Origin of the sequence: Ottowia cancrivicina, from assembly GCF_029813755.1 — a bacterium.
GTDB classification, from domain to species: domain Bacteria; phylum Pseudomonadota; class Gammaproteobacteria; order Burkholderiales; family Burkholderiaceae_C; genus Ottowia; species Ottowia massiliensis.
The window spans coordinates 224,756-275,973 of record NZ_JARVII010000001.1; the positions used below are offsets into that span (position 1 = coordinate 224,756).

Here is a 51,218-nt window from a genome sequence, read left to right on the forward strand (position 1 = left end):
GAAGCGCCCAGGGCGCGCATGATGGCAAATTCGCGCGCTTTTTCTTCGCGCGTGGCGGTGATGGCGGCCACCAGCACCAGCAGCCCGGCCGCCAAGGTGAAGGCAAAAAGAAATTCCACCGCGCGAATCACTTGCGCCAGCACGCGCTGCACCTGCGCCAAAGTGGCGCTCATGTCGATGCTGGTGATGTTGGGAAATTGGCGCACGAGGGCATTGTCAAAACCCGGCTGGCCGGGCGAGCGCCAGGCGGCCATCCAGGTGTAGGCCACGTCATCGGGCAATTCGCTCACGGGCAGGAGCACGAAGAAATTGGCGCGCAGCGATCCCCAGTCCACCTTGCGCAGCGAACGCACGCGCACTTCATGCGTGGCGCCGGCAAAGTCAAAGCCCAGCGTGTCGCCCAGGCGGATGCCCAGCGTTGCGGCCAGGCCCTCTTCCACGCTGGCCGCGCCCGCTTCTTCGGGCTGCCAGCGGCCGGCGGCCAGGCTGTTGTGGGCGGGCAGCGTGGGGGTGTGGGAGAGGTTGAATTCGCGCTCGGCCAGGCGCTGCGCGCGCTCGTCGCTGAAACTGGCGGCAGTGACGGGCCGGCCGTTGATGCTGACCAGGCGGCCCCGGAACATGGGATACCAGTCGTAGCCGCGCACGCCGCCTTGCGCGAGGGCGGCGCGAAAGTCTTCGGCCTGATCGGGCATGACGTTGATGGTGAAGCGGTTGGGCGCATCAGGCGGCGTGGCGCGCTGCCAGCTGGCCATCAGGTCAGTGCGCAGCAGCACCAGCAGCACCAGCGCCATCAAGCCCACGGCCAGGCTGCTGACTTGCGCCACGGCATGGGCGGGGCGGGCGGTGATTTGCCGCGCGGCCAGCGCCAGCCAGCGCGGGGCGCCATCCGCCGCGCCCGCCCAGCGGCGCAGCAGGGCCACGGCCAGCCGCGCCAGCAGGGCGAAAAGCAGCGCCGCGCCCGCAAAGCCGCCCACAGCCATCAGCCCCAGCGTGGCGTCGCGGCTGGCGGCCAGCAGCAGCGCGGCAAAACCGGCCATGCCCAGGCCCAGCACGGCCAGCGGAGCGGCCTTGGGCTGGCCCATATCGCGCCGCAGCACGCGCAGCGGGGGCACGCGCGCCAGTTGCAGCACGGGCGGCAGGCCAAAGGCAGCCAGCAGCGTCAGTCCCACGCCCAGGCCCAGCAGCGCGGGCCAGGGGCCGGGCGCGGGCAAATCCGCCTGCACCAGCCCGGCCAGCAGCCAGATGAAAGCGTGGTGCAGCGCCCAGCCCAGCGCCACGCCCGCCAGACTGGCTGCCAGCCCGGCCAGCAAAAATTCCACCGCGTAAGCGCCCGCCAGCGCGCGCTGCGGCAGGCCCAGCACGCGCAAAAGGGCTGCGTCATCCAGCCGCCGCAGGGCGAAAGCGCGCGCGGCCAGCGCCACGGCCACCGCCGAAAGCAGCGCGGCCAGCAGCGCCACCAGGTTCAGAAACTTTTCGGCGCGCGCCAGCGTGGTTTGCATTTCGGGGCGGCCGCTGTCCAGCGACTCCAGGCTCATGCCGCGCGTGTCCGGTGCGTCCGGTGTGTCCGGTGCAGCAGGCGTTGCGGATGCCGCCTTGTCCGCGCCCTTGAGCCGCGCCTCGGCCCATTGCGTGAAAGCGGCCACGGCCTCGTCGCCCGCCGCGCCATCACCGGCCACCGCCAGCCGCCAGGTGATGCGGCTGGCCGGCTGCACCAGGCCCGTGGCGGCCAAATCGCTCTCGCGCAGCATCACGCGCGGGGCAAAGCCCGCAAAGCCGCTGCCCCGGTCTGGCTCGGCCGTGATGACTTTGGCCACCGTGAACGCCGCATCGCCCAGCATCAGCTTCTGGCCGGGGGCCATGTCCAGCGCCTCCAGCAGCGCGGCATCCACCCACGCCTGGCCGGGCGCGGGCACTTCGCGCGTGGCGGCATCGGGCGCATCCGGCCCATCGGCCACGCGCAGGCTGCCGCGCAGCGGATAGCCCGGCGGCACGGCCTTGAGCGACACCAGGCGGCTGGCGCCCGGCTCGCCCGCCGCGCTGTCAGGCGCGCGCGCCATCGTCGCGAAATTCAGCGTCAGCGCCGTCTGCAGGCCCAGCGCCTGCGCCTTGGCCTGCCACTGCGGCGCGGGCGCGTGGTCGCTGGCCAGTACCACATCGCCGCCCAGCAGCTGTCGCGCGTCGCGCCGCAAGCCGCCTTGCAGCCGGTCGGCAAAAAAACTCACGCAAGCCAGCGCCGCCACCGCCAGCAGCACGGCCAGCATCAGCAGCCGCAACTCCCCGGCGCGCGCATCGCGCCAAAGCCCCCGCCAGCCCAGCGCCAGCACCGAAACCGTTTGATTCATGGCGGCGAAGGTAGCAGGCTTGCAGAAGCTGGCCGCTGCTATCATGCCGCGCAAGTGTCTTTCCACCTTTCGCAAGGAGCCAACCATGCCTGAATCCAAAGCCGCCAAAAAGGTCGCCGCCGCCTCCGAGCAGCTGACAGAAGCCGCCATCGAAACCAAGGAACAGCTGGCCGCCAACCTGCGCCGCCTGATTGCCGACGCCGAAGATCTGCTCAGCGCCACCGCCGGCCAGACCGACAGCCGCTTGGCCGAGCTGCGCACCCGCGCCCGCGAGAACCTGCAAATCGCCCGCGAAAAACTGGCTGACGCCGACGCCGCCATCCGCGCCAAAACGCGCGAAATGGCCTACGCCACGGATGACTACGTGCACGACAACCCCTGGTCTTCCATCGGCGTGGCGGCGGCGCTGGGCCTGCTCATTGGCGTGCTGATTGGCCGCCGCTGATGGGCCTCTGATACAAGGCGCGCTTGGCCTGCCGAAAACCGCCTCGCCAGAAAACCTGTCTGATGCGCGAACCGGGCTGCCAAGGCCCGGTTTTGCTTTGTCTCCCCTGCCAGAAAGGCCCGCCCATGCCCGCCGCCGATTCCGCTGATACCGCCGCCAGCCGCCCCGGCTTCGTCAGTCGCCTGCGCGGCCTGCTGGCCGACGCGCTGGAGCTGGCCCACGTGCGCCTGGAACTGCTGGCGCTGGAAGCGCGCGAAGAAAGCGCCCGCCTGCTGGCCGTGCTGCTGTGCGCGCTGGCCGCCGCCGCCTTCTTATGCCTTGGCCTGGCGTTCCTGGCCGTATTTCTCACCGTGCTGCTGTGGGATGAGCACCGGCTGCTCGCGCTGGGCGTTTTCACGGCGCTTTTTCTGGGCGGCGGCGCGGGCTTGGCCTGGCTGGCGCTGGCGCGTGCGCGCGATGGGCGCGGCTGGTTCGCCGCCACGCGGCAGGAGCTGGCGCGCGACTGCGAAAGGCTGCGCTCATGACGCCTCCCGTGATGCCCTCCAGCCCCGAATCCCTTGTTGAACGCCGCGCACGGCTGCTGGCGCGCTCCGCCGAGCTGCGCGAGCGCATCGCCCAAGGCAGCCAGGCCCTGCGCCCCGCCGCCCGCATGGCCGACGGCGCTGCCAGCCTTGCCAGCCGGGCGCGCGAGCAAATGCGAAAGCACGGCCCGCTGCTCCTGCTCGCGGGCGCGGCCCTGGCGGGCGCGGCCCTCACGCGCCCGCGCCTGCTGCTTGGACTGGGCCTGCGCGTCTGGTCTGGCTGGCAGATTTATCAGCGCGTCCGCCCCTTGGCTCAAGGCTTTTTGCGGGGCCTGGCCAAAGGGCGAACCCTGCTCTGACGCCCGCGCGCCGATCCCGCCATCAGCGCTCCGGCGCTCCGCTCCACTCCCAAAAGCCCATGCAGTCCATGAACCCCAACGCCCCTGCGCCTGCCAGCGCCGAAGACGAAGGCGTGCCCGTCTCCACCAAGATCCGCGAGCGCCTCAAAGCCGCGCGCCAGCGCTACCACGCCAACGACAACATCGCCAGCTTCATCCAGCCCGGCGAGCTGGAGCAGCTGCTCGACGAAGTCACCGCCAAAATGCAAGGCGTGCTCGAAAGCCTGGTCATCGACACCGAAGACGACCACAACACCGCCAGCACCGCCCGCCGCGTGGCCAAGATGTATGTGAACGAGGTTTTCAAGGGCCGCTACGCCGCCGCGCCGGCCATCACCGAATTTCCCAACGCCGAGCGGCTCAATGAACTGATGATCGTCGGCCCCATCACCGTGCGCAGCGCGTGCAGCCACCACTTTTGCCCCGTCATGGGCAAGCTGTGGATCGGCGTCATGCCCAACGAACGCACCAACGTCATCGGCCTGTCGAAATACGCGCGCCTGGCCGAATGGGTCATGGGCCGCCCGCAAATCCAGGAGGAAGCCGTCGTGCAGCTGGCCGATCTCATTCAGCAGAAAACCCGCCCCGACGGGCTGGCGCTGGTCATGCAGGCCACGCACTTTTGCATGGCCTGGCGCGGCGTGAAAGACGTGGACAGCAAGATGATCAACTCCGTCATGCGCGGCGTATTTCTCACGCAGCCCAATTTGCGCCGCGAATTTCTCTCACTCATTCCCCGGGACTGAAACTGCCATGCTCGTGCGCCTGCTCTTTGCCAGCCGCGCCGCCGAACCGGCAGCGGCCACCATCGCCTCCATCTGCCAGCACTCCCAGCCGCGCAATGCCGAACGCGGCATCACTGGCGTGCTGGTCTGCGGCGACGGCGTGTTCATGCAAGCCATTGAAGGCGGCCGCGCCGCCGTCAACAGCCTCTACGGCGAAATCCTGCGCGACGCGCGCCACCGCGACGTGGTGCTGCTGCACTACGAAGAAATCACCGAAAGGCGCTTTGCCGGCTGGACGATGGGCGTTGTGGACACCCGCCGCATCAACCCCGCCATCCTCCTCAAATACAGCGAACGCGCCGCCCTCGACCCCTGCGCCTTGCCTGGCCAGGCCAGCCTGGCGCTGCTGGAAGAACTCGTCGCCACGGCCAGCATTGGCCGCGCCTGAGAGCCTGTTCAGTGCACGAGCTTTGAAACCCGGCCATAAAAGAATGTGCCGCACGGCAAAGGCGGGAAAAAGACGCTTTTATTCGCTCCTTGATCCATAGCATGATGTCCTAGTGGAATGAGCGCAAAGCGGCTTTTTTTATCCCTTTGATTTGCTCCTGTTTTGATAATCCCAGGCCAGCATGTCGGAGAAAGCGAAAGCGGGCTGGCGTTTTCAGCGCCGCTGCACCGAATCCGCTTTGGCCGTCTTGTTGCCCTTTTTCAGCCACAGGTAAAGCCCGCTGCCCAGCACGATGATGGACAGCACGTCCAGCAGCGCCCACAGAATTTGCATGGGCCAGCCGCCGTAGTCGCCAAAGTGCAGCGGGCGCGACATGAGCAGCGCCGTCAGGTACCAGGGCAGGCGCGGCGCGGCGGTCACTTGCGCGGTGCGCGCGTCCACCAGCACGGGGCGCGGCAGGTGCGCCGTCAGCGGCGTGTTGCCGCGCATGAAAAAGACGTAGTGGTGCGGGCTGGCAAAGGCCGTGCCCGGAAAGGCCATGAAATAAAGGCGCGTATCAGGCACGGCCTCTTGTGCGGCGTGCAGGGCCTGGTGAATGGGCGCGCGCTCGCCTTGCGGCACCGTGGGCTGGCCTTTGTAGGGGGCCAGGTAGGCCGAGAGCTGGTCGTGCTGCCAGTATTTGACGAGCAAATCGGCCCAGGTGTTGATGACGCCGGTGCCGCCCACCACAAAGAGCCAGGCCAGCAGCACGATGCCCAGCAGGTTGTGCAAATCCAGCCACTTCAGCCGCCGCTGGGCGGCGCGTTGTTTGCGCGCCCTGTCATCTTCCTGGCGGCTGGCCGGGCGGTCGCTGCCGCGCCGCACTGTGCCGAATGCGAGCTTGCGCATGAAAGGCGCGTACAGCACCGTGCCGCTGATGAGCGAGACGAGCAGCAACACGCCCATCAGCCCCAGAAAGAGCTTGCCCGCCAGGCCCGCGAACAAGTCCACGTGCAGCTTGAACATGATCCACAAAAAGCCGCTGTGCAGCGGCGGCGTGCCCAGGTAGTCGCCCGTGCGCGCGTCCACCACGACAAGGCGGAAGTCATCCGTGGGCGCGGGCGTGGGGGCCATCGTCACGCGCCAGAGATCGTCGCTGTCTTCTTCGGGCGAGGCGTATTGCGCCACGCGGCCGGGGTGAACGCGCTGCGCCACGGCCACGGCTTTGTCCAGGGTGACGGCGCGCGCGGCCACGCCGGCGGGCAGCGGCGGCGCTTGCATTTCAGTGCCCAGCCAGTGCCCCAGCTCGTGGTGAAAGATGAGCGGCAGCCCCGTCAGGCACAGCAGCAGCATGAAGACGGTGCAAATGAGGCTGCTCCATTTGTGCAGCCAGAGCCAGACGCGGGTGGTTTGGGGCGTCATGAGATGAAAAGGATGAAAAGGCAAAAGGCGCGAGGAAGGCAAGCTGCATGACCTCACGCCGGATGCGATGGATCGAGGAATCTGTTCGCAGTCTATCCGTGGACGCGAAAAGCGCAGGCCCGGGCGCTCTTGGGTTTCGCCAATCTTCAGCAAGTGACAAAACCCGCCTGTGGTTTGCACCTCGCGGCCCATCCCGATTCGCTGCCCTTCACGGTCAGGGTTGGTGCAGCTTTGCATAAATGAAAACGGGCCGCGCGTGGCGGCCCGGCGGGCATGGCTTGCGGCTTCTTTATTGGTTGCGGCCGCGAAGGTTGCCTTTGTCGTCGGCAATGATGACTTCCACGCGGCGGTTCATGGCGCGGCCTTCGGCAGTGGCGTTGTTGGCCACGGGGTAGTCCTTGCCATAGCCCTGCGCGGTGATGCGGCTGATGTCGATGCCGCGCTGGGTGAGGGCAGTCTGCACGGCCTGGGCGCGGCGGCGGGAGAGGTCGAGGTTGTAGCTGGCGGAGCCGACAGAGTCGGTGTAGCCCTCCACGAGCAGGCGGCGGTCGGGGTACTGGCGCAGGAATTCGGCGAGTTTGTCCAGGCGCGGGCCGGCGGCGGCGAGCAGATCGGCCTTGCCGAATTCAAAGAGCACGTCGCCCAGGGTGACGAGCAGGCCGCGTTCGGTTTGCTGGGCTTCGATTTCGCGCAGCTTGGCTTCAAGCGCGGCGACGCGGGCCTGCGCGGCCTGCGCGGCGCTTTGCTGGCGGGCGGCTTCGGCACGGGCGGCTTCGGCGCTTTGCTGGGCGCGCAGGGCTTCAGCGCGGGCGGCTTCGGCTTCGCGGGTGCGCGCTTGCAGGCGCAGCTGGCTGGCCTGGTTGCTGGCGTGTTGCAGCTGGCTGTCGGCGTTGCGGGCCTGGGCTTGCGCCTGGGCGATGGCGGCGCGCTGGCGGGCCAGGTAGGCCAGGTGTTCGGTTTCGGCCTGGTCGCCGTCCTGCGCCCAGACGCGGTCAGCGCGGGCCAGGGTGTCGGAGGCGGCTTTGAGTTCGAGCGCGGCGCGTTCGGCCACGGCGGGGGTGGCGGCAGCCTGATTGACGGCGCGGCGGGCTTCTTCAAGCGCGGGGTTGGGCGGGTTGGCGCCGCAGGCGGCGAGCAGGGCGGCGGCGCTGGCGGCCAGCAAGGCGGAGGTGCGAAGGCGTTGTCGGGTCATGGCGATAAGGGGTTTGAGTAAAGGAATGGCGCAGATATGGCTGGCCGCGAATTACTGGCCGCGGCGCTGGAGTTCGTCATCCAGCGAGCGGATGGATTCCTGCACTTCGCGCACGGCGCTTTCGCCGCGCAGGGCGGCGGTCTTGGATTCGGCCAGCCGGGCGTCAACGCTGGCTTGTTCGGCCAGGCGGCGGGCCTGCACGTAGTCGCGGTTGCTCATCGCGCGCTCGGCGCGGGCGAGCTTGTCGCGCGCGGCTTGCAGTTCAACAGGGGCGCTGCTGACGATGCCGGGGCTGGCGTTCACACGCTCGACGGCGCTTTTGGCGACGGCCATTTGCTCGCGCGGAACGGGGGCGCTGGAGCAGGCGGCCAGCAGGGCGGCGCTGGCGGCAAGCAAGGCAATGGAGGTGATGCGCATGGTGTTTCCTCTCTGTTTGAAAAAGCGGTGGTTGAAACGTTTTATTTTGTGCCAAAAATGCGGTCGCCCGCGTCGCCCAGGCCGGGGAGGATGTAGCCGTGATCGTTGAGTTCGCGGTCAATGGCGGCGGTGTAGATGGGCACGTCCGGGTGGGCGGCGTGCAGGGTCTGGATGCCAGTGGGGGCGGCCAGCAGGCACAGGAATTTGAGCGAGCGCGGACGGGCGGCCTTGAGCTTGTTGAGCGCAGCGACGGCGGAGTGGCCAGTGGCGAGCATGGGATCCACGGCGATGACATCGCGCTCCTGAAGATCGGCGGGCATCTTGTAGTAGTACTCCACGGCCTTGAGCGTGGCCGGGTCGCGGTACAGGCCAATGTGCCCCACGCGGGCGCTGGGCACCACGCGCAGCAGGCCGTCGAGCATGCCGTTGCCCGCGCGCAGGATGGAGGCGAACACGAGCTTTTTGCCGTCGATCATGGGGCTTTGCATGGTTTCCAGCGGGGTTTGAACCTCGACCAGATGCGTGGGCATGTCGCGCGTGACTTCGTAGGCCATGAGCATGGCCAGCTCGCCCAGCAGGGTGCGGAAGGTGGTGCTGCTGGCGTTCTTGTTGCGCATGAGGGTGAGCTTGTGCTGCACGAGGGGGTGGGTGACGTGGTGGACTTGGGGCGGTGTCATTGGTTTTCTTCTTTCGGAAGGAGACGATGCGAAATGAAGCGGCGGGCGCGAACGCCTGTCCTTACCGGCGCTGCCAGACGGCGGCAAAAAAGCCGTCCGTGCCATGCAAGTGCGGCCACAGGCGCAAATGCCCCGCTTCAGTCGTGAGCCGGGCCGCCTGCGGCACTTTGGCGGCGGCGAGAACGTCGCCCGCGTGCAGCGGCGCAAAGCCGGGCAGCGCGTTTGACAGGGCCTGCGCCACGGCTTCGTTTTCCTGCGGCAGCAGGCTGCACGTGGCGTAAACCAGCCGCCCGCCGGGCTTGACGAGGCGGGCGGCGCTTTGGGCGATGGAAAACTGCTGTTCGGCCAGGCGGGCGATGTCTTCAGGGCGGGTGCGCCACTTCAGGCCGGGCGCGCGGCGCAGCGTGCCCAAGCCGGAGCAGGGCGCGTCCACCAGCACGGCATCGGCCTTGCCTTGCAGGGCGTTGAGGCGCGCGTCGCGCTCGTGGGCGATGGCGGCGGTGTGCACGTTGCCCAGCCCGCTTCTGGCCAGACGCGGCTGAAGGCCCTGCAAGCGGTAGGCGGAGGCGTCGAACGCATACAGCCGGCCCGCGCCGCGCATCATGGCGCCCAGCGCCAGCGTTTTGCCGCCCGCGCCCGCGCAAAAGTCCACCACCAGCTGGCCGCGCCGCGCCTGCGTGAGCAGCGCCAGCAGCTGCGAGCCTTCGTCTTGCACTTGCACAAGGCCCTGCTGCCACGCGGGCAGATGGGTCAGGCGCGGCTTGCCCGCCACGCGCAGCCCCCAGGGCGACCAAGGCGTTTCCTGCGTCTGAATGCCGCTTGCGGCCAGCGCGGCGGCCACGGCGGGGCGCTTGGCCTTCATGGCGTTCACACGCAAATCCAGCGGCGCGGCTTGCAGCAGGGCTTCGGCCAGCGGCCAGAAGTCTTGCGGCTGTTGCGTCATGGATGCCTGCAAGGCGGCGGCCAGCCAGTCGGGCAGGTTGTGGCGGCAGGCTTCGGGCAGGCTGGCGGGCTGGCTTTGCAGGGCGCGGCAGGCGGCCAGCCAGGGGCGGAGTTCGGCGGGCGCGTCTGAAAAATCGCTGTTTTCGCCGCCTTCGCCATCAAGCAGCGCCAGCAGAGCCATGCGGCGCGGCACGGGCCAGTCGGCACTGTTGGCAAAACCGGCGGGCGCTTCGGCTTCAAAGCGGCGCGCCAGGTGTTCATACCAGCGCTTGCGGCGCAGCACGGCGTAGGCGGCATCGGCCAGCCGGGCGCGTTCGCGCGAGCCTGTGCGGCGCTTTTCAAAGAACTGCGACACCGCCATATCGGCAGGCTGCGCATGGGCCAGCAGGGTTTGCAGCAAGTCAGCGGCGGCGGCGCTCAGGGCAAGAAGGTGCATGGGGCGCGAATTTTCCCATTGCGCCGCAGGGCAGCGGACGGCCATCAGCGGCCCGCCCGGCGGCAGGGCTGGATGATGTCCAGCGCCTGCTGCCAGGTGCTGCCGGGCGCTTGCGTGTCCAGCCGCATCAGGGCATACAGGGTGCTGTAGAAGTTATCTTGACTGTATGAGCCGCTTTGCGCGCGCTGGCGCAGGCACTGCATGTCGAAATCGCCTTCTTGCAGCCAGGCGGGCGAAAACCAGAAAATCATGGGAATGCGCGTTTGCTCTTTGGGCGCAATGCTGCGCGGCGTGCCGTGCAGGTAAATGCCGTTTTCGCCCAGCGATTCGCCGTGGTCGGAAGCGTAGAAAACCATGCTGGCCATATCCGTGCGCTTTTCCAGCCGCCCAATCACGTCGGCAATGAATTTGTCAGTGTAAAGCAGCGTGTTGTCATACGTATTCACCAGCTCCTCATTGGTGCAGCGGTGAATTTCATTGGTATCGCAAGTGGGCGTGAACTGGCGGTATTCAGGCGTATAACGCGCGTAATAGGCCGGGCCGTGGCTGCCAATGGTGTGCAGCACCAGCACGGCGTCTTTTTCTTGCGCGCTGTCAATCAGTTTGTCGAAATCAGTGAGCAAAATATCGTCCATGCATTCGCCGCCCTGGCAGTATTCGGGCAGATTGCGATGGGTGATCAATTCATTGGGAATGCGGTTGCAAACGCCTTTGCAGCCGGTATTGTTATCCACCCAGTAAACATAAATGCCCGCGTGCTGGAAAATATCCATCAGGTTATCCTGCATTTCGGCGTGCGCCTCGTCATAATGCGCGCGGTCCATGACGGAAAACATGCAGGGCACGGAAGTGGCGGTATCGGTGCCGCAGCTTGAAACCTGTGTGAAATTGATGATGTCGCTGCGTGCGGCCAGCCGGGGCGTGGTCTGGCGCGCGTAGCCGTTCAGCCCCCAGTTTTGCGCGCGCGCCGTCTCGCCCACGATGATGACGGCCACGCGCCTTTTGGCGCCAGGCGCGGGCGGCAGCTGGCGTGCGTTCACATCCAGCCGGGTGTAAGGAATGCGCGCGCGCCAGGCCATGCGCGCCTTGGAAAGCGCCGCGCCCACAAAATTGGAAGGCACCACCAGCTTCATGATGCCGTGGTTATTGCGAAAAAAGCTGGCGTAATCCTGATAAAACCCCCAGGCAATGCCCGCCATGCCCAGCGCCGAAACCGCTATCCAGGCCATGCGCCAGCCCAGCTCCCGCCCCAAAGAGCGCCATTGCACTTTCACCAGCAAATAAAGCAGCGCAGGCGCAATGCCAAACACGACAACCCAAATGACGTAAGAAGGCGAGAGCACGCGCAGCGTTTCTGCCGACGTGGCTTGCAAAACATTATTCAGTATTTCGCGCGAAAAATACACTTTCAGAAAAATGCTGCTCCATGAAATGGCCGCGCCAATCACGATCAGCGCGGGCATGATGACGCGGTGCAAAAACGGCAGCGCCAGCAATTGCGCGAAAATGTTGATGAAAAAGAAAATGAAAAACGGCAGCGTCAGCAAAAACCAGTCGCCGCTTTCACCCCGGAAAGGATGGGCGCGCAAGGCCTCGGCAAAAAAGGCGTAATTGAGCAGGGTGAAAAAAAGCGCGGCAAAAGCCGCCAGCGTGGTGGAAGTCAGGCGCGGCGCAGGTATTTTCATGGCTGAATCATGACGGAATGGCTTGCTGCCGGAAAATAAAAAAGTCCGCTGGTTTGGCGGACTTTTATGAATAATTGGCGGCAGGGCTGAACAGGATTATTGGAAATGGCGCGCGAGTCTATCGCAAACCGTTCGTGACAGGGTAACGCCAGTCTTTGCTGCCAAAGCCGCGCTGCGAAACGCACGGCCCCGGCGCGGACTGGCGGCGCTTGTATTCGGCCAGCCGCAGCAGACGCAGCACCTGCGCCGTCTGCGCAGGGTCAAAGCCGGCGGCTTCCAATTCGGCGCGGCCATCGCCTTGCTCCAGCACGCGCGCCAGCATGGCGTCCAGCACTTCATAGGGCGGCAGGCTGTCCTGGTCGGTCTGGCCTTCGCGCAGCTCGGCGCTGGGCGGGCGGGTGATGATGCGCTCGGGAATGGGGTTGTCCACCGTGCCGCAGGGGTTGTGCGCGTTGCGCCAGCGCGCCAGCGCAAAAACGGCGGTTTTGTAAACGTCCTTGATGGGCGCAAAGCCTCCGCACATGTCGCCATACAGCGTGCAGTAGCCCACGGCGTATTCGCTTTTGTTGCCCGTGGTCAGCAGCAGATGACCGTGCTTGTTGGACAAGGCCATGAGCAGCACGCCGCGCACGCGCGCTTGCAGGTTTTCTTCCGTGGTGTCGGCGGGCTTGCCGTCCAGCAGCGGCGCCAGGCTGGCTTGCAGGGTTTCAAAGGCGGGGGCGATGTCGATTTCGTCATGCCGCACGCCCACGCGCCGGGCCATTTCGCGCGCGTCTTGCAGGCTGATGCTGGCGGTGTAGGGGCTGGGCATCATCACCGTGCGCACCTGGCTTGCGCCCAGCGCATCGACCGCCAGCGCCAGCACCAGCGCCGAGTCAATGCCGCCCGACAGCCCCAGCAGCGCCTGCCCAAAGCCGTTTTTGCGCGCGTAGTCACGCAGCGCCAGCACCAGCGCGTCCCAAAGCTGGCCTTCGGGTGATTCAGGCGATTCGGGCGAATCCGCCGCCAGCGCCAGATGGCCGCCTTGCCAGGCCGCCCGCACCGGCCACAGCTGCGGCTCAAAGCGCGCCGCACGCCCGGCCAGCGCGCCATCGGCCTGCAAGGCAAACGATGCGCCGTCAAACACCAGCTCGTCTTGCCCGCCCGTCAGGTTCGCGTAAACCAGCGGCAGGCCCGTTTCCAGCGCGCGCTGGCGCATGGCCTGCTGGCGCTCGTCTGGCTTGCCCGCCCGCCAGGGCGAGGCGTTGATGACCGCCAGCAGCTGCGCGCCCGCCGCCCTGGCCTGCGTGGCGGGCGCGGCCTGCCAGGCGTCTTCGCAAATGAGCAGGCCCACGCGCAGGCTCTGCGCGCCTTCGCCTGCCTCGAACACGCAGGCCGCTGGCGGCCCCGGCACAAAGTGGCGGCGCTCGTCAAACACGGCGTCATCCGGCAGGTTTTGCTTGAGCGCCGTGGCCACGATGCGCCCGCCGCGCAGCACGCTGGCTGCGTTGTGGCACAGCGCGCGCCCCGCTTCGTGCGGCCCCGCCACGGGCGCGGGGTGGCCCACCACCAGCGTCAAATCAGCCAGCGCCGCCGTCTCCTGCGCAATGCGCGCCACGCTGGCCTGGCAGGCCGCAACGAAACCGGGCTGAAGCAGCAGGTCATCCGCCGGGTAGCCGCACACTGCCAGCTCCGGCGTGAGCAGCAGCCGCGCGCCCTGCGCGTGCGCCGCGCGTGCGGCCTCAACAATCAGGCGGGCGTTGCCCGGCAAGTCGCCCACGGTGGGGTTGATCTGGGCAATGGCAATGTGCAGGGGCATGGCAGTGAAAGAAGCGGTTGCGCAAAGGGCGGCGAGTATGCGCCCGGCAGCCCGGAGCCTGCTCGCGGCCAGGCCGCAAAGCGCAGAAAAAGACGGCCCGGCGCATGGCCTGATTTCGCTCCTTCATTCATAGCATGAGGTCCTAGTGGAATCAGCGCGAAGAGGCATTCTGACCCCCTTGAATTCGCTCCTGTTTCTGATACACCCGGGCTATGTGGGCAGCTTGCCGCGCCCACCCTCTGCCCTTTGCCGCTTGCTGGCACGCTTGCCGTTTCAGCATCAGGGCCTCAACGCCCCATCGCCCGCCAGCCCTTGTGGAATGGGCGCAGGCAGCTATCTTTTCTGAAGCAAAATCGCCAGCCCATGAACGCTCACACCCAATCTCTCACCCTGCAAGGCGAGGCCGGAGCCATTGAGGCGCTGCTGGACCGCCCCGGCGCCAGCCAGCCCGGCAGCCAGGCCGCGCGCGGCCTGGCCGTGATCGCCCATCCGCATCCGCTTTTTGGCGGCGCCATGAGCAACAAAGTGGTGCAAACGCTGGCACGCGCCTTCGTGCAGTGCGGCTGGCGCGCGCTGCGATTCAACTTCCGGGGCGTGGGCGCGAGCGCGGGCGTGCATGACGAAGGCCGGGGCGAGGCGCGCGACATGCTGGCCGTCATCAGCCAGGCGCGCGAGGGCGGCGAGGCGCTGGCGGTGGCCGGTTTTTCTTTCGGCGCGTTTGTGGCCGCGCAGGCCGCAGCCAGCTTGGCGCAAGCCGGTGACGAGCCGGCGGCGCTGGTGCTGGTGGGCACGGCCGCTTCGCGCTTTGCCGTGCCGCCCGTGCCGCAAAGCCTGCATGAAAAAACGCTGGTGCTGCATGGCGAAGCCGATGACACGGTGCCCCTGGCCGCCGTGCTGGACTGGGCGCGGCCGCAGTCACTTCCCGTCACGGTTATTCCCGGAGGCGGGCATTTCTTTCACGGACAATTGCCGCTGCTCAAGGGGCTGGCCGCGCGCCATCTGCGCTCCCTGGCTTGAGCCTGAACCGTCCTTTCCCCGTCCTTTTCCCCCTTTTTTCATCCTGAAATGACGCGATTTGCCCGCGCGCTGGCCGCGCTTTTTTTCGCCGCAGCCGCTTTGGCGGCCACCGCCCAGACCCTGCCCCAGCCGCCCGACATCGCCGCGCGCGCCTACATGCTGGTGGACGTAACGGCAGGCGGCCAGATTCTGGCTGCCAAAGATATTGACGAGCCTGTCGAACCAGCCTCCCTGACCAAGCTGATGACCGCCTATCTGGTGTTCGACGCCCTGCGCGCGCGCAAAGTCACGCTGGAGCAGCGCCTGCCCGTCTCCGAACGCGCGTGGAAGATGCCTGGCTCGCGCATGTTCATTGACCCCAAGATGCAGGTGCCCGTGGAAGATTTGCTCAAGGGCATGATCGTGCAGTCCGGCAACGACGCCACCGTGGCCCTGGCCGAGGGCGTGGGCGGCACCGTTGAAAACTTCGTGCGCCTCATGAACGAGCAGGCCAAGGCGATGGGCCTGAAAAACACGGGCTTTACCAACCCCGAAGGGCTGACCGAAGCGGGACACACCACCACCGCGCGCGATCTGGCCACCCTCTCCACGCGGCTGCTCCAGGACTTTCCTGAATACATGCACTACTACAGCATCAAGAAATACCGCTACCCCGGCACCCCCGCCAGCAACGAAAACAACCGCAACTGGCTGCTCCAGCGCGACCCCACGGTGGACGGCTTCAAAACCGGCCACACCAAGGCCGCTGGCTACTGCCTGGTGGCGACCGCCAAACGCGACTTTCCCGGCCTGGGAGGCCGCCGCCTCATCTCCATCGTGCTCGGCGCCGACAGCGAATCGGCCCGCGCCAATGAGTCACAAAAGCTCCTGAACTGGGGCTACACCGCTTATGAAGGCGTGAAACTCTTTGACGCCAACGAACCCGCCGCCTCACCCCGCATCTGGAAAGGCGCCAGCAACACCCTCAAGCTGGGCCGCACGCAACCCATCATCGTGGCCGCCCCGCATGGCAGCGCCAGCAATCTGAAAACCGAAATCGCCCGCCCCGACCCGCTGGTGGCCCCCATCGCGCAAGGCCAGGCCATTGCCACCCTCAAGGTGTCGCTGGACGGCCAGACCTTGAGCGAGCAGCCCCTCATCGCGCTGGAAGCCGTGCCCGAAGCCGGCTGGCTTGGCCGCATGTGGGACGGCATGCGCCTGTGGCTGCACTGAGCGGCGCAGCCTGCGCGCCCCGCCATGATGAAAAAGGCCGCTTTGCCAGCGGCCTTTTTTGCGCGCTTTCGTGCAGCGCTTGGGGCAGCGCAGCCTGCGCCTGCCAGAAAGCATCAAAAACAGGAGCAAATTCAAGGCGCTTGAAAGCCATCTCGCGCAGATTCCACTAAGACCTCATGCTATTGATTCAGGAGCTATTTTTTGAAGCCCTCTGAATCCATTTGCTGTTTGTCCATGAGCACGAAAAGCGCAGCCTTGAAGGCGGCTGCCTTGCAAATCGTCGGCAAGTCACACAACCTTTCTGCGCCTTGCAGCTGGCTTTGAACAGGCCTTTGCCGAGAAAACGGGCCATGTGGAAAAAGAGAAAAAGCCTGCATTCCAGATGGAAAGCAGGCTTTTCACTTTCAAATGGCCTGTACGGCAGGCGCGGCCTTGAAAGCTTGGTTATTGGGCGGGCTTCTTGTCTTTGGATTCGGCCTTTGCGGGTTCGGGCGTGGCCGGGTTTTGCAGCCATTGCCAAGGTTGCAGCCAGGCCTGCAAGGCGTTCTGGCCGCTCGGGTTTTGCGGCTGCCCTTGAGTTATGGCGCCCAGAATCTGGGCCAGGTCCTTCTGCCAGGCTTGCATGGCTTGCTGCGCGCCTGTGGAAAAGCTGGCTTGCGTTTTCAAAAGAGCCTGCATGGCGGCCTGGCTGTCGCTGAGGCGGCGCTGCACTTTCTGCCAGAAGGCGTCATTGGGCAGGTCGGCGAGCTTGCGCCAGTCGTCGGCGTCCAGCAGGCTTTGCATGGCGGCGTCGCTTTCGCTGATGCTGTCATGCAGCAGGCGGTGGCTGTAGTCCAGCCATTGCTGGCTGTTTTCCTGCAACAGGCGCAGCAGTTTCACTTGCAGCTCCAGATTGAGCTTGTGCAGGGTGAAGGGCAGGTTCCGGGTGGATTGGTCCTGGGTCGTGCTCATGAAAGCTCCTTTGCTTCAGGGTGGGGAAAACGATGCGGGGTTTTGCATGGGCCAGGGCCGGAGCCTGGTTTGTCTTTTATTTCTGCAATACGTACTGGCCTGGCGCGTCGGCCACGGCGTCGCCCATGCGCGGAGGCTGGGCAGGTTTGCCGGAGCGGGCGTTCAGCCAGTCGTTCCAGGCGGGCCACCATGAGCCTTCATGGCGGGGCGCGGCGGCCAGCCAGGCATCGGGCGTCAGGCTGTCGCCGCCCGCGTGGCGGGTGAGCATCTGGTAGTGGCGGCGCGGGTGGCCCGGTTCGCTGACGATGCCTGCGTTGTGGCCGCCGTTGGTGAGCACGAAGGTGATTTCGGCGGGCGCGAGGCGGTGCAGCTTGAAGACCGAGCGCCAGGGGGCCACGTGGTCGGCCACGGTGCCCACGCAGAACACGGGCAGGCGCAGCGCGCCCAGCGAGACGGGCTGGCCGTCCACAAGGTAGCGGCCTTCGCTGAGGTCGTCGTGCAGGAAAAGCCGCCGCAGGTACTGCGCGTGCATGCGGGCGGGCATGCGCGTGGTGTCGGCGTTCCAGGCCATCAGGTCGTTCATGGGGCGGCGCTCGCCCAGCAGGTATTCGCCCAGCAGGCGCGACCAGAGCAGGTCATAGGAGCGCAGCATCTGGAAAGCGCCTGCCATTTGCCGCCCGGTCAGGCAGCCGCGCTGGGTCATCTGCGCTTCCAGCAGCGCGATCTGGCTTTCGTCGATGAACAGGCTCAGCTCGCCGGGTTCGCTGAAGTCGGTTTGCGCGGCAAACAGCGTCATGGAGGCCAGGCGGCCCAGTTGCCCGTCGCGCGCCAGCGCCGCCGCCGCGATGGCCAGCAGCGTGCCGCCCAGGCAGTAGCCCGCCGCGTGCACGGCATGGCCCGGCGCGATGGCTTCTATGGCCTCCAGCGCGGCGCGAAAGCCCAGGTTCAGGTAGTCGTCCATGCCCAGATCGCCGTCGTTTTCATCCGGGTTCTTCCATGAAATGCAGAACACGGTGTGGCCCTGGTCCACCAGGTATTTGACGAGCGAGTTGTGCGGCGAAAGGTCCAGGATGTAGTACTTCATGATCCACGCGGGCACGATGAGCACCGGCTCGGGGCGCGTCTTGGCCGTGGCGGGCGCGTACTGGATCAGCTCCATCAGCCGGTTGCGCAGCACGACCTTGCCCGGGGTCACGGCCACCTCGCGCCCGGGCGTGAACCGCTCGGCTCCGGCGGGCGGCTCTTCGGCCATGAGGCGCTGGAAGTCATCCAGCCAGTAGTTCAGGCCGCGCGTGAGGTTGGCCCCTTTCTCGCGCCAGGTGCGTTGCAGCACGACGGGGTTGGTGAGCAGCCAGTTGCCGGGCGAAAACACGTCCAGGCACTGCCGCGCGGCGAAGGAAACCACTTGCTGGTGATGCGCAGACACGCCCCACACGTCTTGCGTGGCCGCCTCCCACCACTGCTGTTGCAGCAAAAAAGCTTGGTGGTGCAGGTTGAAGGGCCACCACTGCCAGGCCGGATCGGCAAAGCGGCGGTCTTGCACGGGCGGCTCGGCGGCCAGGGGCTGATCGCCTTGCAGCTGCGCGGCCCGCAGGCCATCGGCCAGCAGCAGGCGCTGCGCGTAGGCCAGCAGCTGTCCGCCAAGCTGCCCGGCCAAACGCAGCAGCTGAAGCTGCCGGCCGGGGCTGGCCGCCAGGTGCGTGGCCCAGTCCGTCACGGCCAGGGCCATTGACTGGGGCGAGATGGAAAACGACAGGCGCGCCAAGGCGGCATGCGTGAGCAAATCCAGGCGGCGCACGCCCATCAGGGCGGAATCAGGTTTTTTTTCTGGCATGGCGTTGCGGAATGAAATTTCTCTTGCGTCTGCAATGCTAGTCATGAATTGAACACTCATGTTCAAATTCAGGCGCGCAGTTGATACGCATCAATCACTTGGATGATCCGGCTGCGCACAATGCCCGGCGTTTTGCCCCATATCAAGTTTTTCATGACCGCTGCTTTTGCCCGTCTGGCCCTTCGTTTCAACTGTCCGCCTTTGCGCTTTTTTCTTCTGGCCGCCGCGCTGGCCCTGGCGGGTTGCCAGAAATTGCCGCCGTGGTGGCCGCAGTGGTGGCCGGGCGCGCGGCAGCAGGCGCTGCCCGAGGGCATTTACCGCGCCAACGGACGGCTGGAACTCACGCGCGTGGATGTGGCTGCCAAATACCCTGGCCGCTTGCGCGAAGCGGCCTTTCAGGAAGGCGAGCGCGTGCAGGCTGGGCAGGTGCTGGCCGTGCAGGAAGACGGTGAATTGCAGGCCAAACTGGCGCAGGCGCGCGCCGCGCTGGCCCGCGCGCGCTCGGAGCAGGCGCGCGCCCGCGCCGGGCAGGCCGCGCAGTCGCGCAAGGCGGCGCTGGCGCGGCTGGAGTGGCAGCAGGCGCAAAGCCTGCTGCGCCAGCAGCAGATTTCGCCCGTGGAGCTGGAAAAGCGCCAGCTGGCGCTTGACGCCGAAACCGCCGTGCTGGAGGCCGCGCAAGGGGCCGTGCAAACCGCAGGCCACGCCGCAGAAGAAGCGCAGGCGCAGATTGAGCTGGCGCAGGCCATGCTGGAATCGCTGCAGCTGCGCGCGCCGCTGGACGGGCGCGTCGAATACCGCCTGGCCGAGCCGGGCGCCATGCTGGCCCCGGGCAGCCGCGTCGCCACGCTGCTGGACGCGGGCGATGCCTGGCTGACGGTGTTCTTCCCCGCTGCCGTGGCCGGGCGGCTGAAGGTGGGCGATGAGGCGCGCGTCACTCTGGAAGGCCTATCCGCCGCCTTGCCCGCCACGGTGGCCCTGGTGGACGAGCAGGCGCAATTCACGCCCAAATACGTGGAAACGGCCAGCGAGCGGGAAAACCTGGTTTACCGCGTGAAGCTGCGCATTCCGCGCGAGACGGCGCTGGCCTGGCCGGGCGTTCTCAAAGGCGGCGTCACGGGCGACGGCTACGTGCGCACCGACAGCCAGCCCTGGCCCGCGCAATTGCAGGTGCAAGCGCAGACGCAGACGCAGGCTGGCCCGGAAAGCGCCGCGCAGGCGCCGCAGGAGAAGGCCGCAGGGGCCGCGCCCGCTGATGGGGGCGCGCCTTGAGCGGCGGCGCGCCGCAGCCCGCCGCAGCGCCCGCTGACGCCGCCGTGGCGCTGCGCGGCGTCACGCACCGCTACGGGCAGGCGCTGGCCTTGCATGAGGTGTCGCTTGAGCTGCCGCGCGGCGCGAGCATCGCGCTGGTGGGGCCGGATGGCGTGGGCAAATCCACGCTGCTGGCGCTGGCGGCGGGCGTCAAGCGCATCCAGTCCGGGCGCGTGCTGACGCTGGGGCAGGACTTGGCCGACGCGCGGGGCCGCGCCGCGCTGGCCGCGCGCGTTGCCTTCATGCCTCAGGGGCTGGGGCACAACCTCTACCCCACGCTGAGCGTGGCCGAGAACGTGGACTTTTTCGCGCGCCTGTTTGGCCTGGGCGCGCGCGAGCGGCAGGCGCGCCAGGCGCGGCTGTTGCACGCCACGGGGCTGGCGCCCTTTGCCGGCCGCGCGGCGGGCAAGCTCTCCGGCGGCATGAAGCAAAAGCTTGGCCTGTGCTGCGCGCTGGTGCATGACCCCGAGCTGCTCATTCTTGATGAACCCACGACCGGCGTCGATCCCCTCTCGCGGCAGCAGTTCTGGGCGCTGGTGGAAGGCTTGCGGCGCGAGCGGCCCGGCATGACCGTCATCGTCTCCACCGCCTACATGGACGAGGCCGGGCGCTTCGAGCGCCTGGTGGCGATGGACGCAGGCCGCGTGCTGGCCCAGGGCAGCCCCGCCAGCCTGATGGAGCGCACGGGCGCGGCCAGCCTGGAAGAGGCCTACATCGCCCTGCTGCCGCCGGCCAAGCGCCCGGCGGGCGGCGCGCTGAGCATCGCGCCCTGGCGCGACACGGGCGGCGCGCCCGCCATTGAGGCCAGCGGGCTGACGCGCCGCTTTGGCGGCTTCACGGCCGTCGATGGCGTGAGCTTTCGCATCGGGCGCGGCGAAATCTTCGGCTTTCTCGGCTCCAACGGCTGCGGCAAGAGCACCACCATGAAGATGCTCACCGGCTTGCTGGACATCACCAGCGGCAGCGCGCGCCTGCTGGGCCAGCCCATCCGCGCGGGCGACATGAACACGCGCATGCGCGTGGGCTACATGTCGCAGGCGTTTTCGCTGTATGAGGAGCTGAGCGTGCGCCGCAACCTGTGGCTGCACGCGCGGCTGTACCGCATGCCCGCGCCTGCGGCGGCGCAGGCCGTGGAGCGCGCGCTGGACGAGTTCGATCTGCGCGCGCACGCCGACGCGCTGCCCGCCGCGCTGCCGCTGGGCATGCGCCAGCGCCTGCAACTGGCGGCGGCCTGCCTGCACCGGCCTGAAGTGCTCATCCTGGACGAGCCGACTTCGGGCGTCGATCCCGCCGCGCGCGATCTGTTCTGGCAGCGCCTGGCCAGCCTGTCGCGGCAGGAGGGCGTGACCATCTTCGTGTCCACGCATTTCATGAACGAGGCCGCGCGCTGCGACCGCATTTCGCTCATGCACCGGGGGCGCGTGCTGGTGGTGGGCGCGCCGCAGGCGCTGGCTGACGCGCGCGGCGGCGGCGATCTGGAGCGGGCCTTCATCGCCTGGCTGCAAGACGCCGCGCGCGAAGATGGCCAGGCAAGCGCGGAGGATGGAGAAGGCGCGGCTGGCGCGCCTGAGGTCCTGCCCGCAGCCCCGCCAGCCGCGCCGCCAGCGCCCGAAGCGGCGGCTCCGGCCCCGCCAGCGCCCCGCAGCGCCCTGGCGCGCTGGCTCGCCCTGGCCTGGACTTTCGCCCGCCGCGAGGCGCTGGAGCTGGCGCGCGACCGCCTGCGCCTGGCCTTCGCGCTGCTGGGGCCGGTGGCGCTGCTGTGCATTGCGGCCTACAGCATCTCGTTTGACGTGGAGAACATCCGCTTTGCCGTCATTGACCACGACCGCAGCGCCGCCAGCCGCCACTTCATCGAGCAGTTCCAGGGTTCGCGCTACTTTGCGCAGCAGCCCTCGCCTGCCAGCCGCGCCGAGGGCGATGCCTGGCTGCGCGATGGCCGCCTGCGCCTGCTCATTGACGTGCCGCCGGGCTTCGGGCGCGATCTGGCCGCCGGGCGGCAGCCCGGCATCGACTTCGCCATTGACGGGGCCGTGCCTTTTACCGCCGCCAGCGTGCGCGCCTACGCCAGCGCCATCACGCTGGACTACGCGCAGCGCCTGCTGCGCAGCCAGCCGCTGCCCGTCAGCGCGGCAGCGGCGGCGGCCTGGCCCGTCACGGTGCAAACGCGCTTTGTCTACAACCAGGAGTTCCGCAGCATCTACGCCATCACGCCGGGCGTAATCATGCTGGCCATGATCCTGGTGCCCACCATGCTCACCGCGCTGGGCGTGGTGCGCGAAAAGGAAACCGGCTCCATCGTCAATCTCTACGCCTCGCCGGCCAGCGTGGGGCAGTACCTGCTGGGCAAGCAGCTGCCCTATGCCGCGCTGGCGGCGGCGAGTTTCGTGAGCCTGGCGCTGCTGGCCGTGGCGGTGATTGGCGTGCCGCTCAAAGGCTCGTTCTGGGCGCTGCTGGCGGGCGGGCTGCTGTTTTCGCTGACGGCCACGGCGCTGGGGCTGCTGGCCTCCACGCTGGTGCGCTCGCAGGTGGCGGCCATCTTCGGCTGCTCGCTGCTGTGCCTGATTCCGTCGGCCAATTTTTCGGGCCTGCTGTACCCCGTCTCGACCATGACCGGCGCCAGCTACGTCATCGGCAAGGCGTTTCCGTCGTCCTGGTTCCAGCTGGTGAGCCTGGGCGCTTTCTCCAAGGGGCTGGGCGCGGGCAGCTTCGGCTGGCCCTACGCCATGCTGGCCCTACGCCATGCTGGCCCTCATGGCCCTGGCCTGCCTGGCGGGCGCGCGGCTGCTGCTGCGCAAGCAGGAGGCATGAGACAAAGGGCCTGTTTCAGCTCCTTGATTCATAGCATGATGTCCTAGTGGAAACTGCGCAGATGCCGTTTTTAGACCCCTTTAATTCGCTCCTTTTATTGATGCGCCACGCCATGCCTTTTCATGCCTTGCCCGCTTTTTTCTCCGCTTGTGCCCGCCCGGCTTTGAGGGCCGCGTCATGCGTGCGCGCTGGATGAGCGCCGCCGGGCGCTGGCTGCTGAACGTGGGGCTGCTCACGGGCAAGGAGCTGCGCAGCCTGGCGCGCGACCCGGTGCTGGTGGCGCTGATTGTGTTTGCCTTCACCTTCGCCATCGTCAGCATCGCGCACGGCATTCGCGCCGACGTGTTCAATGCCTCGGTGGCGGTGGTGGACGACGACCGCTCGTCGCTGAGCCTGCGGCTGCGCGACGCCATTCGCCCGCCCCACTTCAAGCCGCCGGCGCTGATCGCGCGCGATCAGGCTGCGCCGGGCATGGATGCGGGCGAGTACATCTTCGTGGTGCAGTTTCCGCCCGGCTTCGAGGCCGACACGCTGGCGGGCCGCCGCCCGGCGGTGCAGGTGCTGGTGGACGCCACCGCCATGACGCAGGCCAGCCTGGGCGCGGCCTACTTCCAGCAAATCTTTCTGCAGGAAACGATGGCCTGGCTGCGCGGCCCCGGCGCCAGCGCGCAGGCGCTGCTGCCGCTGCGGGTGCAAAGCCGCCTGCACTTCAACCCCAACAACGATTCGGCGTGGTTCACCTCGGTGATGCAGATCGCCACCAACGTCACCATCCTGGCCATCGTGCTGGTGGGCGCGGCCGTCATCCGCGAGCGCGAGCACGGCACCATCGAGCATCTGCTGGTCATGCCCGTGCGCGCCAGCGAAATCGCCCTGGGCAAGATCGCGGCCAACGGGCTGGTCATTCTGGCGGCGGCCCTGCTCTCGCTGTGGGGCGTGGTGCGCCTGGGGCTGGGCGTGCCGGTCAATGGCTCCTGGCTGCTGTTCGGCGCGGCCACGGCGCTGTATCTGTTTTCGGCCACGGCGCTGGGCATGTGGCTGGCCACGCTGACGCCGTCCATGCCGCAGTTCGGGCTGCTGGTGGTGCCGGTGTACGCCATCGCCTACCTGCTCTCGGGCGCGGCCTCGCCCGTGGAATCCATGCCGCCCGCCCTCCAGCAGCTGGTGCGCTGGCTGCCCACCACGCAATTCGTGTCGCTCACGCAGGCGGTCATCTACCGGGGCGCGGGCGTGCGGGCCATCGCGCCGCAGCTGGCGGGCATCGCCGTCTCCGGCGCGCTCTTTCTGGCGCTGGCCGTCTCGCGCTTTCGCTCCATGCTCGCCCGACAAGGATGAATGCCATGCCCCTTCTTCGCGCCTCAGGCGCTCCCCGCGCTCCTCGTGCTCCCCGCGCTCTTTGCTCCCCGCGCCGCGCCGCGCCCTTGCTGGCCCTGGCCTGCGCCGCCTGGCTGGCCGGCTGCGGCCAAGCGCTGAAAGTGCACACGCCCCCCGCCCAGGCGCGCGTGCCGGACGCTTTTTCTGCCCCCGCCGCGCAAGCCGCTGACGGGCCGCAGCAAGACCTGGGCCGCTGGTGGCGGCTCTGGGGCGACGCGCGGATGAACGCGCTGATCGAACGCGCCCTGGCCGCCAGCCCTGACATCCGCGCCGCGCAGGCCAACCTGCAAGCCGCCCGCGCGCTGGCCGACGTGGCCGAATCAGCCCTGTATCCCACCGCCGTGGCCGCAGCCGCCGCTGGCGCAGGCACGGCCGACTGGCGCAATGCCAGCGCCTGGCGGACGCTGGCGCCGCCCTACAGCGCCGCGCTGCCTTCTTCAGCCGACGCGCGGGGCCTGGCCGCTGGCGTGGGCGCCGTCTGGGAGGCCGACGTGTTCGGCGCCCGCCGCGCCGATGCCAGCGCCGCCCAGGCCGCCGCCGCCATTGCCCAGGAGCGCCTGCACGGCGCACACATGCTGGTGGCCGCCGAAGCCGCCAGCAACTGGCGCGAAGCCCTGGCCCTGGCCCAGCGCCTGTCCATACTGGATGCCGCCACGGCCACCGCCGCCCAGCTGCACAGCTACGCCCAGGCGCGCCTGGCCGCAGGCCAGGCCCGCGCCGCCGACGTGGCCGCCGCCCAGTCGCGCCTGGCCGGGCTGCAAGCCGCCCGCCCCGCCTTGCAGGCGCTGCTGCTCACCCGCCGCCAGCGCCTGGCCGCGCTCTGCGGACAGCCTCCAGGCCAGCCCGACGCCGCGCTGGCCGCGCTGCTGCCGGATGTGCCGGATGTGCCGAATGCGCCAGCCGCCGCGCCTGAAGCCGCCGCCGCATCCGAAACCGCCGCTCCGCCCGAGCCATCCGAGCCGCCCGCGCCGCCAAGCGGGCAGCTGCCCTCCAGCGTGCTGGCGCGCCGCCCCGACGTGCGCGCGCGCCAGCAGGCCGTGCAGGCGCGCGCCGCCCAGCTCAAAAGCCTGAAAGCCGAACTGCTGCCCAGCTTTGGCATCGTCTTTCTCGGCAACGAAGGGCGGCTGGACTTCAGCGGCCTGCCCCGCGCCAGCGGCGCGGGCGGCCTGATCGGCCTGCGCGTTTCGCTGCCCCTGTTCACCGCAGGCCGCTTGCAGGCGCAGGCGCGGGCGGGCGACGCGCGCCTGCACGCCGCCGTGGCCGAATACGACCGCGCCGTGCTCGACGCGCTGCAAGAAGTTGAAGCCGCCTACGCCGCCCGCGCCGCGCTGGACGCGCGCGTTGAAAGCCTGCGAGCCGCCCGCCAAAGCGCCGCCCGCCGCGCCAGCGGCCTGCAAGCCCTCTACCAGGCCGGCGAGCGCCAGCGCGACGCCCCCTTGCAGGCGCGGCTTGAGCTGGCCGAAGCCGACGACGCCCTCGCCCAGGCCCGCATGCAGCAGGCCAGCGCCAGCATCCGCCTCTACCAGGCGCTGGGCGGCGGCTGGTGAAAGCCGCCCGCCCGCGCACCCGCTCCGCAGCAAGAAAACAGAAAACATGCCCGCCACTCCATCCGCCGCTGCCGCCGCAGCATCCGGCCGCTGCCCCCCGCTGAACGCCGCGCAGCAGCGCATTCACCAGGCCGCGCTCAGGCTGTTCGCCGAAAAAGACCCGGCCACCGTCCAAATCAGCGAACTGGCCGCCGCCGCCCAGGTGGCGCGCGGCACCATCTACAACAACCTGGAATCCGTGGAAGCCCTCTTCGGCCAGCTCGTCATACGCCTGTGCGCCGACATGAGCGAACGCATCGACCGCGCCATGAGCGGCGAACCCGACCCCGCCATGCGCCTGGCCGCCGGCGTGCGCCACTACCTGCAACGCGCGCGCGACGAGCCGCACTGGGCACGCTTCATCCTGCGCTACGGCCTGACCCAGCCCCCGCTGGCCCAGCTATGGCACGGCCCCACCATGCGCTACCTGCGCGAAGGCATCGCCAGCGGCCGCTTCACGCTGCGCCCCGGCCAGGCCCGCACCGCCGCCGTGCTGGTGGCCGGCGCCGTGCTGGGCGGCTTCGCGCAAATGCAGCAAAGCGGCGCCTCGCCGCGCCGCATTGGCAGCGACATCACCGAGCTGCTTTTGCTCTCGCTGGGCCTGCCCGCCAGCGAAGCGCTGCGCATCGCGTGCGCCCGCATGGATTGACGGACCGGCAGCGCCTGGCAGACGCATCAAAAACAGGAGCGAATTCAAGGGCGTTTGAAGTAGCATCTGCGCACGTTCCACTAGGACCTGATGCTATGAATCAAGGAGCTGATTCAGCTCTTTGCCCAGGCTTTTCATCCGCTTTTTCCCCTTTCCGGCATGGCCGCTGCGCCCGCCATTTGCGCCCGCCATTTGCGCCCGCTCCCTTGCGGCAGGTTGCAAGCGACTTCCGGCAAACGCATGCCAAGACCTGCCTGCGGTTCGCGCTTGCCGCTCCTTGCCGCCCCTCGCGGACAGACTGGAACAGGTGTCCTTATTTCTTTACCGAGGCGCAAAGCGCGCTCGGTACACTCGCGCGCTTTTATGGGCAACACAGGGTTTTTACTGATGCGCAAATCTTGGCGAACAGGAGGCTGGCTGGCGCTGGCCTTGGTGTTGGGCGCAGCCTTCTGGTGGTGGAAGACTTCTGGCGGCCCGCCTGCGCCGCAGTGGGTGACGGCGCCCGTGCAAAAGCAGGACCTGGAAGACACCGTGCTGGCCACGGGCGCCATTCGCGCGCTGCGGCAGGTGAATGTGGGCGCGCAGGCCACGGGGCAGGTCAAGGCGCTGCATGTGAAGGTGGGCGATGTGGTCAAAAAAGGGCAGCTCATTGCCGAGATTGACGACACCACGCAGCAAAACGCCTTGCGTGACGAGCTGGCGGGCATCGAGTCGCTCAAGGCGCAGCGCGCTTCGCGGCAGGCGGCGCTCACGCTGGCTAAGCAAAACCTGGCGCGCCAGCAGGAGATGATGGCCAAGGACGCCACCTCCCGCGCCGATTTGCAGTCGGCGCAAAACCAGCTGGCCGCCGCCGAGGCCGATTTGAAAACCAACGCCGCCCAGCTGGAGCAGGCGAACCTGAAGGCGCAGACGGCGCGCGCCAATCTGGGCTACACGCGCATTGCCGCGCCCATGGACGGCACCATCGTGGCCGTGGTGACGGAGCAGGGACAGACGGTCAATGCCGCCATGTCCACGCCCACCATCGTCAAGCTCGCCCGGCTGGATGAGGTGAAGATCGAGGCGCAGATTTCCGAGGCCGATGTGCCCCGCGTCAAGCCCGGCATGGCCGCCTGGTTCACGCTGCTGGGCGAGCCGGACAAGCGTTACGCCACCGAGCTGAAAGCCATCGCCTTGCTGCCGCCGGCCGATGAAAGCGGCAGCAGCGACACCAGCGCGTCGGCCACATCCGCCGCCAGCGCCACGGCCATTTACTACAACGGCATCCTGCACGCGCCCAACCCGGACGGCGTGCTGCGCGTTTCCATGACGGCGCAAGTGCACATCGTGGTGGACCGTGTGCAGGGCGCGCTCACCGTGCCCGCCAGCGCGCTGGGCGCCAAAGATGACGAAGGCCGCTACGCCGTGCGCGTGCTGACGGGCGAGGGCGATGAGCAGCGCGAAGAAACCCGCCTGGTGCGCGTGGGCCTGAACAACCGCGTGCATGCCCAGGTGCTGGAGGGCCTGAAAGAAGGCGAGCGCGTGATCACGGGCGAGGCCACGCCGGCCGGGGATGCCGTCAGCGTGGAAATGGGGCCGCCGCCCATGGGGCCTTGAAGGAGCGCGCCATGACCGAACACCGCCTGGCGCAAGCCGGGGAAGCAAGCGGGAAAGAAAGCGCGGAAAAAGCGGAAAAAGCGAATGGCGGCGGGCCGGGCGCGCCGCTGATGCGCCTGCGCGGCGTCACGCGCGAATTTCCGGCGGGCGACGGCCCGGTGGCCGTGCTCAAGGATGTGAACCTGACGATTCGCGCGGGCGAGATGGTGGCCATCGTCGGCCCATCCGGCTCCGGCAAATCCACGCTGATGAACATCATCGGCTGCCTGGACCAGCCTTCGCGCGGCAGCTACCAGGTGCTGGGCCGCGAAACGCGCGACATGCAGCCGGATGAACTGGCGCGCCTGCGCCGCGAGCATTTCGGCTTCGTCTTTCAGCGCTACCAGCTGCTGACGGGCCTGACGGCGCAAGACAACGTGGAAATTCCTGCCATCTACGCGGGCCTGGGCGCGGCTGCGCGCCGCGCGCGATCGGCCCGCCTGCTGGAGCGCCTGGGGCTGGGCGAGCGCCTGGCGCACAAGCCCGGGCAGCTCTCCGGCGGGCAGCAGCAGCGCGTATCCATTGCCCGCGCCCTCATGAACGGCGGCAGCGTGGTGCTGGCCGATGAACCCACCGGCGCGCTGGACAGCCACACGGGCGAGCAGGTCATGCAGATTCTTCAGGAACTCAATGCCGCCGGGCACACCATCATCCTCGTCACGCACGATGCCAAGGTGGCTGCCTACGCGCGGCGCGTGATTGAAATTGCCGACGGCCGCATCACCCGCGACAGCGCCGCTGCCGCGCCGCCTGCCGCGCCCGCCAGCGAAGCGCCGCCGCCCAAAGCGGGCCTGGCCGCCTGGCTCATGCGCCTGCGCGAAGCGGCGCGCATGGCCCTGCACGCCATGCTCTCGCACCGCATGCGCACGCTGCTGACCATGCTGGGCATCATCATCGGCATCGTCTCCGTCACCCTGGTCAATGCCATCGGCGAAGGCGCCAAGCAGCAAATCCTCTCGGACATCAGCTCCATCGGCACCAACACCATCACCATCTTTCCCGGCAGCGGCTTTGGCGACCGGCGCGCGGGTGCCATCCGCACCCTCACCGCCGCCGATGCCACGGCCCTGGCCGAGCAGCCCTACGCGCACAGCGCCACGCCGCAAGTGCAAACCAGCGTCACCCTGCGCATGGGCAATCTGGAAAAAACGGCCACCGTCGAAGGCGTGGCCGCCAGCTACTTCGAAGTGCGCGGCCTGAAGCTGGCCGCCGGCGTGCTGTTTGACGAAAACAGCGTCAAAAACCTGGCGCTGGACGCCGTGATCGACGACAACACCCGCAAAACGCTCTTTCCGGGCGGCGGCAACCCTTTGGGCCAAATCATCCTGCTGGGCAGCGTGCCCGCACGCATCATTGGCGTCACCGCCAAGGAAAAAAGCAACTTCGGCTTCAACTCCGGCAACACCGTCTGGCTGCCCTACACCAGCGTCATGGGGCGCCTCACCGGCAGCCAGGTGCTGCAAGACATCTCCGTGCGCGTCAAAGACGGCTACACCACCCACTACGCCGAAAAGCAAATCACCGAGCTGCTCACGCGCCGCCACGGCAGCAAAGACTTTTTCACCAGCAACAGCGACACCGTGCGCGAAATGGTCGAAAAAACCACCTTCACCATGCAGGTGTTCATCTCCTCCATTGCCGTCATCGCCCTCGTGGTGGGCGGCATCGGCGTGATGAACATCATGCTGGTGAGCGTGACCGAGCGCACGCCCGAAATCGGCATCCGCATGGCCGTGGGCGCGCGCCAGGCCGACATCCTCCAGCAATTTCTCATCGAAGCCGTCTTCGTCTGCCTGCTGGGCGGCCTGCTGGGCATCGGCCTGGCCTTTGGCCTGGGCTGGGTGCTGGAGCGCCTCTCCAGCGAAGTGCACCTCGTGTTCTCCGCCAACGCCATCGTGCTGGCCGTGGCCTGCTCCACCTTCATCGGCCTGGCCTTTGGCTTCTGGCCCGCCCGCAGCGCCGCGCGCCTGAACCCGATTGACGCGCTCTCGCGGCAATAAGCACTGGGCACAAGATATTTCCGCTCCTCAATCCATAGCATGATGTCCTAGTGGAAACTGCGCTGACCGGCATTTTGGGCCACTCAGATTTGCTCCTGTTTCCGATGCGGCGCAGGGCAAGGCTTCGCCAAACGGGAAAAGCCGTGAGCAGCCAGCCAAAGAAGCGGCGAAGGCCCGTCTGCGGCTTGCGTTTCGCGGCCCATCCCGGTCCGCTCTTTTGCCCCTCCCGGCCAGATCATGAACAAGTTCCCAGAAGCTGCCCCTGCCGAAACGTCTGAAGACGCCCGCTGGATGCGCCTGGCCCTGCAAGCCGCGCATGAGGCGGCAGCGCGCGGCGAAGTGCCCGTGGGCGCGGTGGTGGTCAAGGACGGGCGCTGCATCGCCGCTGCTGGCAATGCCTGCGTGGGCGCGCATGACCCCAGCGCGCATGCCGAAATCGCCGCCTTGCGCCAGGCCGCGCGCGCGCTGGGCAATTACCGGCTGCAAGGCTGCACGCTGTATGTGACGCTGGAGCCTTGCGCCATGTGCGCCGGGGCCATGCTGCACGCGCGGCTGGCGCGCGTGGTTTTTGGCGCGGCCGACCCCAAAACGGGCGCGGCCGGTTCGCTGCTCAACCTGTTTGCCCAGCCCGCACTCAACCATCAAACGCAAGTCACCGGCGGCGTGCTGGCGGGCGAATGCGCCGCTGCGCTGCACGGCTTTTTCAGGCCGCGCCGCATCAACGCCGCCCCCTTGCGGCAAGACGCGCTGCGCACGCCGCCCGCGCGCTTTGCCCATCTGCCCGATGATCCCTGGCCGCGCCATGCCGAAAGCGGCTTGCCCGCCCTGGGCGGCTTGCGCCTGAGCTATATGGACGAAGGCCCGCGCGACGCGCCCATCACCTGGCTGTGCCTGCACGGCGCGCCCGCCTGGAGCCACCTGTGGCGGCACATGGCCGCCCAGTGGCTGGCGGCGGGCTGCCGCGTGATCGCGCCTGACTTGATCGGCTTTGGCCGCAGCGACAAGCCCAAGAAAGAAAGCGCCCACACCCTGGCCTGGCACCGGCAAATCCTCATCGAATGGGTGCGCCAGCTGGATGTGCGCCGCGTGGCCTTGGCCTTGCACGGCACGGCCGGCGCGGCGGGCCTGGCGCTGCCCGCCGCCGAGCCGCAGCGCTACGCCGCGCTGCTGGCCATCAACACCGGCTTTGCGCCAGCGGCGCAGGCCAGCGGGGCAGGGCAGGGCGCGCCTGCCCGCTTGCCTCTTTCGCGCCTGCCGCGCCTGCCCGCTGACGAGCAAGCCGCTTGCGAAGCCCCTTTCCCTGACAGCGGCCACCGCGCCGCCTTGCGCGCCCTGCCGCGCCTGGCCGATGGCGGGCATGAGCCTGACTTGCGCGCCTTCTGGCAAAACCGCTGGCAAGGCGCCAGCCTGCTGATTTGCGGCATGCCCGATGTTTTTTACGGCCCCGCCGCCATGAGCGCGCTGCAAGCCGCCGTGCGGGGCGCGCCGCCGCCCTTGCCCCTGCCCGGCGCGGGCCACTTCAGCTGCGCCACGGCAGGGCGCGAAATCGCACAGCTGGCGCTGGCGCGGCTGGCGCAGCCCGCGCAATGGGCCAAAGACTGAACGCGTTTTTCCCGGTTTTCCGGCTGCGCCGCGCAAAAAAACAAAAAAGTTTCGGTGCGCTTGTCTGGCAGATTGATTTTTTCCTGCTCCAATTCGCGGCGCATCGCTTTTGATGCGCTACTGAAGAAATCTCATGAACAAGAAACCGCAAATACCCGCCACCCCAATGACTGCTGCGTCTGCAGCGCGCATTCAAAGCGCAACTGCCAAGGCCGGAAATGGCGGCATTGCCAAGAAAAGCTTTGCCGCTCGTGCCATGAGCGCGGCAGCCAAGAATACGGCTAAAGCATCTGGCTCCAAGGGCAAGAGTTCCAGGTAAAAAAAACAGGAAAGGAGAAGGGCAGTGCGGAAACGGCCCTGCCCAAATATCATGCAAAGCACAATTGAAACCCCATTTCCTCGCCTGGGCGAAGCGCTGCGCGCATTGATTACGGCAACCGGTTTCAGGCCATTCATTGAAGAAAAAGGGCTGGATAAAAATCTGGATGATTTATTCAGGGAACCTGCAAATCGGCAGGGAACTCTTTATGAGCTGCTGGAAGAAATCCAGGGAAAATTTTTCGGAGAGGTGGTGCGGGAATGCGGGGAAGGCTGGAATTTTATCATTCCAGAATGGGAGAATTTTTGCCATATTATCCAGCATGTCGTGCAAACAGTGGATGCCAGCCGTTCCCAGTCAGAAAAAGTGCGCAGCCTGTTTGAAGAGTATTTCATTATTCCGTTTCTGGCGGAATTCATGCTGCATGCCGTAAAAATGCAGAATGGAGGAGATGCCCGTGAATGGGCGGCGGGGCCATTTCAGGCCTGGCTTGAATTGGCCTCTTCCTTGCCCGGGCAAAAGCGCGCGCTGAAAGATATTGAATGCGCCGTTGAAAAAGACCCGCGCAGCATTAAGCGCTGGAAGCAGTGCCACCCAATGGAAAGCATGAGCTATCCATTGCGCAAGAAGGTTGGGGACATATTGGGCGAATCGGCCAGAATGCCGGATGTTGCGCGGCTTGCAGGCTGGTTGTATATGGCGCGTGCGCTTCAATCCCTGTCGCCGCAAATCCGCGCTTCCATTGGAGATTATCTGGAAAGAAGAACATCGCCCTGGGATCCGAAAGAAGCAAGAATAAAGTTGCTCAAGGCATTGGATGGCATGGAAAATCCTGCCTTTATCCAGAAAATGAACGACTTGCGCAATGAAGATTCCGCCCGGAAGCGGGCCGAAATCATGCGGGAGTTGATGAAGCCGAATCCTATATGGACGCAGTGCGAAGAAAATATTGAAGCGGCTTTGCAGGCTGACCAGAAGGACAATGTGAAGGAGGTGATGAATTTTCTGGGCAGAGCGGTTGATGTCGCGTGGTGGCGGACCGGCCCGGTTCAGAGTGAATTGCTTGACAAAGCGCTGAAATATGCGGTCGGCACAGGCGATAAAGTGGCCGCCAGGGCTTATTGGGACCGCTCTTTCATGCTGGGGCTGAACCGTGGCCCCAAGCGTGAACTGGATGAACAGCAAATGCGTTCCTTGAGCCTGGCATTCGAGCATGATTTTCCACACAGGAAGGCGAAACTTCGCGTTCCGCCAGCATTTGAGTGCATGACTTTCGATGAAATGGAAGACATGAAAAACAAATCCATGAAAGCGCCAGCGAGAAAAACGGCCCATGCGCAGGGCCGCACGCGCAGAACGGCGCTGATGAATGCCATTCCGTGCAGTTCTTTGGCGGACGTGAAAAAACTGATTGAAAATGGCGCCAATCCCGATGAATTCATTCCTGAATCGGGAGAAAACCCTCTGATATATGCCATGCGTCATGCGGAACAAACCAGGGATACATCCATCATGGATTATTTCCTGTCACTGCCGCTGAAACCGGAAACAGTGAACCGGATTGCTTCAACTGAAAAAGATTGCCCTCTGATGCTGGCCATTGACATGGGTCATGCAAAGGCCGTGGAAAGGCTGATTGAACTTGGGGCGGATATCCGTTTGCCCATCTATCAATCGGCTTCGGCCTTGCTTTATGCGATGCACAAATTCAATGAAGCCAGGCAAGGCGGCATCACGCCAGAAATACAGGCGCAATATCTGGCGGGATACGGCCCGGTTGGATCGCATGAAGCCAAACAAGGCGTGGTTTTTGATTGCCAGAAGGCGTATTTTCGTGCGATGCAAATGATTCGCCGCATGGAATCATTCGGGGCCGGGCGCTATACGGAAATATGGAAGGCGGTTTGTGCGCATTATTTGCCCTCGCCTGATGATTGCCGGGCCGTGATTCATGTTTTGTTGGAGGCGGGCGCTGATGTCAATCTGCGCTACCATGTGCCTTATAACAGTTTTGAATGGAGCCCGACGCTTTTTGCGGCTGAAATAGGCGATTTGGCTCTTTTCAGGGAAATACTGGCATATGGCGGGAATCCGGATCAGACGCTGCTTGTGCCAGGCCCTTTCGAGAAAAGGGATGCTTTATGGGTCGCCATTGATCATGGAAATGACGCCATTGTCTCATTCATGCAAAACAGAAGACAGAAAGATGGGAAGTGAGTCGATCTTCTGCTACTTTTTGCATGGATAAAACTATCAACCAGCTCATCATGAAAATGGTCCGAATGGGTTGGACGGTCAAAAGAGGAAGACATGCGAAGCTTTACCATCCTTCTGGACGGGCGTTTGTGACGTTTTCCATGACGCCCAGCGATCACCGGTGCCTAATGAATATTCAGCGGGACATCAAAAGACTGCAGGCGAGACTGGATGCGGCGCTGGAAAACATGGCGGGTGAGCTTTGATTGATTTGAGATTTGCCGCGCGGCGCGGGCTTCGGGAACGATAGTTTGCGGCGGCGAAAACCAGCGCAGCTGGCGCGCGCCAGGCGCACAATCTGCGCCTTTTTGCGCCGCCAGCCGCTGGCGGCGTGCTCCCACGCCATGCGCACGCCTGCCATCAATTCCAAAGTCATCGCCACCTTGCCCATCTTCTGCTGCGTGATGCTGGCTTGCGGCTTTGTGTGGGCCGTGCGGCAGCCCGCGTGGACGATGCCGCTGGTGCTGGGCGTGATTGCGGGCGGCCTGGTCGATCTGGACAACGGGCTGACGGGGCGCGTGCAAAACATCGTGCTGACGGCGCTGGCCTTTTCTTTTTCTTCGCTGCTGGTGCAGACGATGCTGGGCACGGGGCTGCCGTTTATCGTGACGATGACGGCGCTCACTTTCCTGTTCACGGTGCTGGGCGCGCTGGGGCTGCGCTACCGCACCATTGCCTTTGGTGCGCTGGCGGTGGCCACTTACACCACGCTGGCCTATGCGCCGCAGACGCCCTGGTTTCTGAACCCGCTGCTGATTTTGTGCGGCACGCTGCTGTACAGCAGCGTCACGCTGTGCCTGCACGTGGTCTTTCCGCACCGGCCCGTGCAAGACAGCATGGCCGCCGCTTTTGCCGAGCTGGGCGGGTATTTCGACGCCAAGGCCGCTTTTTTCGACCCCGACGAGGCCGAGTGGCTGGAAGACGGCCCGCGCCTGGCGCTGGCGCGGCAGAACACGGCAGTGATCAACGCCTTCAACCAGTGCCGCAGCGCCTTGTTCTACCGCATGCGCGGCCAGCACCGGCACCCGCGCACGGCGCGCATGCTGCGGCTGTATTTCATTGCGCAAGACGTGCATGAGCGCATCAGCTCCACGCATGCCGATTACCGCGAGCTGGCCGAGAGCCTGAAAAACACCGATCTCATCTTCCGCATTCACCGCCTGCTGGAATTGCAGGGGCAGGCCTGCCGCGACGTGGCTTCCAGCCTGCGCGCCGACATGCCCTACGCCTACTCCGCGCGCCTGCAACGCGCCATGATGGGCTGCCAGCAGTCGCTGCGCGTGCATGCCCAAAGCCGCCAGGCGGAACAGGCGGATCAGGCGGAGCAGGGCGGTCGGGCCGACCAGCTCCACGCGCTGCAAAGGCTCATGGACAACCTGGCGGGCATTGACTACCAGCTCAGCCACATTGAAAGCGCCGCAGACGCCGCCTTTGGCGAAAACTCCGACAAAACCCGCATTGCCGCCCAGGAGCAAGACGGCCCGCTGCTGCACGCCCTGCGCGCCATGCGCGGCCAGCTGAACATGCGCTCGCCGGTGTTTCGCCACGCCGTGCGGCTGTCGCTGGTGGTGGCCCTCTCGTGCACGGTGGTGGAGCTGCTGCACCTGAATCTGGGCTACTGGATCTTGCTGACAGCCCTGTTCGTGTGCCAGCCCAACTATTCGGCCACGCGCAGCCGGGTGAACCAGCGCATCGGCGGCACCATCGCAGGCGTGCTCGTCGGCTCCGTCGTGCCCTGGTTCACGCCCACGGTGGAAACCAAGCTGGGCATCATCGTGCTCACCACCACGCTGTTTTTCCTGATGCGCAACTACAAATACAGCTGGTCCACTTTCTTCATCACCATCCAGGCGCTCACCAGCCTCTCGCTCATGGGGGTGGACATCTACGCGGCCATGCCCGTGCGCATCATCGACACCATCACCGGCGCGGCCATCGCTTGGGCTGCCGTGCACTTTCTCTGGCCCGACTGGCGCTACCTGAGCCTGCCTGCCAGCGCCAGCGCCTCCATCGCCAGCAACGGCGCGTATCTGGAACGCATCATCAGCCAGCTTGAAAACGGCGTGGACGACGATGTGGCCTACCGCAGCGTGCGCCGCCTGGCGCATGAAAAGGCGGCGGCCTTGAGCAGCGCCATCTCCGACATGAGCAGCCAGCCAGGCCGCCACAGCCCGCAAATGCAGGGCGCGGGGCTGAACCTGCTGAAAACCAGCTACGCGCTCATTGGCTACATCTCCGCCCTGGGCGCTTACCGCAGCCAGATTGCCCAGGAGGCGCGGCAGGAAGCCAGCGCCGCCGGACAGCCGCCGCAAACGCAGCCCTCACCCGCCGCGCCTGAAACGCCTGAAGCGGCAGCCGCGCCGCAAGCGCTGCAAGCGCCCGAAGCGCAAGCCTTCACCCCCCTCTTTTTCGACACCGCCCGCCAGACGGCCCAGCTGCTGCAAGCCCTGCCCGGGCTGGACGACAGCGCCTTTGCCGCCGCCAGCGAGCGCATCCAAAGCGGCGTACGCGCCTTGCGCGCGCGCGTGCAAGGCCGCCGCCCCAACAGCGTGCTGTGGCAGCAGCTCTCGCTCATCACCCGCCAGCTCGCGCCTTGCCGCCAGATGCTGAAAAGCATGACGCCGCCCAGCGAAGCCGGGCCAACCGCGCCGCTCCAGAAGCCGTAGCGCCCAGCCCGCGAGGCGCAAAGGCGCGCTGGAATGCGCTGGAAATAGGCCGTGCATAGGCCGCCATCGCAGATTTTTGCTCATCTATCCATAGCAAGACGTCCTAGTGGAGCCTGCGCAGATGGGTGTTTCCGGCCCTTTGAATTCGCTCCGGTTTTTGATGCTTCCGGGTGGGCGTGAAGGCGCCGCGCCGCCCGCCGCCCGCGCCTGCTTCCGGATGCAGCCGGATAAGCAGGCCGCCGCAGAGCCAAAGCGCCGAATCTCAAAACGCCGAATCTGCTTCGCAGGCAGGCTGAAGCAGGCCCTGGACAAAGCCTTGCAAAGCCTCACGCCGCTGCCAGCAGCTTTTGCGTGTAGGGATGCTGCGGCTTTTCAAGCACTTGCAGGGCGGGGCCGGTTTCCACGGCCTGCCCGTCCTTGAGCACCAGCACGTCATGCGCCAGGGCGCGCACCACGTCCACGTCGTGCGTGATGAGCAGATAGGCCAGGCGGCGCTCGCGCTGGAGCTTTTGCAGCAGCGCGATGACTTGTTTTTGCACCGTCACATCCAGCGCGCTGGTGGGTTCGTCCAGCACCAGCAGCTGCGGCTCCACGATGAGCGCGCGCGCCAGGGCGATGCGCTGGCGCTGCCCGCCCGAAAACTCGTGCGGATAGCGGCCCAGCAAATGCGCAAAGCGGCTGGCGCTGTCTGGCGTGGCTTGAGCGGCTTGCGGGCCGCTTTCCTCTTTGCCGTCCTGCCCGCCTTCTTGCCCGCCTTCGTGCAAGCCGACATCGGCCAGCGCCTGCCGCACGCGCGCGGCGCGCTCGGCGGCGCTCAAGTGGGGGGCATGCACCAGCAGGCCCTCGCCCACGATTTCTTCCACGGTCATGCGCGGCGAAAGCGAAGAGAACGGGTCTTGAAACACTACTTGCGCCACGCGGCGCAGCGGCCTGTCGGCGCGGGTGCGGCGCTGCCAGGGGCGGCCCGCCACGCGCAGCTCGCCCGTGAAAGGCAGCAGGCCCAGCGCCGCTTGCGCCAGGGTGGATTTGCCGGAGCCTGACTCGCCAATCACCCCCAGCGTGCGCCCCGCCGGCAGGCAAAAACTGGCGTCATGCACGGCCACGAACTGCCCTTTTTTGAACCAGCCGCGCAGGCCCGGCAGCGGCGCGGGGTAAGTCACGCGCACGTGCTGCGCGGCCAGCGCGGGGGCTTGCGCCGCGTCGCCAGCGGGTGATTCATCGACATCGCGCACTGGGCGGCTGGCCAGCAGTTTTTGCGTGTAAGGGTGCTGCGGGGCGGCAAACAGCGCGGCGGCGCTGCCTTGTTCCACCAGGCGGCCTTGCTGCATGACGGCCACGCGGTCGGCAAAGCGGCGCACCAGGTTCAGGTCGTGCGTGATCATCAGCACGGCCATGCCGTTTTCGCGCCGCAGGCTCTCCAGCAAATCCAGAATCTGCCCGCGCAGGCTCACATCCAGCGCCGTGGTCGGCTCATCGGCCAGCAAAAGGCGCGGCTGGCAGGCCAGCGCCATCGCAATCATGGCGCGCTGGCGCTGCCCGCCCGAGAGCTGGTGCGCGAAAGCGCGCGCACGCCGCTGCGGCTCGGCAATGCCCGTTTTCGCCAGCAGCTCAACCGCCTCTTGCGCCGCGCGGCCAGCGGACAGGCCGCGCTTGAGGCGCAGGGCCTCGGCCACTTGCGCGCCGATGGTCATCAGCGGATTGAGCGCCGTCATCGGCTCCTGAAAAATCATGGCGATTTCATCGCCGCGCAGCGCGCGCATTTGCCGCTCGGGCAGCGCCAGCAGGTCGCGCGCCTGCCCGTCGCGCCCGGCAAACAGCGCCCGCCCTTGCAAGGCCGCGCCATCGAGCAGCCGCAGCAGGCTGAGCGCCGTCAGCGTTTTGCCAGAGCCTGACTCGCCCACCAGCGCCAGCTTTTCGCCCGGCGCAAGGGCAAACGAAACCCCTTGCACCACGGGTTTGGCGCCAAAGCGGATGCACAAGTGCTGCACGTCAAGCAGAGGCAGGCGGGAAGAAGCGGAGTTCATGAACGCGGCAATGAGAGTGAATGGGGCGCGCAGGGCATGCGCAAAGCCACACGCGCAAGCCAGCGCCGCACGCCGTGGAATGCCTCAGATGGTAAGTGCAGCATATTGCTTCTGAAAAAATAGCATGAGGTCCTAGAGATACGGGCGCAGGTGCCGTTTTTTACCCCTTGAATTCGCTCCTGTTTTTGATATTTCCCGACTGGCGAAGCAGGCCAAAGGCGCGGCCCAGCTGCATGGAGAACCTGCTGCGCTCCGCCCTCGCGCCTTTCAGCGCCCGGCCAGCGCCTGCTGGAGCACGGCGATGTGGCTGTGGGCAGGGTCTTTGGCGGCGGTGAGCAAAGTCAGGGGCCGGGGCAGCGCGCGCAGGCGCTCCAGGGCGGCCTGGGCGGCGGGGGCAGCCAGTTCCTGGCGGAAGCGCTGGCAGAACTCGTCGAAGCGCCCTTCGGGGTCTTCGTGGAACCAGTGGCGCAGTTCGGTGCTGGGGGTGGCGTCTTTTTCCCAGGCCACGCCTTGCAGGGCGGCCTTGCTGATGCCGCGCGGCCACAGGCGGTCAAGCAGCACGGCGCTTTTGTGCGGAGCGTGTACGTAGTCGTAGATGCGCTCGGCGGGAAAGTTGGCAGGGGCGCTCATGTCGGTGCTCCGTTCATGTGGTTTTGGAAGGGGCAGGGGTTTTGTCCGGCCAGTCGCACAGGTGGGCCACGGCGCATTCCCAGCAGCGGGGCTTGCGCGCCTGGCACACGTAGCGGCCATGCAGGATGAGCCAGTGGTGCGCGTGCAGCAGGTAATGCGGCGGCACGCGCTCCAGCAGTTTTTGTTCCACGGCCAGCGGCGTTTTGCCGGGGGCCAGGCCCGTGCGGTTGCTCACGCGGAAGATGTGCGTGTCCACGGCCATCGTCGGCTCGCCAAAGGCGACGTTGAGCACCACATTGGCCGTTTTGCGGCCCACGCCGGGCAGCGCCTCCAGCGCGGCGCGCGTGCGCGGCACCTGGCCGCCGTGCTCATCCACGAGGATGCGGCAGGTTTGCAGCAGGTGGCGGGCCTTGCTGTGATACAGGCCAATGGTTTTGATGGCCGCTTCCAGCCGCTCCAGCCCCAGGTCGAGCATTTGCTGCGGCGTGCGCGCCAGCGGAAAAAGAATGCGCGTGGCCTTGTTCACGCCCGCGTCGGTGGCCTGCGCCGATAGCAGCACGGCAACCAGCAGCTCAAAGGCGCTGCCGTATTCCAGCTCCGTTTCGGGGTGCGGATTGGCCGCTTGCAAGATGGCGAAAAAGCGCTCGATTTGCGCGGGCGTCATGGCGGAAAAAGCCTTGCGGCAGCGAACGCCAATTAACGCAGGCCCTGGCCGCTGGCCGTGTCGTCGGCGCGCTCGATCAGCTCGATCTTGTAGCCGTCCGGGTCGCTCACGAAGGCGATGACGGTGCTGCCGCCCATCACGGGGCCGGCCTCGCGCGTGACGCAGCCGCCAGCGGCGCGGATTTTTTCGCAGGCCGCGCGGGCGTCGGGCACGCCAATGGCGATGTGGCCGTAGGCCGTGCCCATTTCATATTGGGTCTGGCCCCAGTTGTAGGTCAGCTCGATTTCGGCCTGGCCGGGGTTGCCGCCTTCGTAGCCCAGAAAGGCCAGCGTGTAGCGGTATTCGGGGTTCTCGGAGCGGCGCAGCAGCGTCATGCCGAGCACCTCGGTATAGAAGCGGATGGAGCGGTCCAGATCGCCCACGCGGAGCATGGTGTGAAGAAGGCGCATTGGAAAAGTCTGTTGTGGGTTGATGAAGAAAAGAAAAAGCGCGCTTTGAAGCAGGTTCCTAGTCCACCCGCGCGCCCGAGAGCTTGACGATGCCCTGATAGCGGCCGCGCTCGCGCTCGGCCAGCTCGCCGAACTGCTCTGGCGTGGTGGGCAGCGGCTCGGCCCAGATGGCGGCAAAGCGCTGCTGCGCCTGCGGGCTGGCCAGCGCCTTGCCAAAAGCCGACGAGAGCTTTTGCAGCACCGGCGCGGGCGTGCCCGCCGGGGCCACCAGCCCCCACCAGGTGTCAATCTCAAAGCCCTTGAGCGTGTCGGCCAGCGGCGGCACGCCCGGCAGCATGGGGCTGGGGCTTGCGCTGGTCACGGCCAGCGCCACGAGCTTGCCGCTTTTGATGTTGGGCGCGGCGCTGGCCAGGTTGTCAATGTTGAAGTCCACCTGCCCGCCCAGCAGCGCCAGCTGCGCGGGGTTGGCGCCGTTGAAGGGAATGTGCGTGGCCTCGATGCCCGCCTGCTGCTTGAACAGCTCGCCCGCCAGATGCCCCGCGCTGCCGTTGCCGCCGGAGCCGTAGTTGAGCTGGCCGGGGTTTTCGCGGGCATAGGCGATCAGATCGGCCACGCTGGCAATCTTCAGCTGCCGGGCGGCCTCGGCATTCATCACCAGCACATTGGGCACGCGGGCCACGGCAGTGACGGGGGCGAAGTCTCTGGCCGCGTCATACGGCATCTTGCGAAACAGCCAGGGGTTGATGGCCAGCGTGGCCACCGCCGCCACGCCCAGCGTGCGCCCGTCGGGCACAGCCTTGGCCACGGCGGCCATGCCGATATTGCCGCCCGCGCCCGGCTTGTTGTCCACCACCACCGTGCCCAGCTCGCCTTGCACGCGCTCGGCCAGCACCCGCGCCGTTGCGTCCAGCGGCCCGCCAGGCGGATACGGCACCACGATGCGCAGCGGCGCAGTCTCCTGCGCCCAGGCGGCAGGCGCGGCCCAGGTCGCCGCCAGCGCGAGGGCGGACAGCAGCAAGCAACGGCGTGCGGTCATGTTTCAGTCTCCTGACAAAAATGGCAACGCGGCATTGTCCTTCATGCCTTCTGCCAGCCAGACAGCATCGGAAACAGGAGCAGATTTTTGGGCTATGAAATGCCGTCCAGAACAGGTTCCGCCAAGACGTCACGCTATGTATTTAGGGGCTAAATAGCCGCCTCGAATGGCCTGGCGCACTCAATGCGAGATACGGCTTCGCGCGTTCAGGCCGGCCATTCACCGGCTGCGCCTGGGCCGCCCTGATTGCGGCCCGCCATTTCCTCTCCTCACAGCCAGGCGCCGGACAGGCGCTCAGGAATAATCCCGCCTTTTTCGCACTCGCTCAACCATAGGGAAAACCATATGCAAGCCATCCAGGTCGGCCTTCTGGGCATCGGCACCGTGGGCAGCGGCACTTTCAACGTGCTGCGCCGCAATCAGGAAGAAATCAAGCGCCGCGCCGGGCGGGGCATTGAAATTGTCATGGTGGCCGATCTGGACACCCAGCGCGCCCGCCAGATCGTGGGGCCTGACGTGCAGGTGGTGGCCGACGCGCGCGAGGTCATCGCCAACCCGGACATCGAAATCGTCGTGGAACTGATTGGCGGCTATGGCGTGGCGCGCACGCTGGTGCTGGAAGCCATTGCGGCGGGCAAGCACGTGGTCACGGCCAACAAGGCGCTGCTGGCCGTGCACGGCACGGAAATTTTTGAAGCGGCGCAGAAAAAAGGCGTGATGGTCGCCTTCGAGGCCGCCGTGGCGGGCGGCATTCCCATCATCAAGGCGCTGCGCGAGGGGCTGACGGCCAACCGCATCCAGTGGCTGGCGGGCATCATCAACGGCACCACCAACTTCATCCTCAGCGAGATGCGCGACAAGGGGCTGGACTTTGACGTGGCGCTCAAAGAGGCGCAGCGCCTGGGCTACGCCGAAGCCGACCCCACTTTCGACATCGAAGGCATCGACGCCGCGCACAAGGCCACGCTGATGAGCGCCATTGCCTTCGGCATTCCCGTGCAGTTTGACCGCGCCTACGTGGAAGGCATCACGCAGCTGGCCGCCGCCGACATCCAATACGCCGAGCAGCTGGGCTACCGCATCAAGCTGCTGGGCATGAGCAAACGGCGCGAAGGCGAAGGCGTGGAGCTGCGCGTGCACCCCACGCTCATTCCCGCCCGGCGGCTGATTGCCAATGTGGAAGGCGCGATGAACGCCGTGCTCGTGCAAGGCGACGCCGTGGGCGCCACGCTGCACTACGGCAAAGGCGCGGGCAGCGAGCCGACGGCCAGCGCCGTCATCGCCGATCTGGTGGACGTGACCCGCCTGGCCACCAGCGACCCGCAGCACCGCGTGCCGCACCTGGCCTTCCAGCCCGGCGCGCTGCGCCACGTGCAAGTGCTGCCCATCGAACAAGTCATCACCAGCTACTACCTGCGCCTGCGCGTGAAAGACGAGACGGGCGTGCTCGCGCAAGTCACCCGCATCCTGGCCGACGCCGGCATCAGCATCAACGCCGTGCTCCAGCGCGGCACAGGCAGCGCCGCGCAAAACGCGCACGAAACCGACCTCATCATCCTCACGCACAACGCCCTGGAAGGCAGCATGAACGCCGCGCTGGCGCGCCTGCAACAACTGCCCGCCGTGCTCGCGCCCATCGTGCGCATCCGCAAGGAAGAGCTAGCTTGATGCCCAAAGGCAAAGCTCGGCCAAGGCCAGCAAAGGCCCGCCAGCCATGAATGAACAAGCAACCAGAAAGCCGGCTCCCATGAACTACCTCTCCACCCGTGGCGATGCCACTGCCCGCAAGTTCTGCGACATCTTGCTGGAGGGCTTGGCGCCCGACGGCGGGCTGTATCTGCCGCAGCATTACCCGCAGCTGGACGCTGCCGGTCTGGCCCGTCTGCGCCAGGTGTGGCGCGATGAAGGCTATGCCGCGCTGGCGTTTGAAATCCTCTCGCTCTACATCGACGACATTCCCGCCGACGACCTGCGGCAGCTGTGCGCCAAAACCTACACGCCCGCAGTGTTTGGCACGCGCGCCATCACGCCGCTCAAAAAGCTGGAAGAAGGCTTTTATCTCGAAGCCCTGTCCAACGGCCCCACCCTCGCGTTCAAAGACATGGCCATGCAGCTGCTGGGCAACTTGTTTGAATACGAGCTGGCGCGCAAAAACGGCGGCCAGGGCGCGCAGCTCAACATCCTGGGCGCCACCAGCGGCGACACCGGCAGCGCCGCCGAATACGCCATGCGCGGCAAGCGCGGCATCCGCGTGTTCATGCTCAGCCCGCACGGGCGCATGAGCGCCTTCCAGCAGGCGCAAATGTTCAGCCTGCAAGACGCCAACATCCACAATATCGCCATCGAAGGCGTGTTTGACGACTGCCAGGACATCGTCAAGGCCGTCAGCGCCGATCTGCCCTTCAAGCGCCGCTACAGCATCGGCACCGTCAACAGCATCAACTGGGCGCGGCTGCTGGCGCAAGTGGTCTATTACTTCGCGGGCTGGATGCAGGCCACGCAAAGCGAAGCGCAAACCGTCGATTTCACCGTGCCCAGCGGCAACTTCGGCAACATCTGCGCGGGCCACGTGGCGCGCATGATGGGGCTGCCCATCCGCCGCCTCATCGTCGCCACCAATGAAAACGACGTGCTCGATGAATTCTTCCGCACGGGCCTGTACCGCGTGCGCGGCAGCGCCGAAACGTTTGAAACCAGCAGCCCCAGCATGGACATCAGCAAGGCCAGCAACTTCGAGCGCTTCGTGTTCGACCTGCTGGGCCGCGACGCCGCCGCCACCCGCGCCCTCTTTGGCCAAACGCTGGCGCAGCAAGGCCAGTTTGATTTGAGCCGCCACCCGCGCTTTGCCGCCGCGCGCGAACAATTCGGCTTTGCCAGCGGCAAAAGCACCCATGCCGACCGTCTGGCCACCATCCGCAGCGTGCACGAGCAGTACGGCGTGCTGGTGGACACCCACACCGCCGACGGCGTGAAAGTGGCCCGCCAGTTGGCGCAAAAAGACACGCCCATGATCGTGCTGGAAACGGCGCTGCCCATCAAATTTGCCGCCACCATCCGCGAAGCCCTGGGCCGCGACCCGGACCGCCCTGCCGCCTTCAACGGCATCGAAAACCTGCCCCGCCGCGTGCGCGTCATGCCAGCGGACGCGCAAGCCATCAAAGCCTTCATCGCGCAGCAATGCGCGTAAGCGCGAACCCGGCGCGCCTTGAAAGCAAAACAGCCAAATCCCGGGAACTGGCTTGATAAACGGGCGGCAAGCCATGAAAAACCGGGATAGGGAGACAGAATAAAAGCCGGAAAACAGCTCTTGTTCTGGAATCTGTCGGTTTGCAGGGATGATCGAGAGCAGCAGATTCCGGGATGGGCCATGTTGATGAAACCATTTTCAACTGCACGGAAACAAGGAAAGGTTGCCGAAATGACGGTCAAAAAATGCCCCTGTTGTTCTTATGAAATGGAATTTCCACTGCGCAAATGGATTTTTAAGGATTTGTATACGGAATCTCCGCCGCCAGGAGTTCGAAGCTATTTCGGAAAAATGGATCGTGTCGTCGTTTGTCCACACTGCAAGAAAAAATCCAGATTCTCGTTGGAGTGGTTATCGTATTGTTTTGTTATATTGGCACATTTATACCCAATCATCTTCCTTGGGATTTGTCTTAAATTAGAAACTTGGGGGTGGGGCCACATCATTGACGGAAAATATTTGATATGGGGCCTTGCCATGTGGCCGGCGGTATGGCCTATTTTAAATACTATTTTGATATTTCGCACTAAATTAATCGAGGGAGAAAAAAAGTACGAGGACGAATATGATTTCACGAGTTTCGACTGAATTTATTGAGTATATCCTGTGTATTGGCGCATGATGCAGTTTTCCTCTTTGCGTTGATGAGACCAAGATATCATTAAGGTGTTTTATGCGAATAAAGAAAACATGTCCTTTTTGCAAGCAGACCATCAATTTACGTCTCAAGGTATATCTCCATATGTGGTTATATACTTTCGCTAGTTCATGGCATGATGTCAGATGCCCGCATTGCAAAGAATGGTCTGTTTACATTCCGAGGTGGACATATTTTTCTGGCGGGGTTTGGGCATTTCTTTGTACATTCTTGTTTGTATATGGAGCAAACACCGATCGCGAGATATTGATGATTTTGTCGCCAGTGCTGATGATTCCCGGCTTGCTGATCATAAAAATTGTACAAATATACGTTTGCAAACTGGGAGATTGGCTCTAAACAATAAAATGAACCGCCTTGCCGCCTGCTGCGGATGATTCGTTGAATGCCGGGTTTGCGGACAAGAAAGAAGACGCCAGAAACTAACATTCAAATCAGAAAACATCATTTGCGGTGATTCAATTCCCAAGAAAATCATGGCGCCGGGCCTGTTGCGAAAAGCATGTTTTCATGCCAGCCATTCGGGGCCTAATGGATCAGCGCTTCTTTTGGCGGCGCCAGCCAGGCCAAAGGCCCTGGCCACGGCCTTGTTTGCCCCATCTGCGCCGCTTCATGCCGCCCGCCCAAGAAAGCGCTTGCACCTTTCCATTGTCGCCTGTTTGCTCTTTATTCAATAGCAATACGTCCTAGTGGAATGTGCGGGAAAACCGTTTTCATACCCCCGAAATTTGCTCCTGTTTCTGATGCGGCAGACCCTCATCCTGCCACTGTCAGCCTGCCTGCTGACGCCAAACTGAAGCCCCTCATGCTCTTGCCTCACTTTCAGCGCCAGTTTTGACCTTGGCGCTGACGCTGTTGCAGCCAGTGCGCGCGCAGCAAAGCCAGAGGCGAGCAAGCCTGCCCAGCCTCACCAGTAAAGCCCCGGCTTCTATCCGGTTCTGAATGTCTGCCGAGTGCACCAGCACAGCCAGCAGCAGCCCATCGTGCCTTTGATCTTTTTGTCTGCGCGTCATATCTGCGCTGCTCCCTTTTGAGACAGTCTTGAGCGATGGGGTCGATGACGGCCACGCTGGGTCTGGCTCGCCTGCCCGCCTTGGCGCGCACTTGTTGGCGCAGCAGCACATCCCACACGGCCAGCACTTGCCACTACGCGTCGGTTATGCCGCTTGGGTACTTTTGCTATTCATTGGGTGTTGAAGGACAGGCGCTGAAGCCCTGCGCGCGCTCCAGGAGCGATCCATGAAGGAGCGGGCAGCTTGAAAGCGCCAGCGATGAGCAAAGCGGGCAGAAAAGGCAAGCGGAATGCACAGCTCTATTTCGCTCCTTCATTCATAGCATGACGTCCTGGTAAAACGCGCGCCAAACGGTATTTTGCACCCATTGATTCAGCTCCTGTTTTTGATGGCATTCGGCATGTAAGCGGCGTGTGGGCAGGCGGCGGGCTTTGGGCTTGCGGCGCGTGCGGGCAAAGGGCTTGCGTGGACAATGCCGCGCTTTGTTTCATTCCATCCACTTCTTCGCGTGAAAGGCGCTTTTGCCATGTCCGTTCATCAGCCTGCCGATGAATTTCCCGCTTTCTTTGACCAGGCGCCCGTTTTGCGCGTGCATGACGCGCTGGCGCAGTTTCTGGGGGCTGCCGCTGGCGGCGTCATCACCTACCGCTATGTGGATGCGGTGCGGCTGGCCGGGCATTCGTGCCCGACGGTAGCGGGGGCCTATCTCATGGTGGTCAAGGGGCTGGGGCATTTGTATGCCGATGGCCAGCTGCCCGAGCGCGGCGGCATCGAGGTGATGATGGCCGAAGGCCGCGAAGACGGCGCCACGGGCGTGGTGGCCGCCGTGGCCACGCTGCTGACGGGCGCCGCGCCCGAAACGGGTTTTGCGGGCATAGGCCCGGCGCACCGCTTTGGCCGCCGCAACCTGCTGCGCTTTGATGTGCCCATGCGGGGCGTGCTGGCGCTGCGCCGGCGGGACAGCGGCCAGGCGGTGCAGGTGGCGCTGGACGCCAGCATTGCGCCTTTTGGCGACGAGATGCGCGCGCTCATGCCCCGCGCCGTGGCGGGCGCGGCCCATGAGCAGGAGCTGGCCCGCTTTGCGCAGCTTTGGCAGGCGCGCGTGAAAACCATGCTGGTGGACGAGGTGAATCACCCGCAGCTGGTGCAGGTGATGCCGTTTGATGAATCGCTTCAGGCGTGATGGCGGCCAGGCCAGGCCCGCCGGGCTGCGTCACGCTGGTGGGCGCGGGGCCGGGCGATCCGCAACTGCTCACGCTCCAGGCCGTGCAGGCCATTGCCAGCGCCGATGTCCTTTTGGTGGATGACTTGGTTCACGAAGCCGTGCTGGCCCACGCGCGGCCTGGCGCGCGCGTGCTGCGCGTGGGCAAGCGCGGCGGGCAGGCCAGCACGCCGCAGGCGCACATTGGCGCGCTGATGCTGCGCGAAGCGCGCGCCGGACAGGCGGTGGTGCGCCTCAAAGGGGGCGACCCGTTCATTTTTGGCCGGGGCGGCGAAGAAGTGCAGCAGCTGCGCGCAGCCGGTTACGAGCCGCGCGTGGTGCATGGCATCACCGCCGGACTGGCGGCGCTGGGCAGCCTGGGCGCGCCGCTCACGCATGGCGAGCGCGCGCACGGCGTGATTTTTGCCAGCGGGCATTTGCATGCGCAGGCGCACCAGCCGCAGCAGCAAGCCGCGCGCTGGCAGCGCATGGGCGAGGCTGTGCGTGATTTGCAGCTCACGCTGGTCATTTACATGGGCGCGGGCCATGCCGCCGAAATACAGGCTGGGCTGCTGCGCGCGCTGCCCGCCGATACGGCCGCCGCCGTCATCGAGCGCGCCACCTGGCCCGGCCAGCGCCAGTGCGTGACCACGCTGGGCCGCCTGGCGCAGGCGATGCAGGCAGGCGGCCTGGGCAGCCCCGCCATCGTGGTGGTGGGCGATGTGGTGCTGGGCGCGCGCGAGGCGCTGCGGCGCGAGGCGGAGCAAACGGAGCAAGGCCAAGCCGTGGCGGCTGGCTGACTGGCGCGGCTCACGGCCTGATCACGGCCATCAAATCCGCCAAGGCTATTCGCAAAAAAGGAGCGAATTGAAGGGGGTGGAAATGCCGTTTCGCGCAGTTTCCACTAGGACATATTGCTATGAATAGAGGAGCTGATTTGAGCGGGTGTTTCCTGCTCCCGGCTCATGCTCTGCTCTGCGTCTTGCCCGTTCCGGTCCGCGCTTTTTTGCCGCGCGCAGGGCTGGCCATTCAGGCGGCAGTCGCCGGAGGCCTCATCCAGCCAGGCGTGGCCGTGGCTGGCGCAGCCGGTCTGGCACAGCACGTCTTGCACGCTGCGCAGCGGGGGCATACCGCCGCGCGGGCTGGCGGCCTTGCGGGCGGGGCCGGGCAGCGGCGTCAGCCCGGGCCAGCCCAGGCCCCAGAGCAGGCGCGTGGTGGCGATAACCCAGCGGGCGCGCTGGCGCATGAGTTCGGTCTCCAACGCCGCGCAACGGCGGGCATGGGCGGCGGCCATGTCACTGATGCGCTGCTGCGCGCCCGCCCATTGGCGCAGCAGCACGCCGTGTTCATGGGCCAGATCGCAAGCGGGAAAGCGGGAAGCGGACAAGCGTGCGCTCATAGGTTGAACCTCCTGAACCATGGCTTTCATTGCACGCCCGCCGGGCTGTGGCGCCCCGCGCCGCCAGCAGGCTGGGCGGGCGCGGCTTCCGCAGCGGGGGCCAGCAGCACCCATTCACCTGCCAGCCGCATGAACAGCGCGCGCATGGCGGGGCTGATGCGCGGCCGTGCGGCCAGCTCGCCCAGTTGCTGGGCCACCTGTCCGGCCAGCAGGCTGCGATGGAAAGTACCGGCGGGCGCCTGCGCGTAGCCCGTCATCAGCGTCAGCGTGTTGATCAACAGGGCCTGGGAGCTGGGCGGCGCGGTTTGTTCGGCGGCGGGGGCTGGATGACGCATGGCGGGCTTTCCCAAGAGAGCGGAGCGGGCAGGGTGCGCGGCAAGTATATGAGAACGATTCTTGAATTGAGCCGTCCATTCCCCTGGGAATTCCCCGAGAACCACGGGCGCGCGCCGCAGGCGCAGAGGCCGCCCGGCAGCGGAAAAAGCGGCCCTGTGCCAACTGAACCCACCGGGCCATGGCGCGAATACGATCGCCGCTTTTCGCCAGCGCGTATCCGCTGCCGCGCTTTGCCGCCGTTTTTCGCCCTGCCATGACTGCCGCCTCCGCCCACGCCCGCCCTCGCCGCCTGCCCCGCATTGCCTTGCTCGCCACGGGCGGCACCATTGCCGGAGCAGGCCCCGACAGCACGGCAGCCGCCTACGTGGCCGGGGCCTTGCGGGGCCAGGCGCTGCTGCAAGCCGTGCCGCAGCTGGCGCAACTGGCGCAGGTGCAAGTGCATGAATTGTTCGCGCTGGACTCGGCGGACATCAGCGACGCGCAGCGCCTGCAATTGGCGCAGCGCGTGGCGGCGCTGGCGCGGCAGGGCGATGTGGACGGCATCGTCATCACCCACGGCACCGACACGCTGGAAGAAAGCGCCTATTTGCTGCACCTGACGCTCAAAACCGCCAAGCCCGTCGTGCTCACCGGCGCCATGCGCGCGGCCACTGCGCTGGGCGCCGACGGGCCGCTCAACCTCTACCAGGCCGTACAAGTGGCCGCCAGCGCGCGCGCGGCGGGGCAGGGCGCGCTGGTGGTGATGAACGGCGCCATCTGGAGCGGGCGCGACGTGGCCAAGCGCGACGCCGCGCAAGTGCAGGCCCTGCAATCGCCCTACGGCCCGCTGGGGCTGGTGGCCGACGACGGCCCGCGCTTTTACCGCGCCCCCTGCCGCCCGCACACGCTGGCCAGCGAATTCGACGCCGACGCCTTGCATGCGCTGCCCGCCGTGGCCGTGGCCGCCAGCTATGGCGGCATGAGCGCGGCCGCCTGGCAGGCGCTGGCCGCTGAAGGCGCGCGCGCCATCGTCCACGCGGGCTTTGGCATCGGCACCGTGCCGCAGGCGCTGCAAGCCCAAGCCCGGCGCCTGCGCGCGCAAGGCGTGTGGCTGGTGCGCGCCAGCCGCGCAGGCAGCGGCGCGCTGCCCGCCTCGGCCCGCAGCCCGCTGTGGCTGTGCGCTGATGACCAAACGCCCGCGCAAGCGCGCCTGCTCATGGCGCTGGGGCTGACGCGCACGCAAGACGCAGCGGCGCTGCAAGCCTTGTTCGAGCGGTATTGAGCGCCTGCCCGCCACCTGAAACCACAGCAACATGAATCTGATGGCCCTTTGCCTTGGCGCCTGCGCGGGGGCGCTGGCCCGCTGGGCGCTGACGCAGGCACTGAACACGCCCGGCGCGTGGCTGCCCTGGGGCACGCTGGCGGCCAATCTGGCAGGCGGCCTGCTGGCGGGCGTGGCGCTGGCTGCATTTGAGCGCTGGCCGGGGCTGGATCCGGCCTGGCGGCTGGCGGTGATGACCGGCTTTCTGGGCGCGCTCACCACGTTTTCGGGCTTTGGCGTAGAAATAGTGCACATGCTGCAAACGCAGCGCTGGCTGGCCGCGCTGGCCACGGCGGCGCTGCACACGCTGGGCGTTGCGGGCATGGTGATGGCGGGGCTGAAACTGGTGCGTTTGCTCCTGCTTTGATAGCGGCAAAGCCCGTCAAACCGTGCGATGGAGGCGTTTTCATGGCCTTCTATTTGCTATCAAAAATAGAGTTAAGCAGCCCCTGGCCGAGCAAGCGCCTTCCTGCAATCGCGCTCCATGCTTGATCCCCAACTCCTACGCAAAGACCTGGAGGGCGTGCTCCAGCGCCTGGCCACCCGCAAAAACCCGCAGCCTTTTCTGGACGAAGCGGCCTTCCGCGCGCTGGAAGCCGAGCGCAAAGCCATCCAGA

43 protein-coding genes (1 of these 43 cut by a window edge) are annotated in these 51,218 nt (G+C 66.2%); 26 read left to right on the plus strand and 17 right to left on the minus strand.

Features of this window, described 5'->3' with window-relative positions:
* Positions 1-2,342, minus strand: the 5' portion of a protein-coding gene (locus tag QB898_RS01040; RefSeq protein ID WP_279523450.1) for an ABC transporter permease. Its footprint begins 262 nt before the window's first position; the window shows 2,342 of its 2,604 coding nt (coding positions 1-2,342); it begins with the start codon at positions 2,340-2,342; its stop codon lies off the left edge, out of view.
* Between the two features lie 85 nt (positions 2,343-2,427).
* Between QB898_RS01040 and QB898_RS01045 the strand changes: the two genes are divergently transcribed.
* The 5 genes from QB898_RS01045 (at position 2,428) to QB898_RS01065 (ending at position 4,879) form a co-directional block, all read left to right on the plus strand.
* Positions 2,428-2,787 (plus strand): ElaB/YgaM/YqjD family protein, encoded by a 360-nt coding sequence (locus tag QB898_RS01045; protein ID WP_082203286.1) that lies wholly within the window; start codon positions 2,428-2,430, stop codon positions 2,785-2,787.
* Positions 2,788-2,912: 125 nt separating this feature from the next.
* Complete coding sequence (locus QB898_RS01050; RefSeq protein ID WP_102282840.1) at positions 2,913-3,311, plus strand: phage holin family protein; 399 nt, start codon at positions 2,913-2,915, stop codon at positions 3,309-3,311.
* On the plus strand, positions 3,308-3,667 hold the full coding sequence (locus QB898_RS01055; RefSeq protein WP_279523451.1) for a hypothetical protein: 360 nt from the start codon (positions 3,308-3,310) through the stop codon (positions 3,665-3,667). The genes QB898_RS01050 and QB898_RS01055 overlap by 4 nt, the downstream gene beginning before the upstream one ends.
* 68 nt (positions 3,668-3,735) lie before the next feature.
* Positions 3,736-4,452 (plus strand): GTP cyclohydrolase I, encoded by a 717-nt coding sequence (folE, locus tag QB898_RS01060; RefSeq protein WP_102282839.1) that lies wholly within the window; start codon positions 3,736-3,738, stop codon positions 4,450-4,452.
* 7 nt (positions 4,453-4,459) lie between these two features.
* A complete protein-coding gene (locus QB898_RS01065) occupies positions 4,460-4,879 on the plus strand; it encodes a BLUF domain-containing protein (protein ID WP_279523453.1) in 420 nt (139 codons plus the stop codon).
* A 213-nt stretch (positions 4,880-5,092) separates the two neighbouring features.
* Here QB898_RS01065 and QB898_RS01070 read toward each other — a convergent pair whose 3' ends face one another.
* From QB898_RS01070 to QB898_RS01100, 7 genes are all read right to left on the minus strand, one after another.
* Positions 5,093-6,280 (minus strand): PepSY-associated TM helix domain-containing protein, encoded by a 1,188-nt coding sequence (locus QB898_RS01070; protein WP_279523454.1) that lies wholly within the window; start codon positions 6,278-6,280, stop codon positions 5,093-5,095.
* A 289-nt stretch (positions 6,281-6,569) separates the two neighbouring features.
* Positions 6,570-7,472: an OmpA family protein gene (locus QB898_RS01075; protein ID WP_050716071.1), complete on the minus strand. Its 903-nt coding sequence runs from the start codon at positions 7,470-7,472 to the stop codon at positions 6,570-6,572.
* A gap of 51 nt (positions 7,473-7,523) precedes the next feature.
* Complete coding sequence (locus tag QB898_RS01080) at positions 7,524-7,889, minus strand: DUF4398 domain-containing protein (RefSeq protein ID WP_279523455.1); 366 nt, start codon at positions 7,887-7,889, stop codon at positions 7,524-7,526.
* Between the two features lie 41 nt (positions 7,890-7,930).
* Positions 7,931-8,566 carry a uracil phosphoribosyltransferase gene (upp, locus tag QB898_RS01085; protein ID WP_279523456.1) on the minus strand — a complete coding sequence of 212 codons (636 nt, stop codon included), beginning with the start codon at positions 8,564-8,566 and terminating at the stop codon, positions 7,931-7,933.
* Positions 8,567-8,627: 61 nt separating this feature from the next.
* On the minus strand, positions 8,628-9,944 hold the full coding sequence (locus QB898_RS01090; RefSeq protein WP_279523458.1) for an RsmB/NOP family class I SAM-dependent RNA methyltransferase: 1,317 nt from the start codon (positions 9,942-9,944) through the stop codon (positions 8,628-8,630).
* A 44-nt stretch (positions 9,945-9,988) separates the two neighbouring features.
* Positions 9,989-11,629, minus strand: a complete 1,641-nt coding sequence (locus tag QB898_RS01095) for a phosphoethanolamine transferase (RefSeq protein WP_279523459.1) — start codon at positions 11,627-11,629, stop codon at positions 9,989-9,991.
* 118 nt (positions 11,630-11,747) lie between these two features.
* Positions 11,748-13,427: an NAD+ synthase gene (locus tag QB898_RS01100; RefSeq protein ID WP_102282835.1), complete on the minus strand. Its 1,680-nt coding sequence runs from the start codon at positions 13,425-13,427 to the stop codon at positions 11,748-11,750.
* A 363-nt stretch (positions 13,428-13,790) separates the two neighbouring features.
* Here QB898_RS01100 and QB898_RS01105 point away from each other — a divergent pair, with 363 nt between their 5' ends.
* Both QB898_RS01105 and QB898_RS01110 read left to right on the plus strand, forming a co-directional pair.
* Positions 13,791-14,444, plus strand: coding sequence for an alpha/beta hydrolase (locus QB898_RS01105; protein WP_050716076.1), 654 nt, complete (start codon positions 13,791-13,793; stop codon positions 14,442-14,444).
* A gap of 48 nt (positions 14,445-14,492) precedes the next feature.
* Positions 14,493-15,656, plus strand: coding sequence for a D-alanyl-D-alanine carboxypeptidase family protein (locus QB898_RS01110; RefSeq protein WP_279523460.1), 1,164 nt, complete (start codon positions 14,493-14,495; stop codon positions 15,654-15,656).
* A 444-nt stretch (positions 15,657-16,100) separates the two neighbouring features.
* Here the strand turns inward: QB898_RS01110 and QB898_RS01115 are convergent, their stop codons facing one another.
* Both QB898_RS01115 and QB898_RS01120 read right to left on the minus strand, forming a co-directional pair.
* Complete coding sequence (locus QB898_RS01115) at positions 16,101-16,607, minus strand: phasin family protein (RefSeq protein ID WP_279523461.1); 507 nt, start codon at positions 16,605-16,607, stop codon at positions 16,101-16,103.
* 76 nt (positions 16,608-16,683) lie between these two features.
* Positions 16,684-18,441 (minus strand): PHA/PHB synthase family protein, encoded by a 1,758-nt coding sequence (locus QB898_RS01120; RefSeq protein WP_279523462.1) that lies wholly within the window; start codon positions 18,439-18,441, stop codon positions 16,684-16,686.
* A 153-nt stretch (positions 18,442-18,594) separates the two neighbouring features.
* Here QB898_RS01120 and QB898_RS01125 point away from each other — a divergent pair, with 153 nt between their 5' ends.
* The 12 genes from QB898_RS01125 (at position 18,595) to yccS (ending at position 36,644) form a co-directional block, all read left to right on the plus strand.
* On the plus strand, positions 18,595-19,710 hold the full coding sequence (locus tag QB898_RS01125; protein WP_279523463.1) for an HlyD family secretion protein: 1,116 nt from the start codon (positions 18,595-18,597) through the stop codon (positions 19,708-19,710).
* The gene (gene rbbA / locus QB898_RS01130) at positions 19,707-22,604 is read left to right on the plus strand and encodes a ribosome-associated ATPase/putative transporter RbbA (protein WP_346429788.1); all 2,898 of its coding nucleotides are present in this window, start codon (positions 19,707-19,709) and stop codon (positions 22,602-22,604) included. The genes QB898_RS01125 and rbbA overlap by 4 nt, the downstream gene beginning before the upstream one ends.
* A gap of 130 nt (positions 22,605-22,734) precedes the next feature.
* Complete coding sequence (locus tag QB898_RS01135) at positions 22,735-23,892, plus strand: ABC transporter permease (RefSeq protein ID WP_279523464.1); 1,158 nt, start codon at positions 22,735-22,737, stop codon at positions 23,890-23,892.
* Between the two features lie 5 nt (positions 23,893-23,897).
* Positions 23,898-25,478 carry a TolC family protein gene (locus tag QB898_RS01140; RefSeq protein WP_279523465.1) on the plus strand — a complete coding sequence of 527 codons (1,581 nt, stop codon included), beginning with the start codon at positions 23,898-23,900 and terminating at the stop codon, positions 25,476-25,478.
* A 46-nt stretch (positions 25,479-25,524) separates the two neighbouring features.
* Positions 25,525-26,166, plus strand: a complete 642-nt coding sequence (locus QB898_RS01145) for a TetR/AcrR family transcriptional regulator (protein ID WP_279523466.1) — start codon at positions 25,525-25,527, stop codon at positions 26,164-26,166.
* 387 nt (positions 26,167-26,553) lie between these two features.
* Positions 26,554-27,762 carry an efflux RND transporter periplasmic adaptor subunit gene (locus tag QB898_RS01150; RefSeq protein WP_279523467.1) on the plus strand — a complete coding sequence of 403 codons (1,209 nt, stop codon included), beginning with the start codon at positions 26,554-26,556 and terminating at the stop codon, positions 27,760-27,762.
* A 110-nt stretch (positions 27,763-27,872) separates the two neighbouring features.
* On the plus strand, positions 27,873-29,801 hold the full coding sequence (locus tag QB898_RS01155) for a MacB family efflux pump subunit (RefSeq protein WP_279523489.1): 1,929 nt from the start codon (positions 27,873-27,875) through the stop codon (positions 29,799-29,801).
* 237 nt (positions 29,802-30,038) lie between these two features.
* Positions 30,039-31,403, plus strand: coding sequence for a tRNA adenosine(34) deaminase TadA (tadA, locus tag QB898_RS01160; RefSeq protein WP_279523468.1), 1,365 nt, complete (start codon positions 30,039-30,041; stop codon positions 31,401-31,403).
* Positions 31,404-31,536: 133 nt separating this feature from the next.
* A complete protein-coding gene (locus tag QB898_RS01165) occupies positions 31,537-31,722 on the plus strand; it encodes a hypothetical protein (protein ID WP_279523469.1) in 186 nt (61 codons plus the stop codon).
* Between the two features lie 51 nt (positions 31,723-31,773).
* Positions 31,774-33,939, plus strand: a complete 2,166-nt coding sequence (locus QB898_RS01170; RefSeq protein ID WP_279523470.1) for an ankyrin repeat domain-containing protein — start codon at positions 31,774-31,776, stop codon at positions 33,937-33,939.
* On the plus strand, positions 33,936-34,184 hold the full coding sequence (locus QB898_RS01175) for a type II toxin-antitoxin system HicA family toxin (protein WP_279523471.1): 249 nt from the start codon (positions 33,936-33,938) through the stop codon (positions 34,182-34,184). Before QB898_RS01170 ends, QB898_RS01175 begins: the two co-directional genes overlap by 4 nt.
* A 138-nt stretch (positions 34,185-34,322) precedes the next feature.
* The gene (gene yccS, locus QB898_RS01180; RefSeq protein WP_279523472.1) at positions 34,323-36,644 is read left to right on the plus strand and encodes a YccS family putative transporter; all 2,322 of its coding nucleotides are present in this window, start codon (positions 34,323-34,325) and stop codon (positions 36,642-36,644) included.
* A 326-nt stretch (positions 36,645-36,970) separates the two neighbouring features.
* Here yccS and QB898_RS01185 read toward each other — a convergent pair whose 3' ends face one another.
* The 5 genes from QB898_RS01185 to QB898_RS01205 form a co-directional block, all read right to left on the minus strand.
* The gene (locus tag QB898_RS01185) at positions 36,971-38,668 is read right to left on the minus strand and encodes an ABC transporter ATP-binding protein (RefSeq protein WP_279523473.1); all 1,698 of its coding nucleotides are present in this window, start codon (positions 38,666-38,668) and stop codon (positions 36,971-36,973) included.
* A gap of 267 nt (positions 38,669-38,935) precedes the next feature.
* On the minus strand, positions 38,936-39,298 hold the full coding sequence (locus QB898_RS01190; protein ID WP_050716089.1) for a DUF488 domain-containing protein: 363 nt from the start codon (positions 39,296-39,298) through the stop codon (positions 38,936-38,938).
* Between the two features lie 13 nt (positions 39,299-39,311).
* Positions 39,312-39,962 (minus strand): endonuclease III, encoded by a 651-nt coding sequence (gene nth, locus QB898_RS01195; RefSeq protein WP_050716090.1) that lies wholly within the window; start codon positions 39,960-39,962, stop codon positions 39,312-39,314.
* A gap of 32 nt (positions 39,963-39,994) precedes the next feature.
* Positions 39,995-40,411 carry a lactoylglutathione lyase gene (gloA, locus tag QB898_RS01200; protein WP_050716091.1) on the minus strand — a complete coding sequence of 139 codons (417 nt, stop codon included), beginning with the start codon at positions 40,409-40,411 and terminating at the stop codon, positions 39,995-39,997.
* Positions 40,412-40,469: 58 nt separating this feature from the next.
* A complete protein-coding gene (locus QB898_RS01205; protein ID WP_279523474.1) occupies positions 40,470-41,447 on the minus strand; it encodes a Bug family tripartite tricarboxylate transporter substrate binding protein in 978 nt (325 codons plus the stop codon).
* A gap of 345 nt (positions 41,448-41,792) precedes the next feature.
* Here QB898_RS01205 and QB898_RS01210 point away from each other — a divergent pair, with 345 nt between their 5' ends.
* The 5 genes from QB898_RS01210 to cobA all read left to right on the plus strand — a co-directional run bounded on the left by QB898_RS01210 (position 41,793) and on the right by cobA (position 48,366).
* A complete protein-coding gene (locus QB898_RS01210) occupies positions 41,793-43,115 on the plus strand; it encodes a homoserine dehydrogenase (RefSeq protein WP_050716093.1) in 1,323 nt (440 codons plus the stop codon).
* A gap of 79 nt (positions 43,116-43,194) precedes the next feature.
* Positions 43,195-44,634, plus strand: a complete 1,440-nt coding sequence (thrC, locus tag QB898_RS01215) for a threonine synthase (protein ID WP_279523490.1) — start codon at positions 43,195-43,197, stop codon at positions 44,632-44,634.
* 120 nt (positions 44,635-44,754) lie between these two features.
* Entirely contained in the window at positions 44,755-45,282 is a 528-nt protein-coding gene (locus tag QB898_RS01220) for a hypothetical protein (protein ID WP_279523475.1), read from the plus strand.
* A 1,609-nt stretch (positions 45,283-46,891) separates the two neighbouring features.
* The gene (locus QB898_RS01225) at positions 46,892-47,548 is read left to right on the plus strand and encodes a hypothetical protein (protein ID WP_279523476.1); all 657 of its coding nucleotides are present in this window, start codon (positions 46,892-46,894) and stop codon (positions 47,546-47,548) included.
* Positions 47,548-48,366 (plus strand): uroporphyrinogen-III C-methyltransferase, encoded by an 819-nt coding sequence (gene cobA / locus QB898_RS01230; protein WP_279523477.1) that lies wholly within the window; start codon positions 47,548-47,550, stop codon positions 48,364-48,366. The genes QB898_RS01225 and cobA overlap by 1 nt, the downstream gene beginning before the upstream one ends.
* Before the next feature lie 104 nt (positions 48,367-48,470).
* Here the strand turns inward: cobA and QB898_RS01235 are convergent, their stop codons facing one another.
* Positions 48,471-48,965, minus strand: coding sequence for a hypothetical protein (locus tag QB898_RS01235; protein WP_279523478.1), 495 nt, complete (start codon positions 48,963-48,965; stop codon positions 48,471-48,473).
* Positions 48,966-48,991: 26 nt separating this feature from the next.
* On the minus strand, positions 48,992-49,300 hold the full coding sequence (locus QB898_RS01240) for a hypothetical protein (protein WP_279523479.1): 309 nt from the start codon (positions 49,298-49,300) through the stop codon (positions 48,992-48,994).
* A 254-nt stretch (positions 49,301-49,554) separates the two neighbouring features.
* Here QB898_RS01240 and QB898_RS01245 point away from each other — a divergent pair, with 254 nt between their 5' ends.
* Entirely contained in the window at positions 49,555-50,562 is a 1,008-nt protein-coding gene (locus tag QB898_RS01245) for an asparaginase (protein WP_279523480.1), read from the plus strand.
* A gap of 31 nt (positions 50,563-50,593) precedes the next feature.
* On the plus strand, positions 50,594-50,968 hold the full coding sequence (gene crcB, locus QB898_RS01250; protein ID WP_279523481.1) for a fluoride efflux transporter CrcB: 375 nt from the start codon (positions 50,594-50,596) through the stop codon (positions 50,966-50,968).
* Positions 50,969-51,218: the final 250 nt, after the last annotated feature.

Bases quoted from the DNA above. Each gene is read 5' to 3' on its own strand.
- QB898_RS01190 (WP_050716089.1), bottom strand. From the start codon at position 39,298: ATGAGCGCCCCTGCCAACTTTCCCGCCGAGCGCATCTACGACTACGTA.
- QB898_RS01120 (WP_279523462.1), bottom strand. From the start codon at position 18,441: ATGCCAGAAAAAAAACCTGATTCCGCCCTGATGGGCGTGCGCCGCCTG.
- nth (WP_050716090.1), bottom strand. From the start codon at position 39,962: ATGACGCCCGCGCAAATCGAGCGCTTTTTCGCCATCTTGCAAGCGGCC.
- QB898_RS01125 (WP_279523463.1), top strand. From the start codon at position 18,595: ATGACCGCTGCTTTTGCCCGTCTGGCCCTTCGTTTCAACTGTCCGCCT.
- QB898_RS01045 (WP_082203286.1), top strand. From the start codon at position 2,428: ATGCCTGAATCCAAAGCCGCCAAAAAGGTCGCCGCCGCCTCCGAGCAG.
- QB898_RS01110 (WP_279523460.1), top strand. From the start codon at position 14,493: ATGACGCGATTTGCCCGCGCGCTGGCCGCGCTTTTTTTCGCCGCAGCC.
- QB898_RS01150 (WP_279523467.1), top strand. From the start codon at position 26,554: ATGCGCAAATCTTGGCGAACAGGAGGCTGGCTGGCGCTGGCCTTGGTG.
- QB898_RS01205 (WP_279523474.1), bottom strand. From the start codon at position 41,447: ATGACCGCACGCCGTTGCTTGCTGCTGTCCGCCCTCGCGCTGGCGGCG.
- tadA (WP_279523468.1), top strand. From the start codon at position 30,039: ATGAACAAGTTCCCAGAAGCTGCCCCTGCCGAAACGTCTGAAGACGCC.
- thrC (WP_279523490.1), top strand. From the start codon at position 43,195: ATGAACTACCTCTCCACCCGTGGCGATGCCACTGCCCGCAAGTTCTGC.
- QB898_RS01050 (WP_102282840.1), top strand. From the start codon at position 2,913: ATGCCCGCCGCCGATTCCGCTGATACCGCCGCCAGCCGCCCCGGCTTC.
- QB898_RS01135 (WP_279523464.1), top strand. From the start codon at position 22,735: ATGCGTGCGCGCTGGATGAGCGCCGCCGGGCGCTGGCTGCTGAACGTG.
- QB898_RS01090 (WP_279523458.1), bottom strand. From the start codon at position 9,944: ATGCACCTTCTTGCCCTGAGCGCCGCCGCCGCTGACTTGCTGCAAACC.
- QB898_RS01115 (WP_279523461.1), bottom strand. From the start codon at position 16,607: ATGAGCACGACCCAGGACCAATCCACCCGGAACCTGCCCTTCACCCTG.
- QB898_RS01095 (WP_279523459.1), bottom strand. From the start codon at position 11,629: ATGAAAATACCTGCGCCGCGCCTGACTTCCACCACGCTGGCGGCTTTT.
- QB898_RS01080 (WP_279523455.1), bottom strand. From the start codon at position 7,889: ATGCGCATCACCTCCATTGCCTTGCTTGCCGCCAGCGCCGCCCTGCTG.
- QB898_RS01235 (WP_279523478.1), bottom strand. From the start codon at position 48,965: ATGAGCGCACGCTTGTCCGCTTCCCGCTTTCCCGCTTGCGATCTGGCC.
- QB898_RS01155 (WP_279523489.1), top strand. From the start codon at position 27,873: ATGCGCCTGCGCGGCGTCACGCGCGAATTTCCGGCGGGCGACGGCCCG.
- QB898_RS01240 (WP_279523479.1), bottom strand. From the start codon at position 49,300: ATGCGTCATCCAGCCCCCGCCGCCGAACAAACCGCGCCGCCCAGCTCC.
- QB898_RS01245 (WP_279523480.1), top strand. From the start codon at position 49,555: ATGACTGCCGCCTCCGCCCACGCCCGCCCTCGCCGCCTGCCCCGCATT.
- crcB (WP_279523481.1), top strand. From the start codon at position 50,594: ATGAATCTGATGGCCCTTTGCCTTGGCGCCTGCGCGGGGGCGCTGGCC.
- gloA (WP_050716091.1), bottom strand. From the start codon at position 40,411: ATGCGCCTTCTTCACACCATGCTCCGCGTGGGCGATCTGGACCGCTCC.
- folE (WP_102282839.1), top strand. From the start codon at position 3,736: ATGAACCCCAACGCCCCTGCGCCTGCCAGCGCCGAAGACGAAGGCGTG.
- upp (WP_279523456.1), bottom strand. From the start codon at position 8,566: ATGACACCGCCCCAAGTCCACCACGTCACCCACCCCCTCGTGCAGCAC.
- QB898_RS01065 (WP_279523453.1), top strand. From the start codon at position 4,460: ATGCTCGTGCGCCTGCTCTTTGCCAGCCGCGCCGCCGAACCGGCAGCG.
- QB898_RS01100 (WP_102282835.1), bottom strand. From the start codon at position 13,427: ATGCCCCTGCACATTGCCATTGCCCAGATCAACCCCACCGTGGGCGAC.
- yccS (WP_279523472.1), top strand. From the start codon at position 34,323: ATGCGCACGCCTGCCATCAATTCCAAAGTCATCGCCACCTTGCCCATC.
- QB898_RS01210 (WP_050716093.1), top strand. From the start codon at position 41,793: ATGCAAGCCATCCAGGTCGGCCTTCTGGGCATCGGCACCGTGGGCAGC.
- QB898_RS01225 (WP_279523476.1), top strand. From the start codon at position 46,892: ATGTCCGTTCATCAGCCTGCCGATGAATTTCCCGCTTTCTTTGACCAG.
- QB898_RS01185 (WP_279523473.1), bottom strand. From the start codon at position 38,668: ATGAACTCCGCTTCTTCCCGCCTGCCTCTGCTTGACGTGCAGCACTTG.
- QB898_RS01105 (WP_050716076.1), top strand. From the start codon at position 13,791: ATGAACGCTCACACCCAATCTCTCACCCTGCAAGGCGAGGCCGGAGCC.
- QB898_RS01070 (WP_279523454.1), bottom strand. From the start codon at position 6,280: ATGACGCCCCAAACCACCCGCGTCTGGCTCTGGCTGCACAAATGGAGC.
- QB898_RS01145 (WP_279523466.1), top strand. From the start codon at position 25,525: ATGCCCGCCACTCCATCCGCCGCTGCCGCCGCAGCATCCGGCCGCTGC.
- QB898_RS01055 (WP_279523451.1), top strand. From the start codon at position 3,308: ATGACGCCTCCCGTGATGCCCTCCAGCCCCGAATCCCTTGTTGAACGC.
- QB898_RS01140 (WP_279523465.1), top strand. From the start codon at position 23,898: ATGCCCCTTCTTCGCGCCTCAGGCGCTCCCCGCGCTCCTCGTGCTCCC.
- QB898_RS01165 (WP_279523469.1), top strand. From the start codon at position 31,537: ATGAACAAGAAACCGCAAATACCCGCCACCCCAATGACTGCTGCGTCT.
- QB898_RS01170 (WP_279523470.1), top strand. From the start codon at position 31,774: ATGCAAAGCACAATTGAAACCCCATTTCCTCGCCTGGGCGAAGCGCTG.
- QB898_RS01075 (WP_050716071.1), bottom strand. From the start codon at position 7,472: ATGACCCGACAACGCCTTCGCACCTCCGCCTTGCTGGCCGCCAGCGCC.
- cobA (WP_279523477.1), top strand. From the start codon at position 47,548: ATGGCGGCCAGGCCAGGCCCGCCGGGCTGCGTCACGCTGGTGGGCGCG.